This is a genomic window from Oceanitalea stevensii (genome assembly GCF_014837105.1).
GTDB lineage: Bacteria > Actinomycetota > Actinomycetes > Actinomycetales > Actinomycetaceae > Oceanitalea > Oceanitalea stevensii.
The window spans coordinates 78,124-134,532 of sequence record NZ_JACSPO010000004.1 but is presented as its reverse complement, the minus strand read 5'-3'; the positions used below and the strand labels follow the sequence as shown (position 1 = coordinate 134,532).

Here is a 56,409-nt window from a genome sequence, read left to right as displayed (position 1 = left end):
TGATCTCGCTCACGTCGACGGCGACCCTCCCGCGCGCTCGTCGTCGTCCTCCGGCTCCCCGACGGTGACGGAGGCGGTGGCGGCGGCGTCGTCGTCGTCCTCGTCGCCCTCGGTCGCAGCGTAGGAGTCGGCGATCGAGCGGAAGAGCGTGCCCGGTGGCCCGCCCGGACGGTGCCAGTCCGTGGCGGCTCGCGGATGCTTGTCGTGGCCGTGGAGGTAGAGGACCACGGTGTTGACGACGGCGGCGATCGGCACGGCGAGCAGCGCGCCGAGGATGCCGGCCACGCTCGTGCCGGCGGTGACGGCGAGCAGCACGGCCACCGGGTGGAGCGAGACGGCGTTGCCCATGAGCCAGGGCTGCAGGACGTTGCCCTCGATCTGCTGCACGAGCAGGACGATGACGAGCATGATGACCGCGGTCTGGACGTCCTGGTCGACGAGCGCGACGAGCACCGCGACGGAGCCGGTGACGAGGGCACCGACGATCGGGATGAACGAGCCGAGGAAGACGAGGATCGTCAGCGGCAGGACGAGGGGCAGACCGAGGATCGCGGCGCCGAGGCCGATGCCGATGGAGTCGGCGAGGGCGACGAGGATCTGCGTGCGGGCGTAGCCACCGAGGGTGATCCAGCCCCGGATGCCGGCCTCGTTGATCCGGCTGCGGGAGCGCGCGGGCGCGAGCCGCACGAACCACTGCCAGATGCGCCGCCCCTCCCGCAGGAAGAAGAAGAGGCAGAAGAGCGAGATGACGCCGCCGGTGACGATCTGCGTCGCCGAGGTCGTCGCCGCGAGCGCCCCGGACACGAGGACGCCGGAGTTGGCCTCCAGCTGCCCGAAGGCCTCGTCCAGCCACGCCTGCACCTGGGCCTCGCCGATGCCCAGCGGGCCGTCGGAGAGCCAGGTGACCAGCTCGCTGAAGCCCTGGGAGGCCTGGTCGGCGAGGTCGGTGAAGCCGGCGACCACCGAGCGGCCGGCCATCGTCAGCAGGCCGACGACGATGGCGAGGGTGCCGAGCAGCGTGACCGTCGCCGCGAGCGTGCGCGGGAGCCGTAGCCGCTTGCGCAGCCACGCCGAGACCGGGTCGAGGAGCACGGCGAGGAGGATCGCGACGACAAAGGCCACGACGACCGTCTTGAACACGATGACGAGGTAGCCGACCAGGGCCGCCGCCGCGGCGATGGCGAGCACCCGCCAGGACCAGGCGGCTGCCGCGCGGACCGGGAGCGGGACGGCGAGCTCGGCGGAGTCGTCCTCACCGAGGCGTGACTCGTGGACCACGCGCGCGACCACCGGCGGCTCCTCGAGGGAGTCGCTGCGGCGGGCGGGGATCAGCCGGGAGAGCCACCCGGGCGGCGCGTTCTCGGACATGGACCCCGCAATCGACGTGGTGGACGAACCGAGCACAGCCTAGAGGACGGGGTTCGGCCTCCCAGGGAATACCCAGGTCGCCGTGGTGTTCTCATTAGGCGCCGGCTGCCGTCCCCCCGCGGCAGTCGGCGTCTCTACTGCTGGAGGTCACATGTTCTTCCGTCCCGAGCCCCGCATGGTCACCGCCGAGGAGGCGCTCCCCGGGCGCCAGGTCCCGGGCTTCACCGTGCCCGAGCGTCACGAGGTCCTCGGCACGCCGCTGCGCGGCCCCTGGCCCGAGGGCACCGAGGTGCTCTACGTCGCGATGGGCTGTTTCTGGGGCGCCGAGCGGATCTTCTGGAAGCTCGACGGCGTCGTGACGACGGCGGCCGGGTACCTGGGCGGCTTCACGCCCAACCCGACCTACGAGGAGGTGTGCACGGGCCGCACCGGGCACACCGAGGGCGTGCTCGTCGCCTACGACCCGGCACGCACCGACCCCGAGCGCCTGCTCAAGACCTTCTGGGAGAACCACGACCCGACGACGCCGAACCGTCAGGGCAACGACGTCGGCACGCAGTACCGCTCGGCGATCTACTGGACGACGCCGGAGCAGCAGCGGGCTGCCGAGCTGACCGCCAAGGCCTTCGGGCGCGTGCTGGCCGACGCCGGCCACGGCCCGGTCGCCACCGAGCTCGCGCCCGCGGGCACCTTCTACTACGCCGAGGACTACCACCAGCAGTACCTGCACAAGAACCCGGGCGGGTACTGCAACCACGGCCCCAACGGCTTCAGCTGCCCCGTGGGCCTGCTGCGCCAGGACCAGGTCCCCTCCCAGCAGGATGTCCTGCCCCCGGCCTGAGCCGGTCCCCCGGCCGCCACACCACACCCACACACGACTGTGCGCCCGTCGGGCCACCATGCTCCCGGTCGACGGGGCGCATGGTGCACCCGGCGGGCGCACAGTCGTGAAGGGGTGGGGTGCGGCTTACTCGACGCCGACGATGTCGACGACGAACACGAGGGTGTCCTCGCCCCCGATGCCCGCCTGCGGGACGCCGCGCGAGCCGTAGCCGTGCTCCGGCGGGATGGACAGCAGGACGCGCGAGCCGATCGCCTTGCCGACGAGGCCGTCGTCCCAGCCGCCGATGACCATGCCCATCCCGATGGGGAAGGAGATGGTCGAGCCCCGGGTGTAGGAGCTGTCGAAGACGCCGCCGTCCCAGACCTGACCGTGGTAGTTGACGACGATGGTGTCGCCCGGCTCGACGGCCGCGCCGTCGCCGGCCTCGAGGACGGCCACCTGCAGGCCGTCGGGCGCCGGGGTGCCCGGGAAGGTGAGGGTCGGCTCGTCGCCGAAGGATCCGGACGCGATGGGAAGGTTTGCGCTCATCCCACCAGCCTACGGGGCGAGCCGCGGCCCGCCCGCGCAGTCGTCCGGCAGGCAGCCGCCCTCGCGGGCCACCTTGGCCTCGACGGCCGCCCACATGGCCCCCAGGCCGCGCGCGAGTGCCCGCAGGTCCTCCGGGTCGAGGGTCTCGAGGATCTCCATGCCCACCCGCCACCCGGCGGCGTCGTGCTCGGCGACGAAGGCCTGCCCCGCGGGGCTCAGCGCCGTGAGCCGCACGCGCCGGTCGGTGGGGTCCTCGCGGCGCTCGACCATGCCCCGCTCGACGAGCCGGTCGACGATGCCGGAGACCGTGGGCATCGAGACGTCGAGGTGCCGGGCGAGCTCGTGTCCGCCCAGCGACCCGTGGCTCGCGAGGAGGGCGACGAGCCTGAGCTGCTGCATGGTGAGCGTCGAGCCCACGATCGGGCCCAGCTGCTCGTGGACGAAGAACTTGGCGACCATCTCACCGGTCGCCCGCACCTCGTCGATGAGGCGATGATGCTCACTCGGGCGTTGCTCGTCCACCGTGTTACCTTACTTAGGGTTTACCTAACAATTAGGCTTGCCCACTACTTTACTCCACGCCGTCAGACGGAGACCTCGTGTCGTCACTCGCCCGGTTCAGCCTTGCCAACCGCGCCCTCGTCGCCCTCGCCACGGTGCTCGCCGTCCTCGGCGGGCTGTGGGCGACGACGACGCTCAAGCAGGAGCTCATCCCGCCCCTGGACCTGCCGGTCGTCGGCGCGGTCACGACCTACCCGGGCGCCTCGCCGGAGGTCGTCGAGCAGCAGGTGAGTGACGTCGTCGAGCAGGCCGCGGGCGTCGTCGCCGGGCTGGAGGGCACGACGTCGACGTCGAGCGCCGGCTCCTCCGTCGTCCTCCTCGAGCTCGCCTACGGCACCGACGTCACCAACGCCCAGCAGGAGTTCCAGGCGGCGATCACGCGGCTCGAGCCGGTCCTCCCGGAGTCGGCCGACACCCAGGTCATCAGCGGCGGGATCGACGACCTCCCGGTCATCCAGCTCGCCGCCGCGACGAGCGGGGACCAGGAGCAGGCCGCCGAGGTGCTGCGCACCGTCGTCGTCCCCGAGCTCGAGCGCCTCGAGGGTGTGCGCGACGTCCAGCTCAGCGGCGTCCAGGACCGCTTCGTCCGCATCGACGTCGACCTCGCCGCCCTCGCGGAGGCCGGGGTCGACCCGACCGCGATCGCCGACGCGCTGCGCGCCAACGGCGCCGTCGTGCCGGGCGGCACGATCACCGAGGACGACCGGACCCTGTCCGTGGAGACCGGCGCCCGCCTCACCTCGGCCGAGGACGTCGCGGCGCTGCCCGTCCCCACCGAGGCCGGTCCCGTCCTCGTCGGCGACGTCGCCGAGGTGAGCGCCGAGCGCGCCGAGGCCACCTCCTTCAACCGCACCGACGGCGACCCGAGCTTCGGCCTGGCCGTCACCAAGACCCCCGACGGCAACACCGTCGACGTCTCCCAGGAGGTCCAGGACCTCCTGCCCGAGTTCGAGGCGGCCCTCGGCGAGGGCACCGAGATCACCGTCGTCTTCGACCAGGCGCCCTTCATCCAGGACTCGATCAAGGACCTCGCCACCGAGGGGCTCCTCGGGCTCGTCTTCGCCGTCGTCGTCATCCTGCTCTTCCTGCGCAAGTGGCGGCCCACCGGCGTGACCGCCCTGTCCATCCCGCTGTCGCTCATCGTCGCCCTCATCGGCCTGCGGACGGTCGGCTACACGCTCAACCTCTTCACGCTCGCCGCCCTCACGGTGTCGGTCGGGCGCGTCGTCGACGACTCCATCGTCGTCATCGAGAACATCAACCGGCACCTGTCCTACGGCAAGCCGCGCCGGGAGGCCATCCTCGACGCCGTGCGGGAGGTCGCCGGGGCCATCACCTCGGCGACGATCGCGACCGCCGCCGTGTTCGTCCCGATCGGTCTCGTCGGCGGCATGGTCGGTGAGCTGTTCCGGCCCTTCGCCTTCACCGCGGCCCTGGCGCTGCTCGCCTCGCTCTTCGTCGCGCTGACGATCGTCCCGGTGCTCGCGTACTGGTTCGTCCGCGGCCCCAGGCCCGGGGAGGACCACGACGCCGTGCGGGCGGCCGCCGAGGAGAAGGAGCGCTCCGGCGCCCTCCAGCGCACCTACGTCGGGACCCTGCGCGCGGCCCTCGCCCGGCCGTGGGTCGCGGTGCTCGTCGCGGTCGCCGTCCTCGGCGGCACGGTGGGCCTGGCCACCCAGCTCGAGACCGAGTTCATCGGCGACACCGGCCAGAACACCCTGACCGTCACGCAGGCGCTGCCGGCGGGCACTTCGCTCGAGGCCGCCGACGCCGCCGCGCAGGAGGTCGAGGAGGTCGTCGCCGGCCTCGACACCGTCGACACCTACCAGGTGACCGGTGGGTCCGGTGACTCCGCCATGGCCTTCTTCGGGGCCGGCGGGGAGACGACCTTCTCCATCACCCTCGACCTCGAGGCCGACGCCGTCGCCGCCGAGGACGAGCTGCGCTCGCGCCTCGAGGAGCTCGACACCGCGGGCGAGCTCACCGTCGCCACGGGCATGGCCGGCTTCTCCGGCAGCCTCGAGGTCGTCGTGAGCGGCGCCGACGGCGAGGACGTCGAGTCCGCCGCCGCGGACGTCCTCGAGGCCGTCGAGGGCATCGAGGGGACGACCGACGTCGCCTCCAACCTCGCCGCCGAGCTGCCGACGCTGCTCGTCGAGGTGGACCGCGAGGCCGCCGCCGCACTCGGGCTGAGCGAGGCGCAGATCGGGCAGACCGTCTCCACCGCCCTCCAGGGCACGACGGTCGCCTCGATCAACACCGAGTACGGGCGCAACGACGTCGTCATGGACGTCGGCGAGACGCCGAGCACCCGCGAGGAGCTCGCCGCGCTGCCGCTCGCCACCCCGCTCGGCCCGGTCCCCCTCTCCGAGGTGGCCGAGGTCCGCGAGGTCGAGCAGCCGGTCTCCATCACCCGCGCCGACGGGCTGCGCAGCGCGACCATCAGCGCGACGTCCACCGCCTCGGACCTCGGCAGCGTGACGAGCGAGCTCCAGGCCGCCGTCGACTCCCTCGAGCTGCCCGACGGCGTGGCCGCCGAGGTGGCCGGCGTCAGCGCCGAGCAGGAGGAGGCCTTCGCCAACCTCGGCCTGGCCCTGGCGCTGTCGATCGCCATCGTCTACCTCGTCATGGTTGCGACCTTCAACTCCCTCGTGCAGCCGCTAATCCTCCTCGTGTCGGTGCCCTTCGCGGCCACCGGCGCCGTCGGGATGCTCGTCGTCACCGGGAGCCCGCTCGACGTGCCGGGCCTCATCGGTGCCCTCATGCTCGTCGGCGTCGTCGTCACCAACGCGATCGTCCTCATCGACCTCATCAACCAGTACCGCAAGCAGGGCATGCCGCTGGAGCAGGGCATCGTCGAGGGTGGCCGCCACAGGCTGGCGCCCATCCTCATGACGGCCGCGGCCACCATCGCCGCGCTCACGCCGATGGCGATCGGTGTGACGGGCGGGAGCGCCTTCATCTCCCAGCCGCTCGCGCTCGTCGTCATCGGTGGTCTCATCACCTCGACGCTGCTCACCCTGCTGCTCGTGCCGGTGCTCTACCTCCTCGTCGAGCGCCGCCTGGAGAAGCAGCGGGCCAAGCGGGCCGAGAAGCAGCCCGACCTCGTCGAGGCAGCGACCGGCTGACCAACGGGACGACGAGAGCCGGGCACCCCGTGGGCCCGGCTCTCGCCGTTCTCAGCCCAGCCGCTCGGCGAGCCAGCCCAGCTGGCGCTCGCGCTGGAACTCCGTGCCGCCCTCGTGCTCGTTGAAGGGGTAGACCTCGATGTCGACCTCCCCGCCCCATGCGTTGGCTGCGGCGTAGACGGTGGACGGCGGGCAGACCGGGTCCATGAGGGCGACGGAGTACAGCGCGGGCGCCTGGGCACGCCGGGCGTGGTTGACGCCGTCGACGTAGGACAGCGTGCGGAAGGCGTCCTCGACGCGGTGCCGGTGCGCGGAGAGGTAGGTGCGCACCTCCGCGAAGGGGCCGGCGGGCGCGAGCTCGACGCCGCGGCGGATGTGGGACAGCCACGGCACGTCCGGCATCGCGGCGGCGACGTCGACGAGCCCGGCGACGGCGGTGGTGATCGCCCCGCCCTGGCTCACGCCGGTGACGGCGACCCGTGCGGGGTCCACGCCCGGCAGCTCGCGCACGGCCTCGACGGCGCGCACGCCGTCGGTGTAGACGCGGCGGTAGTAGTGGTCGTGGGGGTCCTCGATCCCGCGGGTGAGCGTGCCCGGGGCCGCCACGCCCGCGCCGGCCGGGTCCGGGGTTGCCCCGAAGCCGTTCGTGGGGGCGGTGCCCTGCCCACGGGTGTCCATGACGACGTAGGCGTAGCCGGCGGCGGCCCAGGTGAGGCGGGAGTGGGCGAAGCCGCGTCCGCCGCCGTAGCCGATGTACTCGACGACGGCGGGCAGCTGCTCGTCCGCGCGCCCGGCGGGCCGCAGGTACCAGCCCTTGACGCGGTGGCCGCCGAAGCCGGAGAAGGTGAGGTCGTAGGCCTCGATGACGCTGAGGTGGGCGTCCACGGGCACCGCCTCGACGGCGAGGTCGTGGGCGCGGGTCTCGGCCAGTGTCCGGGCCCAGAAGGCGTCGAAGTCGGCCGGCTCCGCGACCTCCGGACGGTAGTGGGGCAGCTCGGCGGCGTCGATGTCGAAGAGGGGCACGGCCGGAAGCCTAGCGCCAGCCCCCGGGAACGCCGAGAGCCGGACCCCTCGGGAGGGATCCGGCTCTCGGAGCGCGGACGGGCTGGGTCAGTCGCCGCCGCGGAGGATGGCGAGGAGACGGAGGAACTCGAGGTAGAGCCACACGAGCGTGACGATGAGACCGAAGGCGGCCGACCACGCGAAGCGCGCCGGCACGCCGTTCTCGACACCGCGCTTGATCGCGTCGAAGTCCATGATGAGGCAGACGGCGGCCAGGCCGACGGCGAAGACGCCGACGATGACGCCGAGCGGGATCCCCATGACCTCGACGCTCGAGCGCAGACCGAAGGCGGAGTCACCGGAGCCGAAGAGCATGATGCCGAGGTTGACCAGCGAGAACAGCGCGTAGCCGACGAGTGCGATGAGGACGAAGCGGGTGAGCTTCGGGGTCACGCGAACCGCACCGCTCGAGAAGAGCAGGAGGGTGGCGACGAAGGTGGCGCCGGTCGCGAGGACGGCCTGGAGGACGATGCCCGGGTAGATGGTCTCGAAGACCATCGAGATGCCACCGAGGAAGAGCCCCTCGGCCGCGGCGTACACGGCGATGAGCGCCGGGCTCGGCTCCCGCTTGAAGGCGTTGACCAGGCCGAGCACGAGACCGATCGCGAGGCCGCCGTAGGTGGCGAGCGGGTTGGCGCCGAGGACGAACCAGTTGAGCGCACCCATCGCGACGACGAGCGCGAGGAGCCCGCCGGTCTTGATGATGACGTCGTCGTAGGTCATCCGGCCCGTCTGGGCGGGGCCGGCGGCCGGCTGCTGGTAGGCCCGCTCGAGCTGCTGCGCCTGGTAGGGGTCAGCGATCGGCGGCTGCTGGTAGGTGGTCCCGCCCTGCGGCGAGTAGCCGGGGTGCGCGGGGTAGCCGTTCGGGGTCGTCGCCCGCTGCTGCCGGCGCTCGCCGAAGTACGGGCTGTTCTCGAAGACTGGATTGCTCACTCAGTGCCTCCTGGTCGCAGCGCGGGCACGTGCCGACGCCATGGTGTGTCAGCGGCCCATCCTATGGGGGTGTCCTCAGGCGGCCCGCACCTGCACAACGTGCGCCGGCCCTGGCGTGTTCCCTGCTCGTGCGCGTGGCGGAGGCGCTGCTCCCCCGCGAGCGGGAGGGCGCCGTGCAGAGATCTCCCCCTTCGGGTCGTCGCGGCGCACCCCCGCTGCCCTCTACGGTGGAGGCCGGACAAGGAGGTACGCATGATCGAAGCCCACGAGCTCACCAAACGGTACGGGGACAAGACCGCCGTCGACCGGGTGAGCTTCACCGTGCGACCGGGCACCGTCACCGGCTTCCTCGGCCCGAACGGGGCCGGGAAGTCGACGACGATGCGCATGGTCGTCGGACTGGACCGCCCCACCTCGGGCACGGTCACCGTCAACGGCCGCCCGTACGCCCAGCACCGCACCCCGCTGCGCGAGGTCGGGGTGCTGCTGGACGCCAAGGCCGTCCACACCGGCCGCTCGGCCTACCAGCACCTGCGCGCCCTCGCCGCCACGCACGGCATCCCGACGGCCCGGGTGCACGAGGTCATCGAGATGACCGGCCTGCAGGCGGTCGCCCGCAAGCGCGTGGGCGGCTTCTCCCTCGGCATGGGCCAGCGGCTGGGCATCGCCGCCGCCATGCTCGGGGACCCGCGCACCCTCATCCTCGACGAGCCCGTCAACGGCCTGGACCCCGAGGGCGTCAAGTGGGTGCGCACGATGGTGCGCCAGCTCGCGGCCGAGGGGCGCACGGTCTTCCTCTCCTCCCACCTCATGAGCGAGATGGCCCAGACCGCCGACCAGCTGCTCGTCATCGGGCGCGGACGCATCATCGCCGCCGGGCCGGTGCAGGAGATCATCGACGCCACCCGCGGCGTCACCGTCCGGGTCCGCTCGCCGCGCGCCGGCGAGCTCGGCGACCTCCTCACCCGGGCCGGCGCCACGCTGCGTCCGGCCGAGCCGGGCCTCATGGAGGTCACCGGCCGGACCGCCGAGGAGATCGGTGACCTCGCCGCCGCGTCCGGGATCCCCCTCCACGAGCTGACGCCCGTCCGTGCCTCCCTCGAGGACGCGTACATGACCCTCACCCAGGACGAGGTGGAGTACCGCTCCGAGCCGCAGCACGGCACCGGTGCCTCCGCCCGCACCGAAGGAGCAGCCCGATGAGCGCCCCCACGTCCGCCCCCGCCCCCACCGTCCCCGTCCGGCCGGTGGGCCTGGGCCGTGTCCTGCGCTCGGAGTGGATCAAGCTCTGGTCGCTGCGCTCGACGTACTGGACGATCGCGCTGACGCTGCTCGCGATGCTCATGCTCGCGCTCCTCATGGCCTTCGCGGCCGGTGCGGTGGCGTCCGAGGGCTCCTTCGCCCCCGACGAGGTCGGGCTGGACGGGCTCACCGTGCTGGGCACGGCCTACGGGATGGCCCAGCTCGTCATCGCGGTCCTCGGGGTGCTCGTCGTCACCGGCGAGTACTCCACCGGGATGATCCGCTCCTCGCTCACCGCGGTGCCCACCCGGCTCCCGGTGCTCGCGGCCAAGGCCGTCCTCGTCGCGGCCGTGTCCTTCGTCGTCGGCGTCGTCGGCATCGCCCTCGCCTACGTGCTCACGATGCCGATGCTCGCCGACGCCGGTGGCGCGGCCGACCTCGGCGACCCCGACACCCTGCGGATGTTCTGGGGCACCGGGCTCTACCTCGCCGCCGTCGGCCTCTTCGGCCTGGCGATCGGCACGCTCGTGCGCCACTCGGCCGGCGCGATCGCCGTCGTCGTCGGGATCCTGCTCATCCTGCCCACCGTCCTCCAGCTCGCGATGAACGGCCTGGACTGGCTCCGCGACATCTACCCCTACCTGCCGACGACGGCGGGCGACCGGATCATCACCGCCGGCGGCCCCGACGAGGCCATGACGGGGATGCCGGGCATGCCCGAGCTGCTCGACCCGTGGGTCGGCTACGGCGTCTTCCTCGCCTACGTCGCCGTGGCCCTGCTCGCCGCCGCCGTGCTCCTGCGCCGCCGCGACGCCTGACCCCCGCCGGCCCGGCCGGCCGACCACCTCGGCCGTCCGGCCGGCCACCTCGGCCGTCCGGCCGACCACCACGGCCGTCCTCGCTGCAGAAACGGAACTGCGCGCCTGATCTATCAGGCGCGCAGTTCCGTTTCAGCAGCGGGGTCCGAGGAGGGTCACTCCTTGGCCGCGGACGGCGAGGGCTGCTTCTTCTGGTTGTTGGTCGCCGCCGCGACGAAGGACGCGCGCGGGCTCTGCAGGGAGCCCAGGGCGACGAGCTCACGCCGGAAGAAGAGCGCGGTGGTCCAGTCGAGGACGATGCGCACCTTGCGGTTGAAGGTCGGCATCGCCCACATGTGGTAGCTGCGGTGCATGAACCAGGCGATCGGGCCGCGGAGCTTGAGCCCGCCGACGTTCGCGACGCCCTTGCCCAGGCCGAGGGACGCGACGGTCCCGATGTTCTTGTGCTTGTAGTCCTCCAGCGGCTCACCGCGCAGGGCCCGCACGAGGTTCTGCGCGAGGTGCTTGGCCTGGCGCACGGCGTGCTGGGCGGTGGGGCCGGTCGTCGCGCCGTGCTCGCCCGTGAGGTCGGGGACCGCGGCGCAGTCGCCCGCGACCCACGCGCCCTCGACCACGCCGTCGTCGTCGACCACCTGGAGGGTCGGCAGCGCGCGGACGCGGCCGCGCTCGTCGAGCGGGAGGTCGGAGCTGCCGAGGACGGGGTTGGCCTTGACGCCGGCGGTCCACACGACGGTGTCCGCCTGGAACTCCTCGCCGGTGGACAGCTTGACGTCCCCGTCGACGCAGGACTCGAGGAAGGTGTTGAGGTGGATCTCGATGCCGCGGGCCCGCAGCTGCTCCAGCGCGTAGCCGCCGAGCTCCTCGCCGACCTCGGGCAGGATGCGGCCGGCGCCCTCGACGAGGACGAAGCGCATGTCCTCGCGGCGGATGCCGTCGAAGTTCTTGGCCGCGGCGCGGGCCATGTCCTCGATCTCACCGAGCGCCTCGACGCCGGCGAAGCCGCCGCCGACGAAGACGAAGGTCAGCTTGCGGCGACGCATCTCCGGGTCCCAGGTGGACGCGGCGACGTCCATCTTGCCGAGCACCTGGTTGCGCAGCGCGGTGGCCTCCTCGACCTGCTTGAAGCCGATGGCGAAGTCGGCGAGGCCGGGGATCGGCAGCGTGCGGGCCACGGCGCCGAGGCCGATGACGAGCTCGTCGTAGGACAGCTCGTAGGGCTCGCCCTCCTCGACCGGCTGGACGACGACGCGGCGCTCGCCGTGGCGGATCTCCGTGACGGCGCCGGTGACGAGCGTGCAGCCGCGCAGCTCGCGGCGCAGGGGCGCGACGACGTGGCGGGGCTCGAGGGAGCCGGCGGCGGCCTCCGGCAGGAAGGGCTGGTAGGTCATGTAGGAGCGCGGGTCGACGATCGCGATCTCGACCTCCTCGCGGCTCATCCGCTTTCGCAGACCGAGGGCGGTGTAGAGGCCGATGTACCCGCCACCGAGGATGAGGATGCGCTTGGTGCGGCGCGGGCGCGGCGTGCTGGCAGGGGCCGTTCCGGTCGAGGCAGTCATGATTCGATCGTAGGTCGGCGATGTCCGGTTCGCGCGGTGCGGGCCGGTATTGTCCCGCATCTCACGCTCCCGGCTACAGGAACTCCTCGACCGAGTCCTCACGCAGGGAGGTGGTGGGACGGACGCCGTTGTCCGTGCCGTCCCGCTCCTCCTGCCGCGTACTCTCGAGTACCGCGGACACGTCCATGGTGATCTCCATTCCTCGGGCCGCCCGCCCGAGCTGGTGAGTCAAGTCTGCGCCGATGCGCGCGGCGCAGCATCCGCCGCGAGGACGGCTGCGCGTGGACCAAAGGACGACTGTGTCCGGACGTTGGTGCCCCCAGCGGGACTCGAACCCGCACTGAGCCGATTTTAAGTCGGCTGCCTCTGCCGATTGGGCTATGGGGGCGACGCCCGAACATCCTAGGCGGGCCCCGGCGTCAGCCCGTCGCCCGGCAGCGTGCCAGGACGTCGTCGAGCATGGCCTCGGTGAGCCGGCCCGTGAAGGTGTTCTGCTGGGACACGTGGTAGGACCCGACGAGCCTCACGGTCCGCCCGCCCGGGGAGGTCACGTCCGCCTCGGCGCCGTGCCCGAAGGCCGGCCGCGGCCGCGGGACCTGCCAGCCGAGCGCGACGAGGGCCGAGAGGGTGGCCTGCCAGGCGATCCCACCCAGGGCGAGCACCGCCGTCGTCGTCGGCTCGAGGAGGGTGATCTCCCGGTGCAGCCAGCCGGCGCAGGCGGCCCGCTCGTCGGGGGTGGGCTTGTTGTCGGGCGGGGCGCAGCGCACGGCCGGGACGATGCGGGCGCCGGTGAGCTCCAGGCCGTCGTCCGCGGCGACGGACGTCGCCTGGTTGGCATAGCCGGCGCGGTGGAGCGCCGCGAAGATCCAGTCACCGGAGCGGTCCCCGGTGAAGAGCCGGCCGGTGCGGTTGGCGCCGTGCGCGGCGGGCGCGAGGCCGACGACGAGCAGGTGGGCGGCCGGGTCACCGAAGCCGGCCGCGGGCCGGCCCCAGTAGGTCTCCTCGGCGAACGCGCGGCGCTTGACGTCGGCGACGTGCTCGCGCCACTCGACCAGGCGCGGGCAGGCGCGGCAGACGGTGGAGCGGGCGTCGAGCGTGAGGAGGTCCCGGCTGCCCGCGGCGAGGCGGCGCACGCCTGCCGCGGAGCGGGCCACCGGGGTCTGCGGGGTGGCGCGGTCACCCGGCCAGCCGCTTCCCGGCGGGACATGACTCATCCCGCCATCATGGACGATCCGCCCTCGCCGGGCAGGTCAGCGCAGGCTGAGCGCGATCCCGTCGAGGATGTCGTGCTCGCTCGTGCGGACCGTCGGCAGGTCGCCGGTGGCGCGCTGGACGGCGCTGACGACCTCGCCCCAGATGAGGGCGCCGGCGCCGATGACGTCGACCCGCCCGGGGTGCATGAAGCCCATCGCCGCCCGCTCCTCCCGGGTGGCGTGGAGCAGCGCCTCGCAGGACGCCAGCACCGCGGGGGTCGGCAGCTCCGCGCCGTCGACGCGGTCGCGGTCGTACTCCGGCAGGCCGAGGGCGTGGGCGGTGACGGTGGTGACCGAGCCGGCGACGCCGACGACGGTGCGCACCTCGGCGAGCGGCACCTCGGCGGCCGCCTCGGCGAGCGCGTCACGGACGTCCTGGCGGGCGGCCTTCACCTGCTTGCCGGTGGGCGGGTCGGCGCGCAGGTGCCGCTCGGTGAGCCGGACGCTGCCCATGTCGAGGGAGACGCCGGCGCGGGGCACGTCGTCCCCGATGACGAGCTCGGTGGAGCCACCGCCGATGTCGACGACGAGGAGCGGGCGCGCCTGCTCGGCGCCGATGACGCTCGCGGCGCCGGCGAAGGACAGCGCGGCCTCCTCCTGGCCGCTGACGACCTCCGGCTCCACCCCGAGGAGCGTGCGGACGCCGTCGACGAAGGTGTGGCGGTTGCCGGCGTCGCGGGTGGCGGAGGTCGCGACGAACCGGGTGGCCTCGACCCGGTGCTCGGCACAGATCTCGGCGTAGCGGCGCACCGCGGTGAGGGTGCGCGAGAGCGCGGCGGGGTCGAGCATGCCGGTGCGGTCCACACCCTGCCCGAGCCGCACGACCTCCATCTGGCGGGCGACCTCGACGAGCGGGCCGCGGCGGGAGACGTCGGCGATGAGGAGACGGATCGAGTTGGTCCCGCAGTCGATGGCGGCGACGCGGGTCATCGCTCGCTCCCCTCGCCGCAGGTGCACCGGTCGGCGCGCCAGCGCGGGCGGATGAGCTCCAGCGCCTCGTCCCCCAGCGGGTTGACGCCGGGGCCGGCGGCGAGGGCGTGGCCGACGAGGACGTGGAGGCACTTGACCCGGGTGGGCATGCCGCCGGCGGAGATGCCGGCGATCTCGGGCACCTCCCCGAGCTCGGCGCGGCGCGCGAGGTAGTCCTCGTGGGCCGCGGTGTACGCGGCGGCGAGCTCCTCGTCCTGCGCCAGGCGCTCGGTCATCTCGCGCATGACGCCCTCCGCCTCGAGGGTGCTTACGGCGCGCACGGCGCCGGGGGCCGTGAGGTAGAACGTCGTGGGGAAGGGGGTGCCGTCGTCCAGGCGCGGCGCGGTGCGCACGACGAGCGGGCGTCCGCACACGCACCGGGCGGCGATGTCGACGACGCCGCGGGGCAGCCGGCCGAGCTGCTCGGCCAGGACCTCGAGGTCCTCGGGCGTCACGGTCGGGGAGACGGGGTGCGCGTCGGTCACCGGGAGATTGTCACCCACGGACCCGCGGGCGACGAAACCCTCAGCCCGCCGGCGCCGGCTTCTCCCCCGGAACAGCCTGGCCGGCCATCGAGACCGACTCCCACAGCGCCAGGTACCAGGGGGCGTCGGCCATCCCGGGCACGCCGGACTGCTCGGGCTCGGCCTCGGCGTCCTCCCCGAGGACGGTCTCGGGGTCCACGACGCGGAAGGTCTGCTCACCGGGCATGACGTAGCCGAGCCGGTCGCGGGCCTGCGCCTGGACGAAGGTCTCGTCCTGCCACTGCTCGAGCTCGAGCTCGAGGGCGGAGTTGCGCTTCTCGGTGGCGACGATGTCCGCGTTCAGCTGGCGCAGCTGCTCCTGCTGCTCCACCGCGTGCCGCAGGGTGGGCGCCAGGACGATGAAGGCGACGAGGATGACGACGAAGAGCCCCAGGCCGCGCAGGGTGATGGTGGGGCTGGTCGCCTCCTCGCCCGGGTCCTGCCGTGCGGCGCGCGCGGCCGGGGCGGCCGGGGAGGGCCGGGTTGCCCCGGTGGGCCGGCTGGGGCCGGTGGGGCGGCTCGGCGCGGCAGGGCGGGCGGGGTCCGCGGGCCCGCCACGGCGCACGCTCGAGGGCCGCACGGAGGAGGGCCGCGCGGCGCCACCGGTACCGCGACGGCCGGTGGGGCGGCGCGCTGTCATGCCTCCATCGTCTCTCACGCTCGGCCCGGCGCCCGGTAGCCCGGGCACGTGAGTCGGACGCCACGCCCCGCAGACGCGGACCGGCCCCGCCCCCGCGGGGGCCCGGGCCCGGCCGGTGTGCGCTGGTGCTCAGGCGCGCGGGAAGGCGGAGCGACCGGCGTAGACGCCGGCCTCGTCGAGCTCCTCCTCGATGCGCAGGAGCTGGTTGTACTTGTTGATGCGCTCGCCGCGGGCGGGCGCGCCGGTCTTGATCTGGCCGGCGTTCACGGCCACGGACAGGTCCGCGATCGTCGTGTCCTCGGTCTCGCCGGAGCGGTGGGAGACCATCGCGGTGAAGCCGTTGCGCTGGGCGAGGGAGACGGCGTCCAGGGTCTCGGTCAGCGTGCCGATCTGGTTGAGCTTGACCAGCAGGGAGTTGGCCGAGCGGAGCTCGATGCCCTTGGCCAGACGCTCGGGGTTGGTGACGAACAGGTCGTCGCCGACGATCTGGGTGCGGGCGCCGATGGAGGCGACGAGCTCGGACCAGGTGCCCCACTCGTCCTCGCTCAACGGGTCCTCGATGGACACGAGGGGGTAGTCGGCGACCAGCTGGGTGTAGTAGGCGACCATCTGCTCGGGCGTCGTGGCCGTGCCCTCGAACTGGTAGGCGCCGTCCTTGAAGAACTCGGTGGCGGCGACGTCCAGGGCCAGGGCGATGTCCTCGCCCGGGGTGAAGCCGGCCTTCTCGATGGCCTCGAGGATGAGGTCGAGGGCGGCGCGGTTGCTCTCGAGGTTGGGGGCGAAGCCACCCTCGTCACCCAGGCCGGTGGCCAGGCCACGGCTCTTGAGGACCGACTTGAGGGAGTGGTAGGTCTCCGCACCCCAGCGCAGCGCCTCCTTGAAGGTGGCGGCGCCGATCGGGGCGACCATGAACTCCTGAATGTCGACGTTGGAGTCCGCGTGGGAGCCGCCGTTGAGGATGTTCATCATCGGGACGGGCAGCACGTGCGCGTTGGGGCCGCCGACGTAGCGGAAGAGGGGAAGGCCGGCGCTCTGGGCGGCGGCGCTGGCGACGGCGAGGGAGACGCCGAGGATGGCGTTGGCGCCGAGCTTGCCCTTGTTGGCGGTGCCGTCGAGCTCGATGAGGGTCTGGTCGATGAGGCGCTGCTCGCTCGCCTCGAGGCCGAGGACCTCGGGGGCGATGTCGTCGACGACGGCGTTCACGGCGTCCTGGACGCCCTTGCCGAGGTAGCGGCCCTTGTCGCCGTCACGGCGCTCGACGGCCTCGAAGGCGCCGGTCGAGGCGCCCGAGGGCACTCCGGCGCGGGCGATCGTACCGTCGTCCAGTGCGACCTCGACCTCCACGGTGGGGTTTCCACGCGAGTCGAGGATCTCGCGTGCTCCTACGGCCTCGATGCTGGCCACGGATGTCTCCTTCATGTCGACGTCTGACTTGTCGGGTCCACGATAGTCCCGCTGCCGCGTGCGCGACCGGGACCTCCGTCAGCTGGGACCCTGCCCGCGGGCGTCCTGGAGCGTGCGCAGGTGGGCGCGCAGGGCGGCCTCGGCGTCGACGCCGGCGTCCTCGGCGCGCAGGACCAGGCCCATGAGCTCGCGTCCCAGCGCGGCCTCCTCGTCGACGACGGCGGGGGTGGAGTCGCCGCAGAGCAGCGCGTCGTCGGCCGTCCCCTCGCGGCGCAGGCGGCGGGTCACCTTCTGCGCGCGGGCGAGGGCGGGCAGGGCGAGCGGGATGCCGGCGAGGACGTCCTCCCCCGTGCGCTCGCGCTTCTTGATCTCGTGCCAGGCGGCCTCGACGTCGGCCGCCGAGCGGACGTCGGCCTCGGCGAAGACGTGCGGGTGACGGCGGACGAGCTTGTCGAGCAGGACCTGGGCGACGTCGTCGAGGTCGAAGGGGTCGCTCGGGTGCTCCTCCGCGACGCGGGCGTGGAAGAGGACCTGGAGGAGGAGGTCACCGAGCTCGCCGCGCAGGGCGTCACGGTCGTCGGACTCGGCCGCCTCGGCGAGCTCGAAGGCCTCCTCGACGGCGTACGGCGCGAGCGAGCGGTGGGTCTGCTCGGCGTCCCAGGGGCAGCCGCCGGGTGAGCGCAGCCGGTCCATGGCCGCGACGACGGCGGCCATGGCGTCCCCGCGGGCGGTCACCCGAGCGGGGTGGCCGGCGGGGTGGTCGTGGCGATCCAGGGCAGGGCCTGCGGGACGATCTGGCCGCTCGGGTCGAACTCGCCGTAGCGCGGGCTGACCTCGACCTCGGCCTCGCTGATGCGCTCGGTGATCGCCTGCGTGGCGGCCGCACCCTCTGGTGCCGCGGCGAGGCGCTGGTTGACGAGGGTCATGCGGGCGACGTCGATGACGCCGCTGCCGTAGCCGTCCTCGGGGGCGGTGAGCCCGGAGACCTCGGCCTGCTGGTCGAGGAGGGCCACGGCCTCGTCCTCGGAGGCGCCCACCCCGTGCTCGGCGCCGACCTCGATGAGGACGGGAGCCACGACGAGGGTGCCGAGCATGGCGACCGAGTCGACCTGCTGGCCGGTGACGGCGGCGAAGTCGGAGACCGCGCGGGCGAGCTCGGCCTCGGTGATGCGCTCCCCGTCCACGACCGCGGCGGCGCCGGGGTGCGCGGAGCAGCCTCCGAGCGCGAGTGCGGTCAGCAGGGTGGCTGCGGCGATGCCGCGGCTCAGCCTCGTCGATGTCACCGTGTTACCTCCCTCGTCCGGCCGGCGGCGCACCGGCCCGCACCATCGTACGGGAGCCGGGGACCGCTCCTGCCCCGCCACGGCGGGGCAGGACGGCTCGTCAGAGGAGGTCGTGGTCGGTGGCGCCGCAGCACTCGCAGAAGTAGTGGCGGGTGCGCGTGGCGCCGCGAGCCTCCGGGCAGTAGACCTCGAGTCCGTCACGGTCGATGTCCTCGGCCGTCCGGGTGGTGGTGCGCTCTGCGGTAGCAGTGGTCATGTCGTCCCCTTCCGTCACTCCCACTGTCACACCGACCACTGACATCGCCCCGGCTGCCACGCCGTCGCCCCGCGCACCGGCCGCGTGCCCCACGCGCCGACAGCCGCCACCCCCTCGCTCAGGAGGTGGCGACCTGCGCGGCAGCGGCGACCGAGGAGGTGAGCACGGCCTCGACGAGCTCCCCCGCCCACACGAGCAGGGCGGCGTCGTGCAGCGGCTTGCCCGCGACCTTCGCCGTCATCGGGAACGGGACGAGGATCGTGCGGACGGCGGGCTTGAGCACGGTGCCCGGGTAGAGGCGCTTGAGGCGCAGCTGAGCCGACTCGGGCAGCTCGACGGGCGCGAAGCGGACGTACTTGCCCTGCGCGGTGATGTCGCTCAGACCGACCGCACGGGCCCGCGTCCGCAGCGCCGCGACCGCGAAGAGCCGCTCGACCTGCTCGGGGACGGGCCCGTAGCGGTCGGCGAGCTCGGTGCGGACGGCGTCGATGGCGGCGTCGTCGTCGGCCGCGGAGATCTTCGCGTAGGCCTCCAGGCGCAGTCGCTCGTGCTCGATGTACTCGTGGGGCACGTGCGCGTCGACCGGCAGCTCGATGCGGACGTCGGCCTTCTCCTGCTCCTTCTCGCCACGGAACTCCGCGACGGCGTCGGCCACCATCCGGATGTACAGGTCGAAGCCGACCCCGGCGATGTGGCCCGACTGCTCCCCGCCGAGGAGGTTGCCCGCGCCGCGGATCTCGAGGTCCTTCATCGCCACCTGGATGCCGGCGCCGAGCTCGGTGTGCGAGGCGATGGTCGTGAGGCGGTCGTGCGCCGTCTCGGTGAGCGGCTTCTCCGGCGGGTAGAGGAAGTAGGCGTAGGCACGGTCGCGGCCACGGCCCACCCGGCCGCGCAGCTGGTGGAGCTGGGACAGGCCGAAGGTGTCGGCGCGGTCGACGAGCAGGGTGTTGGCGTTGGAGATGTCCAGGCCGGTCTCGACGATCGTCGTGCAGACGAGGACGTCGAACTCCTTGTTCCAGAAGTCCTGGATGACCTTCTCCAGCTGGTGCTCGCCCATCTGCCCGTGGGCGACGGCCACCCGCGCCTCCGGCACGAGCTCGGAGATGCGCGAGGCGGCGCGCTGGATCGAGGAGACGCGGTTGTGGACGAAGAAGACCTGCCCCTCGCGGAGCATCTCGCGCCGGATGGCCGCGGCCACCTGCTTCTCCTCGTAGGGGCCGACGTAGGTGAGGATCGGGTGGCGCTCCTCCGGCGGGGTGGCGAGCGTCGACATCTCACGGATGCCGGTGATCGCCATCTCCAGGGTGCGCGGGATGGGCGTCGCGCTCATCGCGAGGACGTCGACGTTCGTGCGCAGCTGCTTGAGCGTCTCCTTGTGCTCGACGCCGAAGCGCTGCTCCTCGTCGACGATGACCAGACCCAGGTCCTTGAAGCGGATCTCCCCGGTGAGGAGGCGGTGGGTGCCGATGACGACGTCGACCTTGCCCGAGGCCAGGTCGTCGCGGGTCGCGGTGGCCTCGGCGTCGCTCTGGAAGCGGGACAGGGCGCGGACCTCGACGGGGAAGCCGGCGTAGCGCTCGGAGAAGGTGTCGAAGTGCTGCTGGACGAGGAGGGTCGTGGGGACGAGGACGGCCACCTGCTTGCCGTCCTGGACGGCCTTGAAGGCGGCCCGGACGGCGATCTCCGTCTTGCCGTAGCCGACGTCGCCGGACAGGAGGCGGTCCATGGGCATCTCCCGCTCCATGTCCCTCTTGACCTCCTCGATGGTGACGAGCTGGTCGGGGGTCTCGACGTAGGGGAAGGCGTCCTCGAGCTCGCGCTGCCAGGGCGTGTCCGGGGCGAAGGCGTGGCCCTTGGTCGAGGCGCGCGCGGCGTAGAGACGGATGAGCTCGGCCGCGATCTCCTTGACCGCCTTGCGGGCGCGGCTCTTGGTCTTGGCCCAGTCACCGCCGCCCATCTTGTTGACGCTCGGGGCCTCCCCGCCGGAGTACTTCGTCACCTGGTCCAGGGAGTCGGTGGGGACGAAGAGCCGGTCCCCCGGCTGGCCCCGCTTGGACGAGGCATACTCGATGACGAGGTACTCGCGGGTGGTGGCGTCCTTGCCGCGGCCCACGGTGCGCTGGATGAGCTCGATGAACCGCCCGACGCCGTGCTGCTCGTGGACGACGTAGTCGCCCGGCCGCAGCGCGAGCGGGTCGACGACGCCGCGCCGCCGCGAGGGCATCTTGCGCATGTCGCGGGTCGAGGTGCCCGCGCGGCCGGTGAGGTCGGACTCGGTGACGACGGCGAGCCGCAGCCCCGGGGCGACGAAGCCGCGCGGGACCGACGCCGTCGTGACGAGGACGACGTCGGCGGGCGGCTCCTCGACGACGTCCTCGACCTGGCGGGCGGGGACGTCGGCGTCGGCGAGCTGCTCAACCATGCGCCGGGCCTGGCCGGGGCCCTGGGTCGTGATGAGGAGCCGCCACCCGTCCCGGGTGAGGGCGCGCAGGTCCGCGAGGGCGCGCGGGACGTCGCCGCGGTAGGGCTCGACGTCGCGGGCGGCGACGGCGGAGGTGTCCTCGTCCGTGGCGCCGTCGTCGTCCGGGGCGTCGGGCATCTCGGCGGAGAGGCTGGTGAGGTCCCACCAGCCGAGGCCGCGACTGCGGGCGAGGTCGTGGGTGTCCTCGAGCGTCGCGAAGGAGGCGCTGCGCAGCTCGACGGGCGTCGTGCCGCCCGCTGCGGCGGAGGCCCAGGCCGCGGCGAGGAACTCCTCGGTGGTCGCCACGAGGTCGTGCGCGCGGCGGCGGATGCGCTCGGGCTCGGACATGAGGACGAGGGCGTCGTCGGGCACGAGGTCGAGGACGGGCTCGAGGCCGTCGACGAGGAGCGGAGCGAGGGACTCCATGCCCTCGACGGCGATGCCCTCGCTGAGCCGCTCGAGCATGTCCGCGGCGCCGGGCATCTCCGCGACGAGCGACTTGGCGCGGGCGCGGACCGCGCCGGTGAGGAGCATCTCGCGGGCCGGCGGCGCCCACAGGCCGTGGTCGGCGACGTCGAGGCTGCGCTGGTCCGCGACGGAGAACCAGCGGATCTCCTCGACGGTGTCGCCCCAGAACTCCACGCGCATCGGGTGGTCCTCGGCCGGCGGGAAGACGTCGAGGATGCCGCCGCGGACGGCGAACTGGCCGCGGGACTCGACCATGTCGACGCGCGAGTAGGCAGCCGCGGACAGGCCGGCGGCGACCTCCTCGAGGCTGCGCTCGTCACCGACCTCGAGCTCGACCGGCTGCAGCTCACCGAGGCCCTTGATGACCGGCTGCAGCAGGGCCCGCACCGGCATGATGAGGACGCGGATCGGGCCGGTGCGCCCGGTGCCGGGGTGCGCGAGGCGGCGGAAGACCGCGATGCGGCGGGCGACGGTGTCGCTGCGCGGGGAGAGCCGCTCGTGCGGGAGGGTCTCCCACGAGGGCAGCACCGCGACGTCGTCGGCGGGGAGGAAGTTGCGGACGGCTGCCGCGGCGTCGTCGGCCTCCCGGCCGGTGGCGGTGACGACGACGACGGGCCGGTCGGTGCGTCCCTCACGCTCGGTGATCGCGGCGACGAGGGCGGCACGCACGCCGAGCGGGATGCTCACGGCCCGCTCGCCCCCCTGCGCGGCCGCGGCGACGGCCTGGGCGAAGGCGGGGTCGGCGAGGAGCGGAGGGATGAGTCCGGTGAGTCGCATGGGTCCTTCGCAGGTGGGCAGCACAGGCGCCCCGCATCCTGGTCCGGAGCGGGGGAACCTGACGATTCTACGGCGGCTGGGCGCGCATCTCCCGGCGAGCGTCCGCTGTTCCGCTGCCGGCCGAGGCGACCTGCGGCACACTGGGCCGATGGCGCGCTACGTCGAGCTTCACCCCCAGGACCCCCAGCCGCGCCGCCTCGCGCAGGTCACCGAGGTGCTGCGCGACGGCGGCCTCATCGCCTACCCGACCGACTCCGGGTACGCGCTCGGTGCGCGGCTGGGCAGCAAGGAGGCCCTCGACCGGATCCGCACGATCCGGCGGCTGGACGACAAGCACCACTTCACGCTCATGTGCGCGACCCTCGCCCAGGCGGGCACCTTCGTCATCCTCGACAACGCCGGCTTCCGGCTGGTGAAGTCGCTGACGCCCGGGCCCTACACCTTCATCGTCAAGGCGACGAAGGAGGTGCCCCGGATGATGCTCCAGCCGAAGAAGCTCACCGTGGGCGTGCGGGTGCCGGACCACCGCGTGGCGCTGGCGATCCTCTCCGAGCTCGGCGAGCCGATGCTCACGTCCACGCTCATCCTGCCGGACACCGCCGAGACGATGTCGGAGGGCTGGGTCGTCAACGACGAGATCGGCCACCTCGTCGACGTCGTCGTCGACGCGCCGGTGTCGTCGGTCGAGCCGACCACCGTCGTCGACCTCACCGGCGGTGCGCCCGAGGTGGCCCGAGCCGGGGCGGGTGACACCTCCCGCTTCGAGTGACCGTCAGGCGGTGTGGAGGCGCAGCTGCGCCTTCTCCAGCCCCTCGGTGACGACCTGCTCGACGGCGTCCGCCGCCTCCTCCAGGGTGACGAGGAGCTCGGGCCGCTCGGCCGGGGAGAAGTCACGCAGGACGAAGTCCGCGGCGTCCATCCGGCCCGGCGGGCGCCCGATGCCCACGCGCAGGCGCACGTAGTCCTTGGTCCCGGTCGAGGCGGAGATGGAGCGCAGGCCGTTGTGCCCGCCCTCGCCGCCGCCGCGCTTGAGGCGCAGCGTGCTCGGCGGGAGGTCGAGCTCGTCGTGGACGACGAGGAGCCGCTCCGGGGGGATGTCGTAGAAGCGCAGGAGCGCGCTGACGGGCTCGCCGGAGAGGTTCATGTAGGTGCCGGGGATGGCGAGGACCACCCGGGGGCCGGGGGCTCCGCCGGGGAGCACGCCGAGGCGCGCGTCGGCCACGTGCGCGCGCGCCTTGTGGCTGGTGAGCGAGCTGCTGGTACGGCGAGCGAGGACGTCGATGACCATGCGACCGACGTTGTGCCGGTTGCCGGCGTACTTCGGCCCGGGGTTGCCGAGCCCGGCGACGAGCCAGGTGTCGTTCATGTCTCTCCCTGCACAGACGTGAGCCCACGTCACGCCCGGCGGTCCGGGCGTGACGTGGGCTCAGGGCATCAGGCCTCGGAGGAGTCCGCGCCGGCGGAGGCGCCGGCCTCGGCGGACGCCTCGTCGGCGGCGATGTCGTCGGCCGACGCACGCGGCGTCGAGACGATGACGACCTCGTGCTCCGGGTCGACGTCGATCGTCGCGCCCTCGGGGCGGGGGATGTCGCTGACGCGGATGATCGCGCCGTCCTCGAGGCCCTCGATGGAGACCTCGACGAGCTCGGGGATGCTCGTGGCGGGGACGGTGACCGTGAGGTGCTGCAGCTCGACCTGGTGGATCGTGCCGGGGGCCGACTCGCCGACGACGTGGACGGGGACCTCGACGGTCACCTTCTCGCCCTTGCGGACGATGACGAGGTCGACGTGGTCGATGGTGCGGCGGACCGGGTCGCGCTGGACGTCCTTGGCGAGGGCGGTCTGCTCCTTGCCGTCGATGACGAGGGTGAGGAGCGCGTTCGCGTTGTCCTTGAGCGCGAGGAAGGTCGCGTGGGACTCGAGCGCGAGGTGCTGGGGGGCCTCGCCGTGCCCGTAGAGGACGGCCGGGATGAGGTTCGCGCGGCGGGTACGGCGGGCGGCGCCCTTGCCGAACTCGGTGCGGATCGTTGCGTTGAGGGTCTGGTTGTCGGCCACGAGGGTCTCCATGTCTGGCGTCGGACGGCGGCAGCACCTGGGCGCGGGAGGACACGCGGCACCCGGAGGCGCCACCGCGTCGATCACGGAGCCGGTGTCCGAACTCCCTCGCCGAGGCAACCTGTCAATGGTACCCGACCCCGGCACCCGCCCGGTAGGCCGCCGGCTGTGCCCCACCGCACCCCGCCGCCCCGAACTGCCCGGCCGCTTCCCCCGCCACCCCCAGCCGCTTCCCCGCTGCTGATCCTGCTTCGCGCTGCTGACTTTTCAGGAGCGGGAAGCGGGATCAGCAGCGGGGATCAGGCCGGACTCGGTCCGGCGGCCCGGATGGAGTCCGGCTCGCGCCAGCAGCCGCGCGTACCGTCCGCGGTCGCTCGCCTCGTCCCACGTCCACCGGACCACGCCGAGGCCCAGACGCCGCAGCCGGTCCTCCCGCTGCTTCTCCCGCCACAGCGCCTGCCGGGCGTCCGACAGGTCACCGGCGATCTCCCGACCGAACCTGACCTTGCCGTCGAACTCCCCGACGAGCCGGAGCTCCGGCCACCAGAAGTCGGTCCGGCCGACGAACCCGTCCGCGTCGTAGACGTCGTGCTGCAGCACGGGGACGGGAAGCCGCAGCTCGATCATCTGGGCGCGGCTGAGCGACTCCCCGACCGACTCCGCCCGCGCATCGGCATGCTCGACCACCGCCCGTGCCCGTCCCGCTCCCCGGTGATAGCCGATCTTCTCGACCTCGGCGAGGAGCTGCTCGCGCGTCACCAGCCCGGTGCGAAGCACGTGGTCCGCACTGGCGAGCCCGGAGGCGAAGCTGCGCGTGCGGGCGAGGTCCACGACGGTCCGTGCTGGGTGTACCACCGCGATCCCCTCCACGGTGACGAGGTCCGGCATCTCCCGCGTACCGTGACGGACGATCCGAGCACTGCTCCGACCCCCGCGGCCGGCCTTCACCATGACGTGCGTACGGTCCGGCCACGGACCGATGATCGGGATCTCGAGCACGACGGCAGCGGACTCGTGCGCAAGCGGTGCTCCGGAGCGCATCGACTCCACCGTGGCGCGGACGACGTACTCGTAGCGCAGCGCAGGTGACGCGGCGCCCAGTGCCTCACGGTCGACGTAGGTGCCGTGCCGCAGCCTGACGACGGACGCCTTCGCCGAGCGGATGTCGACGCCGCGGAGAGCAGCGTCGCGGGTGGGGATGAGGTCGAGCGGCTCCCGGTCCATCCCCGCACCCTGGCCCACGAGGCCCCCTCACACGGGCCGCGCCGACGCGATCTGGGGACGGAGGCGACCGCACGTCCACCTGTGCGGCACCCTCCTCCCGTCTGCGCTGCAGATGCTGATCGGCGCGGCTGATATGTCAGCCGCGCCGATCAGTTCCAGCAGCGGGGTCCGGCGGCGGGCGCCGGGGCGGGCCGGCGGCGGGCGCCGGGGCGGGCCGGGCGCCCGGGCGGCCTGGCGCCGGGCGGGGCCTTAGGCGTTGCCGTCGAAGAGGCTGGTGACCGAGCCGTCGTCGAAGACGGCGCGGATCGCGCGCGCCAGGAGCGGGGCGATGGGCAGCACCGTGAGCTGGGGGAAGTGCTTGCTCGCGTCCAGCGGGAGGGTGTCGGTGATGACGACCTCCCGGGCGCCGCACTCGCTCAGCCGCTGGGCGGCAGGGTCGGAGAGCACGCCGTGGGTGGCGGCGACGATGACGTCGCGCGCCCCGGCCGCCTTGACGACCTTGACGGCCTCGGAGATCGTGCCGCCGGTGTCGATGAGGTCGTCGACGAGCACGCAGGTGCGCCCCTCGACCTCACCGACGACGCGGTTGGCCACCGCCTGGTTGGGCCGGGTGATGTCGCGGGTCTTGTGGACGAAGGCGAGCGGCCCGCCACCGAGCTTCTCTGCCCACTTCTCGGCCACCCGGATGCGGCCGGCGTCCGGGGAGACGACCGTGACGTTGCTCGTGTCGACCCGCGAGCGCACGTAGTCGGTGAGGATCGGCATCGCCCACAGGTGGTCGACCGGTCCGTCGAAGAAGCCCTGCACCTGCGCGGCGTGGAGGTCCACCGACATGAGGCGGTCCGCGCCGGCGGTCTTGAACATGTCGGCGATGAACCGCGCGGAGATCGGCTCGCGGCCCTTGTGCTTCTTGTCCTGCCGCGCGTAGGGGTAGAAGGGCGCGATGACCGTGATGCGCTTGGCCGAGGCGCGCTTGAGCGCGTCGACCATGAGCAGCTGCTCCATGAGCCACTGGTTGATCGGGGCCGTGTGCGACTGGAGCACGAAGGCGTCCGAGCCGCGCACGCTCTCCTCGAAGCGGACGTAGATCTCACCGTTGGCGAAGTCGTAGGCGGTGGTGGGGACGAGCTCGGTGCCGAGCTCCCGCGCCACGGCGTTCGCCAGGGCCGGGTGCGCCCGTCCGGACACAAGGACGAGTCGCTTCTCGCCGCGTGAGGTGATGCCTGTCATCGCTCGGTGCTGCTCCCGGTCGTGTCGGAGGGGGCGTCGCCGTCACGAGGGACGGCGGTGCCGTGGTTGCCGCGGGCCAGCTCGGCCCGTGCCTGGGGGGAGAGCTCCCGCTCCTCGTCGGCCCCGAGCGCCTTGCTCGCGGCCTCCGCGGAGGGCGTGCCGGGCCGGCGCCGCAGCACCCAGCCCTCGATGTTGCGCTGGGTCATGGAGTTGACCGCCAGCGCGCCGGGCGGGACGTCCTTGAGGAGGACGGTGCCGGCACCGGTGTAGGCGCCGTCACCGACGGTCACCGGCGCGACGAACATGTTGTCCGAGCCGGTGCGCGCACCGTTGCCGACCTTCGAGCGGTGCTTGTTCACGCCGTCGTAGTTGACGAAGACGGAGGCGGCGCCGATGTTCGTGCCCTCCCCGATCTCCGCGTCCCCGACGTAGGACAGGTGCGGGACCTTGGAGCCGGCCCCGATCTGCGCGTCCTTGGTCTCGACGAAGGTGCCGATCTTGCCGCCCTCGCCCAGCACGGTGTCCTGGCGCAGGTAGGCGAAGGGGCCGACCGTGGCGCGCGGGCCGACGGTGGCGCTGAAGCCGTGCGTGCGCACGACGGTGGCCTCCGCGCCGACGACGACGTCACGCAGGGTGGTGTCGGGACCGATCTCCGCGCCGTCGTCGACGGTCGTCGTGCCGTGCAGCTGGGTGCCGGGGTGGATGGTGACGTCGCGGCCGAGGCGGACGTCGACGTCGACCCACGTGGTGGCGGGGTCGACGACCGTGACGCCGGCGCGCATCCACTCGGCGACGAGGCGGCGGTTGAGCTCGGTGCCGATCGCCGCGAGCTGGGCGCGGTCGTTGACGCCGGAGACGAGCCACTCGTCCTCGACGACGAGCGCGCGCACCCGCTTGCCGTCGCCGTGGGCGAGGGCGACGACGTCGGTGAGGTAGACCTCGCCCTGGTCGTTGGCGTCGTCGACGCGGGTGAGGGCGTCGCGCAGCACGTCGGCGTCGAAGACGTAGATCGAGGCGTTGATCTCGTCGATCTCGCGCTGCTCGGCGGTGGCGTCGCGCTCCTCGACGACCGCGACGACGTCGCCGCTGTCGTCGCGCACGACGCGCCCGTAGCCGTAGGGGTCGGGCAGGCGGGTGCTGAGGAGGGTGACGGCGTTGCCGTCGGCCTCGTGCGCCGCGAGCATCTGCTGCAGCGTGGCGGAGTCGAGGAGCGGGACGTCACCGGCGGTGACGACGACGGGGCCCTCGAGGCGTCCTCCGCCGGACGCGGCGGCGCCGGACAGGAGCGCCGCACCGGCCTCCTCGAGGCCGTCGAGGACACCGAGGGCGCACTGGACGGCGCGGCCGGTCCCGGGCACGGCGTCCTGGTCGACGACGACGACGCCGGGCAGCTGCTCCCCGGCGTGCGCGGCGACGGTCTCCCGCTCGTGGCGCACGACGACGGCGAGTCGCCGCGGGTCGAGCTCGGCACCGGCGCGGAGCGCGAAGCCGAGAAGGCTGCGGCCGGCGATGCGATGGAGGACCTTGGGGGTCCGGGACCTCATCCGGGTGCCCTCACCTGCGGCAAGGACGATGACGGCGGCTGGCTGGGCACTCACGCGTGTCGGCTCCCTCGTCGGGTCCTGCTCGGGGTGTTCCCCGGGCTTTGTGCGCTCACCACTCTATCCCGGCGCACGGGCGGCCGGACCCCGGTGAGGCTCCCGTCCTGCGGGGTGGCCGGGCGCTCCGCCCCCAGGATTCGAACCCGGACCTCAAGGCACCAAAGGCCTGTGTGCTGCCGTTACACCAGGGCGGACCGCGCCGTGCGCGGCGCAGCGCCTAGTGTGCCAGGCCGTGTGGGCAGCCCGGCCGCCTGTCGGACCCGCCAGGCATGATGGGTGGGTGACCAGTGACCGATCTCGCACGTCCCGCGCCCGGATGACCGCCGGACAGCGCCGGGAGCAGCTGCTCGACGTCAGCCGCGAGCTCTTCGCCGAGAAGGGCTTCGAGGGCACGAGCGTCGAGGAGATCGCGTCCCGCGCGAAGGTCTCCAAGCCCGTCGTCTACGAGCACTTCGGCGGCAAGGAGGGCGTGTACGCCGTCATCGTCGACCGTGAGCTGCAGCAGCTGCTGGCCGCACTGAGCGGTGCGCTCGAGACGGGCGGGCACCCCAAGCGGATCGTCGAGCGGACGGCCCTGGCCCTGCTCGAGTACATCGAGCTCAACACCGACGGCTTCCGCATCCTCGTGCGCGACTCCCCCGTCGCCCAGGCCACCGGCACCTTCTCCTCCCTCATCGGGGACGTCGCCACGCAGGTGGAGCACCTGCTCGCCGAGCAGTTCCGCCGTCGTGGGCTGCCGACGAGCACGGCTCCCATCTACGCCCAGATGCTCGTCGGGATGATCGCGCTCACCGGGCAGTGGTGGCTCGAGGCGCGCCACCCCGACCGGCAGACCGTCGCCGCGCACCTCGTCAACCTCTCGTGGAACGGGCTGGCCGCCCTCGAGAAGAGCCCGCGGCTGACCGGTCTGCCCGACTCCGCCGCGGACTGAAAATCCCGAGGGGGCGTCGGACCCGTCCCCTAGACTCTGGCCCGAACCCGCCCGGCGACCACGGAAGAGGCCATGCCACAGCTCGAGTTCGACCACCTCAACAAGGCGTACGGCACGCTGCGCGCCCTCACCGACCTCACCTTCTCCGTCGACGGCGGGGAGATCTTCGGCTTCGTCGGGTCCAACGGTGCCGGCAAGACGACGGCGATGCGCATCGCCCTCGGCGTGCTCGCCGCCGACTCCGGCGAGGTGCGCTGGAAGGGACAGCCCCTCGACCTCGACATGCGCCGCCGCGTCGGCTACATGCCCGAGGAGCGTGGGCTGTACCCGAAGATGAAGGTCGGTGAGCAGCTCGTCTACCTCGCCCGCCTCCACGGCATGGGCGAGAAGCAGGCCACCGCCGCGATGGAGCAGTGGACCGAGCGCCTGGGCGTCGAGGCGCGTCGCGGCGACGACGTCGAGAAGCTGTCCCTGGGCAACCAGCAGCGGGTGCAGCTCGCGGCCGCGCTCGTCCACGGCCCGGAGATCCTCGTCCTCGACGAGCCCTTCTCCGGCCTCGACCCCGTCGCCGTCGACGTCATGAGCGGCGTCCTGTCCGAGCGGGCCGCCGCCGGCGTCCCCGTCATCTTCTCCTCCCACCAGCTCGACCTCGTCGAGCGCCTGTGCGACCGCGTCGGCATCGTCCGCGCCGGGAAGATGGTCGCCGTCGGCACGAAGGAGGAGCTGCGCCGCACGCCGAACGCGCGCTGGCGCGCCGTCGTCGACGGCGCAGCCGCCGGCTGGGCGCAGACGGTCCCCGGTGCCCGGGTGCTGTCCGACGACGGCCGGGAGGTCGTCGTCGAGCTCACCGGCCACGACGCCGGTGTCGAGCAGCCACTGCTCTCCGCCGCCACCGCCGCCGGGCAGCTCCGCGAGTTCGGGCCGGTCGTGCCCACGCTCGCCGACCTCTTCCGGGGCGTCGTCAGCGAGACCGAGGAGAAGGACGCAGCATGAGCAAGGACAGCACCAGCCGGAACTCCACCCTCGCCAACGTCGGCATGGTCGCGCGTCGTGAGGTCAAGGCCCGCTTCTTCACGAAGTCGAACCTCATCTCGCTGGCCATCATGGTCGTCGTCATCGTCGCCGGGATCCTCGTCCTCGACTACTTCGCCGGCCGTGAGGACGACGGCGCCGCGGACTTCACCGTCGCCGTCGAGAGCGGCGTCGCCGAGCTCGAGCCCCAGCTGACCGCCGCGGGCACGGCCCTGGGCACGACGGTCGAGGTCGAGGAGCTGACCCGCGAGGAGGCCGAGCCTCGGCTGACCGAGGACCTCGACGCCTTCCTCGGCGGGGACCCGGCGCGCCCGGAGATGCTCGTCGACGACGAGGCGGACCAGCAGCTCCTCGCCCTCGTCACGAGCGCCGTCCAGGCGCACGTCCTCGCCGACCAGGTGAGCGAGCTCGGCGGGGACCCGCAGGCCTTCAACGAGGCCCTGGCGATGGCCGGCCCGCAGGTGGCGAGCGTCGACGCGGAGGACGACGCCGACCAGTTCGGCCCCCAGTACCTCGTCGCGGTCCTCGCGATCTCCCTCCTGCTCTTCGCCCTCATCGGCTCCGGCTCGCTCATCGCGATGGGCGTCGTCGAGGAGAAGACCTCGCGCGTCGTCGAGATCCTCCTCGCGACGATCCGCCCCTCGGAGCTGCTCGCCGGCAAGATCCTCGGCATCGGCATCGTCAGCCTCGTCCAGGTCGTCGTGCTCAGCGCCGCCGCGGCGGTGCCCGCGATGGCGACCGGGCTGCTCGAGGGCTTCGAGATCGACCTCGGCGGGACGATGCTCCTCGTCCTCCTGTGGTTCTTCCTCGGCTTCGCCGTGTTCGCGCTGCTCTTCGGCGGCTTCGCGGCGCTCATCTCGCGTCAGGAGGAGATCGGCGCCGTGACGACGCCGCTCATGTTCCTCATGTTCGTGCCGTACTACCTCGCGATGTTCATGGTGACGTCGGACCCCGACAGCACCCCGGTGCGCATCCTGTCCCAGATCCCGTTCTTCTCCCCGTTCATGATGCCGGTGCGCAACGTGTTCGGCGGGGTCGAGACGTGGGAGCTGCTCCTGTCCATCGGCATCGCCCTCGTGACGATCCCGGTGCTCGTGTGGCTGGCGGCGCGGGTCTACCGCCGCGGCGTGCTCCACACCGGTGGCCGGATGAAGCTCACCGACGCCCTGCGCGGCTGACGCCTTCCCCAGTCACCGAGAGCCGGACTCCTCCCCGCGAGGAGTCCGGCTCTCGCGTTCTCCCCCTCCGGCTCGGGGGCGCGCGGCGTGGGACCTGCGCCTGCACCCGTTTATCTCGATGTCGAGTAATCTCGGGGCATGCTCCAGGGCCAGGACGAGGTCGACCGCATCGTTGCGGCGTGGGGGCGGGAGCGCCCCGACCTCGACCCCCGGCCGCTGCACGTCTTCTCCCGGGTCTCGCGCCTCTCGCGCCGCCTCGACCTCGCCCGCCGCCGGGTCTTCATCGACCACGCCCTCGAGGGCTGGGAGTTCGACGTCCTGTCCGCGCTGCGGCGCGCCGGTGAGCCGTACGAGCTGACGGCCGGCCGGCTGCTCAACGAGACGCTCGTGTCCTCGGGGACGATGACGAACCGCATCGACCGGATGGTGGCCCACGGCTACGTCGTCCGCGCCGTCGGCACCACGGACCGCCGCGTCGTGCTCGTCCGCCTCACCCCGCGGGGCAAGGAGACGGTCGACGCCGCGATGGCCGACCTCCTCCACTCCGAGCAGGAGCTGCTGTCCGAGCTGGAGCCCGCCGAGGCGGAGCAGCTCACCAGCCTCCTGCGCCGGCTCCTGCTGCCGCTGGACTCCTAGCCGCCCGGGCCCGCCGGGGCGGGCGTGACGTTGTGGTTGTAGCGGAAGACGTTGTCCGGGTCGTAGGTCCGCTTGACCTCCCGCAGCCGCTCGAGGACCGCACCGGGGTACGCCGCGGCGACGTCGTCCGCCGTCGTCTCCGACATGAAGTTCACGTACCCCGCGCCGACCAGGCCGAGCGACCTCGCCGTGGCGTCGGCCCACGCCTGTGCGGCGGGAAGGGCGGTGAGGTCCGGCGTGGGCGCGGCGACGGAGGCCATGACGGCGTGGTGCCGGTGCGCGAACGCGGTCGCGTCCACCGGGACGCGGGCGATCGCCCCGCCCATGGGGCGGAGGTTGACGGCGGTGAACGTCGTCGCGGTCGTCACCGCGTCGAGGACGGTGGCGGCCCACTGCTCGTCGAGGCGGTCGGTGAAGCCCGTGCGCATCGCCGGGTGCAGCGGCTGCGGGGACGGGGGCGGCCCCTGGAGGATGTCGGTGTACGCGCGGGGGCCGATGTCCTCGACGAGGGGCTCGCCCAGCGCGCGGAGGGGCGCGAGCGCGGAGTCCGCCTCCGCCTCCGGGCCCGACCAGCACACGAGGACGAGCATGATCGGTCTGCCGTGCAGCGACGGCGGGAGGAACGGCGCGGGCGGCGCGACGAGGAGGTTGATCATCGCGCTGAGCCCGTCGGCGGCGTCGAGGACCGCCTGGTTGGCGGCGGCGAGTCGCTCGGGGGTCGGCTCGAGGACGAGCATCCCGCCGGTGACGGCCGTCGGCCGGAGCCGGAGGGTGAGGCCCGTGACGACGCCGAAGTTGCCGCCCCCGCCCCTGAGCGCCCAGAAGAGGTCCTGGTGGTGCTCCGCGTCCGCGGTGACGACGCTCCCGTCGGCGAGCACGACCTCGGCGGCGAGGACGTTGTCGACCGTGAGCCCGTCGCGCCGGCTGAGGAACCCGATGCCGCCGCCGAGGGCGATGCCCGCGACACCGACGGTCCCGGTGTCCCCGAAGCCGGTGGCGAGCCCGTGCTCACCCGCTGCGCGGCTGTAGGCACCGGCGGTGGCACCGCCGCCGGCGTGGCCGACGAGCGCGTCCGGGTCGATCGAGACGGAGTCGAGGCCCCGCACGTCGAGGACGAGGCCGCCGGGGCCGGCGCTGTGGTGGGCGTAGCTGTGGCCGCCGCTGCGGACGGCCACGGAGAGGCCCACGTCGCGGGCTCCGCGGACGGCGGCGACGACGTCGGCCGTCGTGCTCACCTGCGCGACGGCGGCGGGAGGGTCACCGAGGGCGGCGAACTCCCGGGCGGTGAGCTCGGCGAAGCCGTCGGCGTCGGGGCGCAGGAGCCGGCCAGGGAGGGCCTGCTCCAGGTTCGCAAGGGATGTCATCGTCGGCCTCACTTCCGGAAACGGTCGGAGGCAAGGAGGCTAGGACGCCGGCCGGGCACGTCCTAGCTCTTTTTCGAGCCGGCTACCCCACCTGCTCGGAGAGCTCGAGCCAGCGCTCCTCCTGCTCGGCGACCTGCGCCTCGAGGGCGCGCAGCTCCTCACCGAGGGCGGACAGCCCGCCGTAGTCGTTCGGGTCGTGGGCGGCCATCCTTGCGTGCAGCCGCTCGACCTGGGCGGCGAGCTTCTCCATCCGCCGCTCGGCCGCGGCCATCTCCTTGCGGGTGGCCCGCAGCTCGGCGCTGCGCGGCTGGTCCCTGGGGGCCGTCCCCGTCGTGGCGGAGACGGCCCCGTCCTGCTCCCGACGGCGCAGCTCGAGGTACTCGTCCACGCCCCCCGGCACGTGGCGCATCCGCCCGTCCATGACGGCGTACTGCTGGTCGGTGACCCGCTCGAGGAGGTAGCGGTCGTGGGAGACGACGATGAGCGTGCCCGGCCAGGAGTCGAGGAGGTCCTCCATCGCGGCGAGCATGTCGGTGTCGACGTCGTTGGTCGGCTCGTCGAGGATGAGGACGTTGGGCTCGGAGAGCAGGATGAGGAGCAGCTGGAGACGGCGCTTCTGGCCACCGGACAGCTCCCCCACCCGGGCGGACAGGTGCTCCCGGGCGAAGCCGAGCCGCTCGAGCAGCTGCGCCGGCGTCATCTCCTTGCCGTCGACGACGTAGCTCGTGCGGGTGCGGGCGAGCACCTCGCGGACCCGGTCACCGGCGATCTCCTGCAGCTCGGTGAACTGCTGGTCGAGCATCGCCAGCCGCACCGTCTTGCCGCGCTTGACGCGCCCGGAGGTCGGCTCGAGCGTGCCGGCGACGAGCGCGAGGAGGGTGGACTTCCCGGCGCCGTTGGCGCCGAGGATGCCGGTGCGCTCGCCCGGGGCGATGCGCCACTCGACGTCACGCAGCACCTCCCGGCCGTCGAAGGACACCGAGGCGTCGAGGAGGTCGACGACGTCCTTGCCGAGCCGGGCGGTGGCGAGGCGGGACAGCTCGGTGCGGTCCCGCAGCGGCGGCACGTCCGAGATGAGCTGGTTCGCGGCGTCGATGCGGAACTTCGGCTTGGAGGTGCGCGCCGGGGCGCCGCGACGCAGCCAGGCGAGCTCCTTGCGCATGAGGTTCTGCCGCTTGCCCTCGATGACGGCGGCCTGGCGGTCGCGCTCCACGCGCTGCAGGACGTAGGCCGCGTAGCCACCCTCGAAGGGCTCGACGACCCGGTCGTGGACCTCCCACGTCATCGTCGCGACCTCGTCGAGGAACCAGCGGTCGTGGGTGACGACGAGGAGGCCGCCCGCGTTCGCGGACCAGCGGCGCTTGAGGTGGGCGGCGAGCCAGCTGATCCCCTCGACGTCCAGGTGGTTGGTGGGCTCGTCGAGGGCGATGACGTCCCACTCCCCCACGAGGAGGGTGGCGAGGGCGACGCGGCGCCGCTGGCCGCCGCTCAGCGTGCCGACGGTGGCGTCCCAGGGCAGGTCGGAGACGAGACCGTCGATGACGTCGCGCACCCCGGCGTCGCCTGCCCACTCGTGCTCGGGACGGTCCCCGACGATCGTGTGGCCCACGGTGAGCGCCGGGTCGAGGGTGTCGCTCTGGTCGAGCACGCCCATCCGCACGCCGCCGCGGCGGGTGACCCGTCCGCCGTCTGGCTCGATGCGTCCCGAGAGCATGCCGAGGAGGCTCGACTTGCCGTCACCGTTGCGACCGACGATCCCGATCCGGTCCCCCTCGTCGACGCCGAGGCTGACCGAGTCGAAGACGACGCGCGTCGGGTACTCCAGGTGCAGGGCCTCGGCCCCGAGAAGATGTGCCACCCGTCAAGGGTAGGTGCCCGCTGCGGCCTCTCCGCCTCAGGCCCCGGTGAGCGCCTCGCGCTTCCGGTAGCTACGGGCGAGGCGGCTGACGACGACGGCGGCGATGACCATCGAGATGCCCGAGCCGACGAGCACCGCGAGGGTGCCCTCGTCCGCGACCGCCGGCTCGTCGGCGTAGGCGAGCTCGTTCATGAGGAGCGAGACGGTGAAGCCGATGCCACCGAGGGCTCCCGCCGCCAGCAGCTCCTGCCCGCCGAGGGTGGTGCCGCCCGCCCGGACGAACCGGGCACCCAGCCAGCCGCCGAGCATGATCCCGACGATCTTGCCGACCGGCAGCGCGAGGACGATGCCCCAGAACGCCGGGGACAGCGCGCTGAGCGGGACGGAGGGGATGACGACGAGCGCGGCCGAGAAGGCGAAGACCGGCAGGACGACGCCGTTGGAGAAGGGCTCGAGGGCGTGCCGGGTCCGGTCGGCGGGGCGGGCCGCCATGACGAGGCCGAGGGCCACGCCGGCGATCGTCGCGTGCACCCCGGACAGGACGACGAGGCCCCAGGTGACGAGGGCGACGACGACCATGAGGAGGACGACGACGCCGTGTCCCCGGCCGCCGAGCCGCCGGCTGAGGACCGCGAAGACGACCGTGCCGGCCGCCGCCGCGGCGATGAGGCCGAGGCTCGGGTCGGTGGTGAAGAACACGGCGATGATGAGGATCGCGATGATGTCGTCGAGGATCGCGAGGGCGAGGAGGAAGACCCGCAGCCGGGTGGGCAGCCCGCGGCCGAAGACGGCGAGGATGCCGAGCGCGAAGGCGATGTCGGTGGCCGTGGGGATGGGCCAGCCGTCCTCGAGGCCCGAGCCGGCGGCGACGAGCAGGAAGACGGCGATCGGGACGACCACGCCGCCGATCGCGGCGATGGCCGGCCGCATGGCCTTGGACGGGCTGTTGAGCTCACCGGCGGTGAGCTCGTGGCGCAGCTCGATGGCGACGACGAAGAAGAAGACGGCGAGCAGACCGTCGCTGATCCAGTGGCCGACGCTCAGGCTGATGGCGGTGCCGGGCACGGAGACGTAGGTGTCCTGGAGCTCGCTGAGCGAGGGACCGAGGGGGGAGTTGGCGGCGAGCAGTCCGAGGACGGCCGCGATCAGCAGGAGAAGCGCTCCGGCGCGGGGCGAACGGAGGGCAGCGGTGACGGAGGGCATGAGGTCCTGTCGTGAGGTCGGGCAAGTGAGGAGCGGTCCACCGACCGCCCGCCGACCAGACTTCCCGGCACGCCGCGGACCACCCTACCCGGGACCGGTCCGCCCGTCGCGCGAGGTCTAGGTGCCGGACACCTGCTCGAGGACGCGGGCGCCGGGGACGGGGCCGGTGACGACGAGGACCTCGCGGGCCACCTCGGCCTCCTGGACCACGGCGGCCACCGAGCGGGCGTGCCGCTCGTCGATGGCCAGCGCAGCGACCGTGGGGCCCGACCCGGACAGGACCGCGGCCAGCGCGCCGGCGCGGTCGGCCGCGGCGATGACGTCACCGAGCTCGGGGCGCAGGTCGAGGGCGACCTCCTCGAGGTCGTTGGTGAGGTGGCGGGCGAGCTCGAGCGGGTCCCCGCCCCGCAGCGCCACGAGCAGCGCGTCGTCCAGGTGGGGCGGTGGCGCGTGGGTGCCGCCGTCGTCGTCGAAGGCCGCGAAGACCTCGGGGGTGGACAGCCCCTCGTCCTGGACGGCGAGCACCCAGTGGTAGCTGCCGCCGACCATGGCGGAGGTGAGGACGTCGCCGCGGCCGGAGCCGATCGCGGTGAGGCCGGTGAGCGCGAAGGGCACGTCGGCGCCGAGCCGGCGGGCGAGCTCGACGAGCTGCCCCCGGTCCAGCCCGGCGTCCCACAGCTGGTCGCAGGCGAGGAGCGCGGCGGCGGCGTCGGCCGAGCCGCCGCCCATGCCGCCGGCCACGGGCACCTGCTTGACGATGTGGAGGTGGGCGCCGGCGGTGATGCCCGTGTGCTCCTGGAGCAGCCGGGCCGCACGCAGCGCGAGGTTGGAGCCGTCGGTCGGGACGCGGTCGGCGTCGCGGCCCTCGACCGTGAGGCTCAGCGAGTCGGCCGGCGAGGCGATGACGTCCTCGTGGAGGCTGACGGCCTGGAAGACGGTGGCCAGGGGGTGGTAGCCGTCCTCGTCCGGGGGACCGACCCGCAGGGCGAGGTTGATCTTCCCGGGGGCGCGCACGCAGACGGCGCCGGGCGGGTGGTTCATGCGTCCGGTCCCCGGTGCTCGGCGATGCGGGCGAAGTCGGTGATGCCGAGGCGCTCCCCGCGCAGCGTCGGGTCCAGCCCGGCGGCGGTGACGGCGGCCGCGGCGCGCTCGGCGGACCCGGCCCAGGCCGCGAGGGCCGAGCGCAGCGTCTTGCGGCGCTGGCTGAAGGCGGCGTCGACGACGGCGAAGACCTCCTCGCGGCTCGCCGTGCTCGACGGCGGGTCGCGCCGCTCGATGCGGACGAGCGCGGAGTCGACGTTGGGAACCGGCCAGAAGACGGTGCGCCCGATCGTCGCCGAGCGCTGCGCGCGGGCGTACCAGGCGGCCTTGGCCGAGGGGACGCCGTACGTGCGCGAGCCGGGGGGCGCGGCCAGCCGGTCGGCGACCTCGGCCTGCACCATGACGAGCCCCGTGCGCAGGCTGGGCAGCCGCTCGAGCAGGGTGAGCAGGACCGGGACGGCGACGTTGTACGGCAGGTTGGCCACGAGGGCGCCGGGCTGAGCGGGGCCCTCACCGGGGAAGGCGGGCAGCTCGGTGACGTCCATGGCGTCGGACCGCACGACGAGCAGCCGGTCGGCCGCCTCGGGCAGCCGGGCGGCCACCGTGACGGGCAGGGCCTCGGCGAGCACCGGGTCGATCTCGATCGCGACGACGCGGGCCCCCGTCTCGAGGAGGGCGAGGGTGAGGGAGCCGAGCCCGGGGCCGACCTCGACGACGACGTCCTCGGCCGTGATCCCGGCGGTGCGCACGATCTTGCGGACCGTGCCGGGGTCGATGACGAAGTTCTGGCCCAGGGTCTTGGTGGGCCGGATCCCGAGGGCGCCGGACAGGGCGCGGACGTCGGCGGGCCCGAGCAGGGGGTCGGCCGGCGTGGGGGCGGGGTCGTGGCTCACGGCGTCGAGCCTATCGGGCGCGGGCGAGGCCGCCGCCGCAGGCGGGAACGACCTCGCGCCGACAGCTCGGCGCTCCTGCGGGCGGGCAGGGGCCGTGCTGTCGGCGCGAGGGAGTGGTGCTGGTGTCAGCGCAGGCCGAGCTTGGCGGAGCAGGCGGGCCACTGGCCCCAGCCCGAGCGGGCCTGGAGCATCTGCGCGCGCTTGGTCTGCTCGGCCGGGGAGGCCTCCGAGGGCAGCCCGGAGCCGCCGACGGCCTGCCAGGTCCCCACCGAGAACTGGTAGAGGCCGTGGTAGAGCCCGTTGCTGCTCACGATGGACGGGTTGCCGCCGGACTCGCACTGGGCCAGCGAGGCCCACACGCCGCTGGACGGCGCGCCGCCGGAGCCGGACTCGTCGGAGCTGCTCGAGCCGCTGCTGCTGCTGGAGCCGCCGGAGCTGGAGCCGCCGGAGCTGCTGCTGCCGCTGCTCGAGCTGCGGGAGGGAGCGGCGGGCGCCGGGGCGACCGGGCGCTCCTTGGTGCCGACGGCGACGACCTCGTCGACGGGCTGGACGACGGTGACGTAGTTGCTGGCCTCGGAGACGCGCTCCTCACCGTTCACCTGGACGGCGAGGCTGGCACGCACGCGGCGCCCCTCGGCGCCCTCCTGCACGACCCGGCGCTCACCGACGTAGAGCGAGTCGTCCTCGCGCTCGGTGGTCTCGAAGGGCACGGTCTGCGCGTCGGTCTCGAGCGCGTGGCTGCCGCGGGTGACGGTGACCTGGACGACGCCGCCCTCACCGGTCCCGACGACGACGCCGTCGAGCTTGCCGACCGTCACGCCCGCGAGCGCGAGGACGTCGTCGAGGTGCGCCTCCCCCTCGGGGGTCACGGTGAGGGTCTCGCCGTCGGCGACGACCTCGACCGGGGCACCGTCGACGAGCGGCATGTCGAGCGCCTCGCGGCCGCCGTCGCGGGAGCGGGAGGCGGCGACGGTGATCTGCCGGCCGGCCTCGCCGAAGGACTGGATCGCCTCGCCGGTGGTCTCGGCGGTGGTCCACATGGCCCGCTGCTCACCGTCGACGTCCACCCGGATCTGCCGGGCGCTGCGGACGACGACCAGCATGCCGTCGTCGAGCGTCGCGTCGAGCTCCGGGCCGACGGCGTCGTGCTCACCGACGGCGACGTCGTGCTCGTCGAGGAGTCCCTCGACCGAGCCGGCAAAGGTGGACACCGTCTGCTCGACGCCGTCGACGTCGAGCTCAATCGTCTTGTGGGCCGCGGCGACGGCCACGCCGCCACCGGTCACGAGGGCGGCGGCACCGACCGTGGCGATCACGGCGCGGAGGCGGCGACGCCGGGGGGCGGCGTCGGCGGGGGTGGAGGGGGTCTGGTCGGACGTGTCGTGAGAGAGCACGGACTTCCTAGGGTTGCGCGTCCCGGCACAGACGAGGCCGGTCGCCCGGGGGCGGCCTGCCCGACACGGCTCGAGCGCCGCGGGAGGGGTCTGATCCGGCTGTATGCATCACCTGTCGGCAACACGGGACCGTGATGGTCCGCAGGCGACTGTAATCGAATCGTGACGTGGCGGTCTACGTGAGGTCACTCACCACGTGCTAACCCGCGGCTCAGTACCAGCCGTGGGAGTTGCTGTGGCCCAGGGCGCCGCACGGGGTGCCGTACCGGCCGCTGATGTAGCCCAGGCCCCAGGTGATCTGGGTGGCGGGGTTGGTGCGCCAGTCGGAGCCGGCCGAGGCCATCTTCGAGCCGGGCAGCGACTGCGGGATGCCGTAGGCGCCGGAGCTGGGGTTCTCGGCGGTGTGGTTCCAGCCCGACTCACGCTGCCACAGCGTCTCGAGGCAGCTGTACTGGTCGGTGCCCCAGCCGCGTGCGGCGACCATCTCGGCGGCGATCGCCTTGGGGCTGCCGCCGGTCGGCGCGGCCGCGGGCGGCACCGAGGCGGAGGAGGAGCCGCTCGAGGACGGCACGGCGGGCTCGGGCTCCGGCTCCGGCTCGGCGGTGCCGACCCGGACGACCTCGTCGACACGCTCGGAGACGACGGCGCGGGCGACGACCTCGCGGCCCGTCTCCTCACCGCCGGTCGTGGTGATGCGGTAGGTCGTGGCGGTGACGCCGTCGACCCCCTCGGTGACGACCTCGCGCTCGCCGCGCGGGAGGGAGTCGTCCTCCTCCTCGACGGTCTCGTGCTTGTCGGTGTCGGTGACGTGCTCGTCGACGACGTCGACCGTCGTCACCTCCACCGTCAGGCCGGCGGAGACGGGCGTGGCCAGGGGCGCGGAGACGACGTCGTCCTGGTCGACGAGGACGCCCGCGCTGGTGAGGAGCTCGGCGACGGTCGCGGCCTGCGTCGTCAGCTGCTGCGCCTCGCCGTCGATGACGAGCTCCACGGCCACACCCTCGAGCGGGGTGCGGGCCTCGAAGCGCGAGGCGGCGAGGCCGGCGACGGCCCGGTCGACCGACACGGGCTCGACGGCGGCGCCGGCCATGACGACGGGGTCGGTGGCGCCGGCGTCGGGCGCGGTGGTGCCGGCGAAGGCGACGGTGCCTCCGGCGATGACGGCGAGGACGGCGGCGTGCAGACCGCGCCGGGCGACGGTGCGGACGTGGTTCACGGGCGTCGCCACCTCGCGGTGGCGCGCGCGCCTGACGGCATCTGACACAGCATGGTCCTGTCTGGAGGGAGGGCACCCGGCTCGTCGGGACGGACCGGGTGGTGACTGACCTGCGGTAGACCGTAACCGATTCGTGACCTGATGGGAAAGGCCGGCGGATCCGCATGCTGTGCGGAAAGATACCCCTGTGACTGGTGTGACTGGAGTGACTGAAGGGGTCGACTACCAGGTGCCGTAGACCGCCTCGGTGTTCGCCGTGAGCCGGTGGCACATCTCCGCGAGGTCGGTGCCGGTCTCCTCCGCCAGGCGCCGCACGGTGAGCGGCAGGACGTAGGGGGCGTTCGGGCGACCCCGGTAGGGGGCCGGGGTGAGGTAGGGCGCGTCGGTCTCCACGAGGAGCAGCTCGAGGGGCACCTCGCGCACGGCGGCCCGCAGGGTGTCGTTGGCCTTGAAGGTCACCGGCCCGGCGACCGACACGTACCAGCCGTGCTCGGCGCACGCGCGGGCCAGGCCGACGTCACCGGAGAAGCAGTGGAAGACGGTCCGCTCGGGGGCTCCGTCGGCGAGAAGGATCTCGACGACGTCCTCGTGCGCCTCACGGTCGTGGATCTGCAGCGCCAGACCGAGCTCCTTGGCGAGGGCGACGTGCTGGCGGAAGGCGGTCCGCTGCACCTGCCGGGCCTGCTCGCCGCCGCGGAAGAAGTCGAGACCGGTCTCCCCGATGGCCCGCACCCGCTCGTGGCGGGCGAGCTCGGCGACCCGGGCGACGGCGTCGTCCAGGGACGTCTCGTGCCGGGGCGCGACGGCGGGGTCCAGACCGTCGGGGGCCACCTCACGGATGCCGGCGTGGAGCGGCGCCTCGTTGGGGTGGATGGCGAGCGCGGCGACCACCTCGGGGTGCTCCTCGGCGAGCGCGACGCTGCCGGCGAGGGTGTCGAGGTCGCAGCCCACCTGGACCATCCGGGTGACGCCCACGGACGCGGCCCGCTCGAGCTGCTCGGCGAGGGTCAGCGGCGCGCTGCCCTCGCGCACGCCCGGGTCCTCCTCGGCTCCCACGGGAAGGTGGGTGTGGTTGTCGACGACGGCGGCGGGCAGCGCCTCGGGCAGCGGCGGCCAGCCGCGCTCGCGCGGGCTCACTGCGCGTCGACGCCGAGGCGGGCGAGCTCCTCCTCGACGACCGAGTCGTCGAGCTTGGTGAAGACGGGCACCGGCTTGGCGACCGGTGCGCCCACCTGGACAGGGCGCCGGCCCCAGGCGGGGACGCCGGTGTAGTCACCGGTGATGACGGGGTAGCCCGGCCCGCCGTCGAGGTCCTCGACCTCCTCGATCCGCGGGAGCGGGGCGACGTCACCGGTGCCGCCGATGACGGCGTCGACGGTGTTGGCGCTGTGCGGGAGGAAGGGGCTGAGCATGACGTTGAGGTCGCTCACCGCCTGCGCGGCGACGTGGAGGATGGTGGCCCGGCGCTCCTGCTGGGACTCGTCCTTGAGCTTGTAGGGCTCCATGTCGGTGATGTACTTGTTCGCCTCGCCCACCAGGCGCATGACCTCGGAGATCGCGGCGCGCTGGCGGTGGCGGGAGATGAGGTCCCCGACCGTGGCGAAGCCGGCCTCGACCTGGTCGAGCAGGGCGCGGTCCGGCTCGGTGAGCTCACCGGCGGGCGGCACCTGGCCGATGTTCTTGTGGATCATCGAGGCCGTGCGGTTGACGAGGTTGCCCCAGCCGGCGACGAGCTCACCGTTGGTGCGGCGCACGAACTCCGCCCAGGTGAAGTCGCTGTCCTGGTTCTCCGGCCCGGCGACGGAGATGAAGTAGCGCAGCGCGTCGGGCTGGTAGCGCTCGAGGACGTCGCGCACGAAGATGACGACGCCGCGCGAGGAGGAGAACTTCTTGCCCTCCATCGTGAGGAACTCGCTCGAGACGACCTCGGTGGGCAGGTTGAGGACGCCGTACTCCCCGGGCTCGCCGCCGCGCTGGCCCTCGCCGTTGTGGGCGAGGAGCTCGGCGGGCCAGATCTGGGAGTGGAAGACGATGTTGTCCTTGCCCATGAAGTAGTAGGACAGCGCCTCGGGGTCGTTCCACCAGCGGCGCCACGCGTCCGGGTCACCGCTGCGGCGGGCCCACTCGACCGAGGCGGACAGGTAGCCGATGACGGCGTCGAACCACACGTACAGCCGCTTGGTGGGCTGGTCGCGCCAGCCGTCCAGCGGCACCGGGATGCCCCAGTCGATGTCGCGGGTCATCGCGCGCGGACGGATCTCGGCGAGGATGTTCTTGGAGAAGCGGATGACGTTGGGACGCCACGTGCCCGAGGCCTCGCGCCCGTCGAGCCACTCCCCCAGCGCCTCGGCCAGCGCGGGCAGGTCGAGGAAGAAGTGCTGGGTCTGGACGAACTGCGGCGTCTCGCCGTTGATCCGCGAGCGCGGGTCGATGAGGTCGGTGGGGTCGAGCTGGTTGCCGCAGTTGTCGCACTGGTCGCCGCGGGCGCCGGTGTAGCCGCAGATGGGGCAGGTGCCCTCGATGTAGCGGTCGGGCAGGGTGCGGCCGGTGGACGGGGAGATCGCGCTCTGGGTGGTCTGCTCGACCATGTAGCCGTTCTCGTGGACGGCGCGGAACATCTCCTGGACGACGGCGTAGTGGTTGCGCGTCGTCGTGCGGGTGAACAGGTCGTAGGACAGGCCGAGCGCGACGAGGTCCTCGACGATGAGGCGGTTGTTGCGGTCGGCGAGCTCCCGGGCGGAGACGCCTGCGGCGTCGGCCGCGACGAGGATCGGGGTGCCGTGCTCGTCGGTGCCGGACACCATGAGGACGTCGTGGCCCGCCATGCGCATGTAGCGACTGAAGACGTCGGAGGGAACGCCGAAGCCGGCCACGTGCCCGATGTGACGGGGGCCGCTGGCGTAGGGCCAGGCCACCGCCGAGAGGATGCTCGTCATGGGCCCAGCCTAGTTGCCCGCCTCGCGCGTCCCCGCACCCCGCCGGCGCGGTCCCGTTCCCCACCGCCGACGGCTGACGGGTTCCCGGACGGCACTAGCGGCAGGAACCGGTCGTGCACGACGATGGGCGCGTCGTTGCTGACGGGGGAGGTCGCAGTGGACGGGCGGGTCGAGTGGCGGGTGTTCAGCCCGAGACAGCGCCGCGCCCGGCAGGCCTTCCTCGTCGTCATGCTCGTGCTCTTCGCGGTGAGCTTCACCTTCGACATCGACGGCGCCACCCGCGTCGTGTGGGCTCTCCTCGTGCTCAGCTCCCTCGGGATGGTCGTCACCGGCCGTGCGGGGACGGTCGCCGATACCGACGGCGTCGAGGTGTGCGACGGGCTCAGGACCCGGCGCGTCCCGTGGGCCGCCGTCGAGGACGTCCGGGCGGTGCGGAGCCAGTGGGAGGACCCGAAGGTCGAGATCCACCTGACCGACGGCGCCACGCGGACGCTCCCCAGTGTCGGGGCCGACGCCGTGTCCCAGCTCGAGCAGCTGCGGGCGACGGGCATGGGGTAGCCGGCGGCCCGTCAGCGCGAGGGCGTGATCTCCACACCCGCCTCGCGCAGCTGCGCCCGGGCGAGCTCCCCCTGCTCCGCGGTGACGGGCGCGGTGAGGTCGCTGAGCACCCGCGCGGACATGCCCGCCCGCACGGCGTCGAGCGCCGTCTCCTTGACGCAGTGGGACTCGGCGAGCCCGACGACGTCGACCGCGTCCACGCCGTCGAGCAGCTGGGCGAGGGTGCGCCCCTCACCGTCGGTGCCCTCGAAGCCCGAGTACGCGGCGGCGTACTGGCCCTTCTTCACCGAGGCGTCCGGGGCGAGGTCCGCGAGCGCCGGGTGGAGCTCGGCCTCCGCCGTCCCGGCCACGCCGTGCGGCGGCCACGTGTCGACGTAGTCCGGCTCCTCGGGCGGGGTGGCGAAGTGGCGGCCGGGGTCGATGTGCCAGTCCTGCGTCGTCACGACGAGCGCGTACCGGTCACGGTGGGCGGCGGCGTACGCGGCGACGGCCTGGGCGACGGCGTTGCCTCCCGCCACCGGGAGCGCACCGCCCTCGCAGAAGGTGGGCTGGACGTCGACGACGAGCAGGGCACGACGCTCGGACATAGGGCCTCCTCACACGCGGTGGACGGTCCCATCGTTCCACGGCCGCGATTCCCGTGACCGCCGCGCCGTCCGGTCGTAGAGTTGGGCCATGGCCGACGACGACGCGCGCCACAGCTGGACCATGGCCGGGATCCACACGGCCGTGGAGATCGACGGCGGGGTCCTCGTGGGTGACGACGGCTCGGCCTGCGCCGGCCAGGCCCTGCGCTACGCCGCCGCGGAGGCGGCTCGTCGCGGCACCGACCTGCACGTCGTGCGTGCGTGGAGCATCCCGACGGCGGCGCGGCCTCCCGACGCCCCCTTCGGGACGACGCCCTCGATCGTCGAGATGCAGGACGCGACGCTCGCCGAGACCCGCGGCCGCGCCGAGAAGGCCGCCGCGGAGCACCCCGGCGTCACCGTGCACGCGTACACGGCGTTCGCGAAGGCCGGCCGAGCCCTGGTGTCGGCGGCGGCCGGCGCGGACGTCCTCGTCGTCGGCTCCAAGGGGCGGTCCAAGATCGCGGACATGCTCGTCGGCTCGACGGCCGCGTCGTGCATCCGCGAGGCGAAGGTCCCCGTCGTCATCGTCCGCTGAGGTCAGCGCCGGCGACAGGTGTGCGGTCCCTCGGGCGTAACAAGTGAGCTCTCGGCGAGGCGGTCCAATCCCCCCCCGCGGCGAGAGCTGAGTTGTTACCGCCCCCACGCACCCCCTCCCCCACGCGGCGAGAGCTGAGTTGTGACCGCCCCACGCAGCCCCCTCCCCCACGCGGCGAGAGCTGAGTTGTTACCGGCCCCGTGCGGCGAGCTGAGCTGTTACTGGCGGGCGTCGAGGGCGGCCTGGTAGAGGTCGCGCTTGCTCAGGCCGGTCTCGGCGGCGACGGCGGCGGCGGCGTCCTTGAGGCGCTCGCCCGCGGCGGCCCGGGCGACGACGTCCCCGACGTGGTCCTCCAGCCGTGCCTCCCGCAGCTCCGCACCGGCCACGACGACCGTCACCTCGCCCCGCACTCCCCCGGCGGCCCACTCGGCGAGCTCGGCGAGCGTCCCGCGCCGCACCTCCTCGAAGGTCTTTGTCAGCTCGCGGCACACGGCGGCGCGGCGCTCGGCGCCGAACGCTCGCGCCATCGCCTCGAGCGTCTCGCCCACCCGGTGCGGGGAGTCGAAGAGGACCATCGTGCGGCGCTCGTCCGCCAGCGCCCCGAACACCCGGTCACGCTCGCCCGGCCGGCGCGGGGCGAAACCCTCGAAGCTGAACCGGTCGGTCGCCAGCCCGGAGACCGCGAGCGCCGTGAGGACGGCGCTGGGCCCGGGCAGCACGCTCACCGGCACCTCCGCCGCGACGGCGGCGTCGACGAGCCGGTAGCCGGGGTCGGACACCGAGGGCATGCCGGCGTCGGACACGACGAGCACCCGTCGCCCGGCGCGCGCCTCCTCCACCAGGCGCGGGGCCCGCTCACGCTCGTTGTGCTCGTGGAAGCTGAGCATCTCCCCGCCCACCCACACGCCCAGGCGCTTGGCCAGGGCGAGCATGCGGCGCGTGTCCTCGGCGGCGACGACGTCGGCCTCGGCGAGCGCGCGCACGAGGCGTGGCGGCGCGTCCCCGGCGTCGCCGATCGGGGTGGCGGCCAGGACGATCTGCCCACCCTCCCCGCGCCAGGGCGAGCCGCCGACGGCGGAGGTCGCGTCGTCGTCGTCCGTCACGGCGTCGTCGTTCTCGGGCCCCTCGACCGGCTCAGTCATCCGTCCAGTGTGGCCCACCCGCCACGACCTAGACTCACCCCCGTGACAGCGCCGCATGACGACACCGACGGCCCGGGCCCGGTCGCCACCGCGGAGGCGGCGCCCGAGCGGACGGACCACCGCAGCGCGGCGGAGATCGAGACGGACCTCGCCTCCCGCCTGCTGCGCCCCGGGCCCACCGACCGGCTGTGGGGCTGGCTCGGCCCGCTCGTCGTCACCGCCCTCGCCGCGGTGCTGCGCCTGGTCAACCTCAACCACCCGACACGGCTCATGTTCGACGAGACGTACTACGTCAAGCAGGCCTACTCCCTGCTCACCCTCGGCTACGAGGGCGAGTGGGACGGGGAGAACGAGGACGTCAACGCCCGCTTCCGGGAGGGCGACTTCTCCGACCTCACCGCGGACCCGGACTACGTCGTCCACCCGCAGATCGGCAAGTGGCTCATCGCGATCGGGCTGCGCCTGTTCGGTGCGGACAACGGCGCGGGCTGGCGCTTCTCCGCGGCGGTCGCCGGGGCGCTCACCGTGCTGATCGTCGCGCGCATCGGCCGCCGGCTCACCGGCTCCACGCTCCTCGGCAGCGCCGCGGGGCTCCTCCTCGCCGTCGACGGTCTCCACCTCACCGGCTCGCGCATCGGGCTGCTCGACGTCTTCCTCGGGCTCTTCGTCGTCGCCGCGCTCGGGGCGGTGCTCCTCGACCGGGAGCAGTCCCGCCGGCGCCTCGCCCACGCCGCGGCCGCGGACCTCGCCGCGCGCGGGGACGGGCGCCTGTCCGACCCGTGGGGCCCGCGCACCGGCATCCGCTGGTGGCTCGTCCTCGCGGGCGTGCTCCTCGGGCTCGGCGGCGGGGTCAAGTGGTCGGCGATCTACGCGCTCGCCGTCTTCGGGATCCTCGTCGTCGTGTGGGACCTGTGCGCCCGCCGCGCCGTCGGGGCACGGCTCTGGTTCGGCGCGGGCGTCTTCCGCGGCGGCGTGCCCGCCTTCCTCGCCCTCGTCCCGGTCGCGCTGCTCACCTACGTCGCCGGGTGGGCGTCGTGGTTCGCGAACACCGGCGCCTACCTGCGCACGTGGGCCGCGGACGAGATCGCCGAGACGGGGACCGTCGTGCGCTCGTGGCTGCCCGACCCGCTCAACTCCCTGTGGGAGTACCACCTGCGCGCCTGGGACTTCCACAACGGCCTCGACTCCGAGCACTCCTACGAGGCCCACCCCGCCGGGTGGCTGCTCCAGCTGCGGCCCACCTCCTTCTACTGGGAGAGCCCCGCCCCCGGCGACTGCGGCGCCGACCGCTGCGTCCAGGCGATCTCCTCGGTCGGCAACCCCGTCGTGTGGTGGCTCGGGCTCCTCGCGCTCGTCGCGATCCTGTGGATGGCGATCGCCCGCCGCGACTGGCGCGCCTGGGTGGTCCTCGCCGGCTACGCGGCCGTCTACGTCCCGTGGCTCGCCTACGCCCACCGCACGATCTTCACCTTCTACGCCATCGCGCTGGCCCCGTACGTCGCCCTCGCCGTCGTCGTCGCCGTCGCGTGGGTGGGCGGGCTGCTCCCGCCGCTCCACGGACCCGCCCGCCGCCCCGGCGAGGTGCCCGTCGACGACGACGACGGCCCCCTCCCGGCCGCGCCGCCCGCCGACGACTCGTGGCTGACCCGACCCGCCACCGCGCCCGCGCCCGTCGCCACGGCCGTCGCCGTGGCTGACGACGACGACGCTCCCGAGCCTGCCCGCAGCACCCGGCTCGGGCACGTGCTGCTCGCCGTCGTCTGCCTCGCGGCGGTCGCCGCCCTCGTGTGGTTCTGGCCGGTGTGGACCGGCCAGACCCTGTCCTACGACATGTGGCGCGCGCGCATGTGGCTCGGTTCCTGGATCTGATCTCACGTTCCGCCCGTCCGTAGCGTCTACGGGGTGATGATGACCAACCCGCCCTTCGAGCACGTCGTGGCCCGCCACGGCGCGACGGTGCTGCGCGTGTGCCGCGCCGTCGTCGGCCCCGACGACGCCGACGACGCGTGGTCGGAGACCTTCCTCGCCGCGCTGCGCGCCTACCCGGACCTGGGCCCAGGGGCGAACCTCGAGGCGTGGCTCGTGACGATCGCCCACCGCAAGGCCGTCGACCAGCTGCGTGCCCGGGCGCGTCGGCCGGTGCCCGTCCCGGCACTGCCCGAGCGGCCGGCGCCCGGCGGTGAGCCGGGGGACGCCGCGGAGGTGTGGGCCGCCGTCGCCGCGCTGCCCGAGAAGCAGCGCCTGGCCGTGGCCTACCACCACCTCGCCGGCCTGCCCTACGCCGAGGTCGCGGCGATCGTCGGCGGCACCGCCGACGCCGCCCGCCGCGCCGCCGCCGACGGTATGACCACCCTGCGCCGCCGCTACGGCGCCCCCAGCCGAGGAGACCACCGATGAGTGCCCTGTTCCCGGACGCCGAGCCCGCCGACCTCGAGCGCCTGCACGCCCGCCTCGCCGACGACGCCGCCCGCGAGGGGGTCCTGGACGTCGCCTACCGCACGGTCGACTCCCCCGTGGGCCCGCTGCTGCTCGCCGCCACCCCGCGCGGCCTCGTCCGCGTCGCCTACGGCTTCGAGGACCACGAGCAGGTCGTCGCCGACCTCGCCCAGCGGGTGGGGCCCCGCGTCCTGCACGCCCCCGCCCTCCTCGACGAGGCCGCCCGGCAGCTGGAGGAGTACTTCGCCCGCGCCCGGACCCGGTTCGAGCTCGACGTCGACCTCGCGCTCTCCCGCGGCTTCCGCCGCACCGTCCTCGAGTACCTCCGGACGATCGACTACGGGCAGACCGAGAGCTACACCGAGGTCGCCGGCCACGTCGGCAACCCGCGGGCGGTGCGCGCCGTCGGCTCGGCCTGCGCGACGAACCCGCTGCCGATCGTCGTGCCCTGCCACCGGGTGCTGCGCAGCGACGGCGGCGTGGGCGGCTACCTCGGCGGGCTGCCCGCCAAGGAGCTGCTGCTCGAGCTCGAACGTGCGGCCTGAGCCGGCCGTGGGAGGCTCAGGCGTGGCCACGACGATCAACTGGGCAGGCAACCACGTCTACGCGGGCGCGCTGGTGAGGCCCGCGTCCCTCACGGAGGTGTCCGACGCCGTCGCGGGTGCCGAGCACGTGCGCGTGCTCGGCACCCGGCACACCTTCAACGACCTCGCCGACTCCGAGGGCCTCCTCGTCAGCCTCGACCGGCTCGCCTACCGCCACCCGCGGCTCCTCACCGACGGCGAGGCGAGCGGCCCCGAGCCCGAGCTCGACGCGCTGACCGGCCGGGTGCGCGTCGCCGCGGCCACCCGGTACGCGGACCTCGCGCTCTTTCTCGAGGAGCGTGGCCGCACCCTCGTCAACTTCGCCTCGCTGCCGCACATCGGGGTGGCCGGCGCGGTGGCGACGGCGACGCACGGCTCCGGTGTCGGCAACTCGGTGCTCGCGGCCGCCGTCACGCGGCTCGAGCTCGTCACCGCCGACGGCTCGCTGCGCACCCTGGACCGCGAGGTCGACGGCGACGCCTTCGACGCCGCGACCGTCTCCCTCGGCGCCCTCGGGATCGTCCACGCCGTGACGCTCGAGACCGTCCCGGCCTTCGAGGTCGCCCAGACCGTCTACGGACCGGTCGGCTTCGCGGCGCTCGCCGACGCCTTCGACGAGGTGAGCGACCTCGGCTACTCGGTCAGCTGCTTCACCACCCTGCGGACGGAGGAGTTCGAGACCGTGTGGGTCAAGCGGACGACGGCGCAGGGCCCGGCGCCCGCGGACGTGCTCGGCGGGCCCGCGCTCACCGCGGAGGCGCACCCGATCCCGGGCATCGACCCGGGCAACGCGACGGCGCAGCAGGGCGTGCCCGGCCCGGCGAGCGACCGGCTGCCGCACTTCCGCGCGGACCAGCTGCCCAGCGCGGGCGCGGAGATCCAGTGCGAGTACCTCCTGCCGCGGCACAGCGCGCGGCTGGCGCTGCGGGCGCTCGCGGGGCTCGCCGAGCCGCTGGCCGGGCTCGTGCAGGTGTGCGAGGTCCGCTCGATCGCGGCCGACACCGCGTGGATGAGCCCGATGTACGCCCAGCCCTGCGTGGCGGTCCACTTCACGCTCGTGCGGGACGTCGAGCGGGTGGGCGCGGCACTGCCGGTCATCGACGAGGCGCTCGGTGCGCTGGGCGGACGCCCGCACTGGGGCAAGGAGTTCCGCGCCGACCCCGAGCGGGTGCGCGGTCTCTACCCCCGGCGCGAGGACTTCCTCGACGTCGTCCGCCTGCACGACCCGCAGCGCAAGTTCAGCAACGCCTTCGTCCGCACCTGGGTCGGCTGAGCCGCCCTCACGCGTCTGGTTCGCACGTCCGGTACTCCCGGGAGCGCCCGGACGTGCGTCGAGGCGACCGGGAGTGCGTCCCAGACGAGAGGGTGGGCGGCGGCGGGGGCGCGCGGGGGCCGGGGGCCGCTCTACTCGGCGGCCACCACGGCCCAGCCGTGCGGCGGCAGGACGACCGTCCGTCCGCCGTCGTCCATGGTGCCGGTGCCCGCGAGCACGGTGACGGGACCGTCCCCCGCGGCCGGGACGCCCGCGGGCAGGCCCCAGCGCACGCCGTCGTCGTCGGTGCTGAGGAGGACCACGAGCGCCTCGTCCCCGCCGCGGACGACGTAGACGAGCAGCGGGTCGGACACGTGGAGCACCTCGAGGTCGGCGCGGTGCAGCCACGGGTGGCGGCGCCGCAGGCCGACGAGCTCCTGGTGGCGCTCGTAGACGGGCCGGCCGAGCGGGCTGAGCTCCACGGGCGAGGCGGGGAAGGCCGGCCGCACGGCGTCGTCGCCGCCCGCGCGGTCCTCCTTGACGCCGGTGAATCCGTGCTCGTCCCCGGCGTAGACCGAGGGCGTGCCGGGGACGGTGAACAGGACCGCGAGCGCGTGGTCGAGGTGGCGCGGGTCGGTGAGGCGGCTGGCGACGCGGGTGACGTCGTGGTTGCCGACGAAGGTCTGCGGGACGAAGTCGCGGGTGAAGTCCGCGTGGCGGCGCAGCGCGTGCTCGAGCTCCCAGGCATTGCGGTCGTTGAGGGAGCTCCACACCGCCTTCCACAGCTCGTACTGGGTGACGGCGTCCATCCCCGACTCGGTGACGATCGCCGCGTAGTCGCCGTGGATGACCTCCCCGACGACGTAGGCCTGCGGGTGACGCTCGCGCACGCGGTCGAGGACGGGCCTCCAGAAGGACGGCGGGACGGCGTAGGCCGCGTCCAGGCGCCACCCGTCCGCGCCGCGATCGAGCCAGTACGTCATCACGCGCTCGACGTACTCGGCGACGGCGGGCTCGGCGTGGTTGAGCGCGACGAGCGCGGAGTGGCCCTCGAAGTCCTCGTGCGTGGGGGTGCCGCCGCCGTCGGGCGCGTCGGGGTCCGGCCACCGGAGGTGGAACCAGCGCGCGGCGGGCGAGGCCGGGCCCTCCGCGAGCGCCCGCTGGAACATCGCGAAGTCCTGGCCGACGTGGTTGAAGACGCCGTCGAGGACCACGCGCAGGCCGCGCGCGTGGGCGGCCTCGAAGAGCGCGACGAGGTCGGCCTCGTCACCCAGTCGCGGGTCGACGCGCAGGTGGTCGGTGGTGTCGTAGCCGTGGGTGACGGAGTCGAAGACCGGACCGAGGAGCACCGCGGAGGCACCGAGCTCGACGGCGTGGTCCAGCCACGGCACGAGGGCCGGCAGCCGGTGGGAGACCTCCCCCGCATGCTCGGCGCGGGTGGGCTCGGCACCCAGGAAACCCAGGGGGTACAGGTGCCACAGCACCGCGTGCTCCACCCAGTCCGGCTCGGTCACAGCTCAGCTCCTTCTGTCGTCCCCACGCCGATCCTGCCCACACTCGGCCCCGGTGTGCACGGCGCGGGGCGGAAATTCCGCTCCCCGCCCTCCCGCCCCCCTCCTGGCGCCGAGCGCTGAGTTGTTCCTCAGTAACAACTCAGCGCTCGGCGCAAGAGCGGGGTAACAACTCAGCGCTCGGCGCAAAGAGCGGGGGTAACAACTCAGCGCTCGGCGCGGGAAGGGTGGGACGTCAGGCGGGGTGGGGGCGGCCGTAGGACTCGAGGAGGCGCAGCCAGACCTCGCTCATCGTCGGGAACGCGGGCACCGCGTGCCACAGCCGGTCGAGCGGCACCTCGCCGACCACGGCGATGCTCGCGGAGTGCAGCAGCTCGGCCACCTCCGCCCCCACGAAGGTCATGCCGGCGATGACGCCCCGCTCCTCGTCCACGACCATCCGCACCTGCCCCGTGTAGCCGTCGGCGTGGATCGCCGCCCCCGACACGGCGCCGAGGTCGTGGTCGACCACCCGCACGCGGAGCCCGGCCTCCTCCGCGGCGGCGGCCGTCATCCCGACCATGGCGACCTGCGGGTCGGCGAAGACGACCTGCGCGGGAGCGAGGTGGTCCGCCGTCGCGGCGTGCACCCCCCACCGCCCGTCGTCGACGGGACGGCCGTGCGCCCGCGCGGCGATGACGTCACCGGCCGCGCGAGCCTGGTACTTGCCCTGGTGGGTGAGCGGGCTGCGGTGGTTGGCGTCCCCGACGGCGTAGAGCCACTCGACCGGCTCGCCCTCGCCGTCGAGCACCCGCAGCGTCTCGTCGACGGGCAGCCAGCCGCCCTCGAGGCCGACGGACTCGAGGCCGAGGTCGGGCTGGGGCTCGCGCCCGGTGGCGACGAGGACCTGCGACACGCGCACGGTGCTGCCGTCGTCGCACTCGACCACGCGCTCGTCCCCGTCCACCCGGACGGAGGTCGCCGAGACACCGAGGCGCAGGTCGACACCGCGCTCCTCGAGCGCCGCGCCGACGCGCTCACCGGCGAAGGGCTCGTAGCCGGAGAGCAGGGTGCTGCGCACGAGCACCGTCACCCGGGCCCCGAGGTCGGCGAAGCCGCCGGCCAGCTCGGCCGCCACGACGCCGCCGCCGATGACGAGGAGGCTCTCGGGGACCTCCTGCGTCTCCAGGGCCTCGCGGTTCGTCCACGGCCGAGCGTCGCGAAGGCCGGGGATGTCGGGGACCACCGGCCGGGAGCCGGTGCACACCGCGACGGCGTGCCGCGCGACGAGCACGCGCTCCCCGCCGTCGGGCCCGGTGACGGTGACCTGCCGTGTCCCGCTCACCCGCCCGCGGCCGCGGACGAGGTCGATGCCGGCGGACTCGAGCCACTCCACCTGCCCGGCGTCGTCCCAGCCGCTGACGAAGGACGTCCGCCGCTCGAGCACGGCGGACACGTCGAGCCCGCCCGTGACGCCCTGCCGCGCCCCGTCGACGGCGAGCGCCGCGCGCCTCGCCTCGCCGGGCCGCAGCAGCGCCTTGGACGGGATGCAGGCCCAGTAGGAGCACTCCCCGCCCACGAGCCGGTCCTCGACGACGACGGCGCTGAGGCCGCCCTGGACGGCACGGTCGGCGACGTTCTCCCCCACCGGCCCGGCACCGAGGACGATGACGTCGTAGCTCTCGGGCATCTCGAACACCTCTCGACGGTCGGACGGTGTCCTGGGACCCTACGCTCGGCAGGTCAGTCCCGCAGCCGTCCGAGGAGTCCCATGATCGAGTTCCGCGCGGTGACCAAGCGCTTCGGCGACGCCGAGGCGGTCTCCGCCCTCGACCTCGTCATCCCGGCCCGGCAGACCACCGTGCTCGTCGGCTCGTCCGGCTCGGGCAAGACGACCGTCCTGCGGATGGTCAACCGGATGGTCGAGCCCACCTCCGGGACGGTGGAGATCGACGGCACCGACGTCCGCGAGCGCGACCCGGTCCAGCTGCGCCGCGGCATCGGCTACGTCATGCAGAGCGCGGGGCTGCTCCCCCACCGGCGGGTCCTCGACAACGTCATCACCGTGCTGCGGCTCAACAGGGCGCCCAAGGGTGAGGCCCGCGAGCGCGGGCTGGAGCTCATGGACACCGTGGGCCTGGACCGCGCCCTCGCCGAGCGCTACCCGCGCCAGCTCTCCGGCGGGCAGCAGCAGCGCGTCGGGGTGGCCCGGGCGCTGGCCACCGACCCCAACATCCTCCTCATGGACGAGCCCTTCGGCGCCGTCGACCCGATCGTGCGCACCGAGCTGCAGGACGAGCTGCTGCGCCTCCAGGGCGTGCTCGCCAAGACGGTCGTCTTCGTCACCCACGACATCGACGAGGCCTTCCGCCTGGGGGACCGGGTCGTCATCCTCGAGCAGGGCGGGCGGATCGCGCAGCAGGGCACGCCCGCGGAGATCCTCGCGGCCCCCGCCTCGGACTTCGTCGCGAGCTTCATCGGTGCCGACCGCGGCCGACGGCGACTCACCGTCGTCGAGCAGGACGGGCGGCGGCTCGCCGTCGACGCCGACGGACGGCCCGCCGGCGTGCTGGACCGCTGATGGACTGGTTCCTCGCCAACACCGGGCTCGTCGCCGAGCTCGCCGTCCAGCACGCCCGCCTCAGCGTCGTCCCGATCGTCCTCGGGCTCCTCCTGGCGCTGCCGCCCGGCGTGCTCGCGTGGCGGTGGCGACGCGGACGCGGCCCGCTCCTCGCCACCGTCGGCCTGCTCTACACGATCCCCTCCCTCGCCCTGTTCGTCCTCATCCCACCGGTCGTCGGGATCAGCTTCCTCTCCGAGCTCAACGTCGTCATCGCGCTCACCGTGTACGCCGTCGCCCTCATGGTCCGCTTCGTCACCGACGCCCTGGACGCCGTCGACCCGGCCGTCCGCTCCGCGGCCACCGCCATGGGCTACTCCGCGTGGGGCCGGTTCTGGGCGGTCGACCTGCCGCTGGCCGGGCCGGTGCTCCTCGCCGGGCTCCGGGTCGTCGCGGTGAGCACGGTGAGCCTCGTGACCGTCGGGGTGCTCGTCGGCACGCGCAGCCTCGGGTACCTCTTCATGGACGGCCTCCAGCGCGGGATCGTCGCCGAGATCGTCACCGGGATCCTCGCGACCGTCGCCGTCGCGCTCGTCTTCGACGTCCTCCTCGTGCTCCTCGGCCGTGTCCTGCTCCCGTGGAACCGCCGCCCGCCCCGGGCGGGCCGCCGGATCCAGCTCACGGCGGGGGGCGCGGGATGAGGCTCTTCGCCGACGCCTGGGCCTGGCTCACGGCCCCGGAGCAGTGGACCGGCACGACCGTCCTCGACCGCGCCGCTGAGCACCTCGTCTACACGCTCCTCGCGCTCGCGGTCTCGGCCGTCATCGCGATCCCGCTCGGCTACCTCGTCGGCCACACGGGACGCGGGCGGCAGCTCGCCGTCGCGCTCGCCGGCGCGGGCCGCGCCCTGCCCTCCCTGGGCCTGCTCACCGTCCTCACCCTGCTCGTCGGGGTGGGGGACGCCGTCCTCGCCGCGACGGTGGTCTTCGTCGTCCTCGCCGTGCCCTCCGTGCTCGCCGGCACCTACGCGGGCGTGGAGAACGTCGACGGCGCGGTGACCGAGTCCGCGCGGGCGATGGGCATGACGCCGTGGCAGGTCCTCACCCGTGTCGAGGCACCGCTCGGGCTGCCGCTCCTCGTGGGCGGGCTGCGCAGCGCGGCCCTCCAGGTGGTCGCCACCGCGGTGCTCGCCGCGTACGTCGGGCTCGGGGGCCTGGGGATCTACGTCCAGCGCGGGATCTCGCTGCGCCGCTACGACGAGATGCTCGGCGGGGCGATCGCCATCGTCGCCCTCGCCGTCGTCGTCGACGCGGTCTTCGCGGTTCTCGCACGAGTCGCGGTGCGCGTTGCGGGCGG

General features: G+C 73.7%; 52 protein-coding genes and 2 tRNA genes (1 of these 54 only partly in view). 18 read left to right on the top strand and 36 right to left on the bottom strand.

All coding sequences use genetic code 11. The annotated features are described in order from the left end of the window. Positions 1-13 carry the start of a threonine ammonia-lyase gene (gene ilvA / locus H9624_RS09575; RefSeq protein ID WP_251839665.1) on the bottom strand. Its footprint begins 1,205 nt before the window's first position, so the window shows 13 of its 1,218 coding nt (coding positions 1-13); the start codon lies at positions 11-13; its stop codon lies off the left edge, out of view. After that, positions 10-1,368, bottom strand: a complete 1,359-nt coding sequence (locus H9624_RS09570; protein ID WP_251839664.1) for an AI-2E family transporter — start codon at positions 1,366-1,368, stop codon at positions 10-12. The genes ilvA and H9624_RS09570 overlap by 4 nt, the downstream gene beginning before the upstream one ends. 151 nt (positions 1,369-1,519) lie before the next feature. Here H9624_RS09570 and msrA point away from each other — a divergent pair, with 151 nt between their 5' ends. Continuing rightward, positions 1,520-2,209, top strand: coding sequence for a peptide-methionine (S)-S-oxide reductase MsrA (gene msrA, locus H9624_RS09565; RefSeq protein WP_251839663.1), 690 nt, complete (start codon positions 1,520-1,522; stop codon positions 2,207-2,209). A gap of 126 nt (positions 2,210-2,335) precedes the next feature. Here the strand turns inward: msrA and H9624_RS09560 are convergent, their stop codons facing one another. Further along, entirely contained in the window at positions 2,336-2,740 is a 405-nt protein-coding gene (locus H9624_RS09560; protein WP_251839662.1) for an FKBP-type peptidyl-prolyl cis-trans isomerase, read from the bottom strand. A 9-nt stretch (positions 2,741-2,749) separates the two neighbouring features. Then, positions 2,750-3,262: a MarR family winged helix-turn-helix transcriptional regulator gene (locus tag H9624_RS09555; protein ID WP_251839661.1), complete on the bottom strand. Its 513-nt coding sequence runs from the start codon at positions 3,260-3,262 to the stop codon at positions 2,750-2,752. A gap of 77 nt (positions 3,263-3,339) precedes the next feature. Here H9624_RS09555 and H9624_RS09550 point away from each other — a divergent pair, with 77 nt between their 5' ends. Beyond that, a complete protein-coding gene (locus H9624_RS09550) occupies positions 3,340-6,429 on the top strand; it encodes an efflux RND transporter permease subunit (RefSeq protein ID WP_251839660.1) in 3,090 nt (1,029 codons plus the stop codon). A gap of 51 nt (positions 6,430-6,480) precedes the next feature. Here H9624_RS09550 and H9624_RS09545 read toward each other — a convergent pair whose 3' ends face one another. Both H9624_RS09545 and H9624_RS09540 read right to left on the bottom strand, forming a co-directional pair. Beyond that, positions 6,481-7,452 (bottom strand): acetylxylan esterase, encoded by a 972-nt coding sequence (locus tag H9624_RS09545; RefSeq protein ID WP_251839659.1) that lies wholly within the window; start codon positions 7,450-7,452, stop codon positions 6,481-6,483. Between the two features lie 87 nt (positions 7,453-7,539). Beyond that, on the bottom strand, positions 7,540-8,424 hold the full coding sequence (locus H9624_RS09540) for a Bax inhibitor-1/YccA family protein (RefSeq protein WP_251839658.1): 885 nt from the start codon (positions 8,422-8,424) through the stop codon (positions 7,540-7,542). Between the two features lie 252 nt (positions 8,425-8,676). Between H9624_RS09540 and H9624_RS09535 the strand changes: the two genes are divergently transcribed. Together H9624_RS09535 and H9624_RS09530 are read left to right on the top strand one after the other, a co-directional pair. After that, on the top strand, positions 8,677-9,627 hold the full coding sequence (locus tag H9624_RS09535; protein ID WP_251839657.1) for an ABC transporter ATP-binding protein: 951 nt from the start codon (positions 8,677-8,679) through the stop codon (positions 9,625-9,627). Continuing rightward, entirely contained in the window at positions 9,624-10,484 is an 861-nt protein-coding gene (locus tag H9624_RS09530; RefSeq protein WP_251839656.1) for an ABC transporter permease subunit, read from the top strand. The genes H9624_RS09535 and H9624_RS09530 overlap by 4 nt, the downstream gene beginning before the upstream one ends. A gap of 155 nt (positions 10,485-10,639) precedes the next feature. On the opposite strand, the gene H9624_RS09525 is transcribed toward H9624_RS09530, so the two are convergent. From H9624_RS09525 to mfd, 11 genes are all read right to left on the bottom strand, one after another. After that, positions 10,640-12,040, bottom strand: coding sequence for an NAD(P)/FAD-dependent oxidoreductase (locus tag H9624_RS09525; RefSeq protein ID WP_251839655.1), 1,401 nt, complete (start codon positions 12,038-12,040; stop codon positions 10,640-10,642). Between the two features lie 311 nt (positions 12,041-12,351). Then, positions 12,352-12,428: transfer RNA gene (locus tag H9624_RS09520), tRNA-Leu, on the bottom strand. Positions 12,429-12,459: 31 nt separating this feature from the next. Further along, positions 12,460-13,254 carry a uracil-DNA glycosylase gene (locus H9624_RS09515; RefSeq protein WP_251839654.1) on the bottom strand — a complete coding sequence of 265 codons (795 nt, stop codon included), beginning with the start codon at positions 13,252-13,254 and terminating at the stop codon, positions 12,460-12,462. Between the two features lie 36 nt (positions 13,255-13,290). Next, positions 13,291-14,223, bottom strand: a complete 933-nt coding sequence (locus tag H9624_RS09510; RefSeq protein ID WP_251839653.1) for a Ppx/GppA phosphatase family protein — start codon at positions 14,221-14,223, stop codon at positions 13,291-13,293. Then, positions 14,220-14,747 carry a DUF501 domain-containing protein gene (locus H9624_RS09505; protein ID WP_251839652.1) on the bottom strand — a complete coding sequence of 176 codons (528 nt, stop codon included), beginning with the start codon at positions 14,745-14,747 and terminating at the stop codon, positions 14,220-14,222. Before H9624_RS09505 ends, H9624_RS09510 begins: the two co-directional genes overlap by 4 nt. A 40-nt stretch (positions 14,748-14,787) precedes the next feature. Further along, positions 14,788-15,426, bottom strand: a complete 639-nt coding sequence (locus H9624_RS09500; protein ID WP_251839651.1) for an FtsB family cell division protein — start codon at positions 15,424-15,426, stop codon at positions 14,788-14,790. A 129-nt stretch (positions 15,427-15,555) separates the two neighbouring features. After that, positions 15,556-16,830 carry a phosphopyruvate hydratase gene (eno, locus tag H9624_RS09495; RefSeq protein ID WP_251839650.1) on the bottom strand — a complete coding sequence of 425 codons (1,275 nt, stop codon included), beginning with the start codon at positions 16,828-16,830 and terminating at the stop codon, positions 15,556-15,558. Positions 16,831-16,908: 78 nt separating this feature from the next. Beyond that, entirely contained in the window at positions 16,909-17,565 is a 657-nt protein-coding gene (locus H9624_RS09490) for a MazG family protein (protein ID WP_251839649.1), read from the bottom strand. Beyond that, a complete protein-coding gene (locus H9624_RS09485) occupies positions 17,562-18,113 on the bottom strand; it encodes a hypothetical protein (RefSeq protein ID WP_251839648.1) in 552 nt (183 codons plus the stop codon). Before H9624_RS09485 ends, H9624_RS09490 begins: the two co-directional genes overlap by 4 nt. A gap of 100 nt (positions 18,114-18,213) precedes the next feature. Then, positions 18,214-18,369 carry a hypothetical protein gene (locus tag H9624_RS09480; RefSeq protein ID WP_251839647.1) on the bottom strand — a complete coding sequence of 52 codons (156 nt, stop codon included), beginning with the start codon at positions 18,367-18,369 and terminating at the stop codon, positions 18,214-18,216. A 118-nt stretch (positions 18,370-18,487) separates the two neighbouring features. Continuing rightward, positions 18,488-22,075 (bottom strand): transcription-repair coupling factor, encoded by a 3,588-nt coding sequence (mfd, locus tag H9624_RS09475; RefSeq protein WP_251839646.1) that lies wholly within the window; start codon positions 22,073-22,075, stop codon positions 18,488-18,490. Between the two features lie 148 nt (positions 22,076-22,223). Between mfd and H9624_RS09470 the strand changes: the two genes are divergently transcribed. After that, the gene (locus H9624_RS09470; RefSeq protein WP_251839645.1) at positions 22,224-22,844 is read left to right on the top strand and encodes an L-threonylcarbamoyladenylate synthase; all 621 of its coding nucleotides are present in this window, start codon (positions 22,224-22,226) and stop codon (positions 22,842-22,844) included. A 3-nt stretch (positions 22,845-22,847) separates the two neighbouring features. Here H9624_RS09470 and pth read toward each other — a convergent pair whose 3' ends face one another. The 6 genes from pth to H9624_RS09440 form a co-directional block, all read right to left on the bottom strand. Beyond that, a complete protein-coding gene (pth, locus tag H9624_RS09465) occupies positions 22,848-23,441 on the bottom strand; it encodes an aminoacyl-tRNA hydrolase (protein WP_251839644.1) in 594 nt (197 codons plus the stop codon). 68 nt (positions 23,442-23,509) lie between these two features. Then, positions 23,510-24,130 carry a 50S ribosomal protein L25/general stress protein Ctc gene (locus H9624_RS09460; protein WP_251839643.1) on the bottom strand — a complete coding sequence of 207 codons (621 nt, stop codon included), beginning with the start codon at positions 24,128-24,130 and terminating at the stop codon, positions 23,510-23,512. Between the two features lie 267 nt (positions 24,131-24,397). Continuing rightward, complete coding sequence (locus tag H9624_RS09455; RefSeq protein ID WP_251839642.1) at positions 24,398-25,354, bottom strand: type IV toxin-antitoxin system AbiEi family antitoxin; 957 nt, start codon at positions 25,352-25,354, stop codon at positions 24,398-24,400. A gap of 249 nt (positions 25,355-25,603) precedes the next feature. After that, positions 25,604-26,584, bottom strand: coding sequence for a ribose-phosphate diphosphokinase (locus tag H9624_RS09450; RefSeq protein ID WP_251839641.1), 981 nt, complete (start codon positions 26,582-26,584; stop codon positions 25,604-25,606). Then, positions 26,581-28,128, bottom strand: coding sequence for a bifunctional UDP-N-acetylglucosamine diphosphorylase/glucosamine-1-phosphate N-acetyltransferase GlmU (glmU, locus tag H9624_RS09445; RefSeq protein ID WP_251839756.1), 1,548 nt, complete (start codon positions 28,126-28,128; stop codon positions 26,581-26,583). Before glmU ends, H9624_RS09450 begins: the two co-directional genes overlap by 4 nt. Positions 28,129-28,307: 179 nt before the next feature. Beyond that, positions 28,308-28,379 (bottom strand) — tRNA-Gln (locus H9624_RS09440). Between the two features lie 122 nt (positions 28,380-28,501). Between H9624_RS09440 and H9624_RS09435 the strand changes: the two genes are divergently transcribed. The 4 genes from H9624_RS09435 to H9624_RS09420 all read left to right on the top strand — a co-directional run bounded on the left by H9624_RS09435 (position 28,502) and on the right by H9624_RS09420 (position 31,962). Then, positions 28,502-29,116, top strand: a complete 615-nt coding sequence (locus tag H9624_RS09435) for a TetR/AcrR family transcriptional regulator (RefSeq protein ID WP_152192427.1) — start codon at positions 28,502-28,504, stop codon at positions 29,114-29,116. A 72-nt stretch (positions 29,117-29,188) separates the two neighbouring features. Then, complete coding sequence (locus H9624_RS09430; protein ID WP_251839640.1) at positions 29,189-30,109, top strand: ABC transporter ATP-binding protein; 921 nt, start codon at positions 29,189-29,191, stop codon at positions 30,107-30,109. Continuing rightward, entirely contained in the window at positions 30,106-31,326 is a 1,221-nt protein-coding gene (locus tag H9624_RS09425; RefSeq protein WP_251839639.1) for an ABC transporter permease, read from the top strand. The genes H9624_RS09430 and H9624_RS09425 overlap by 4 nt, the downstream gene beginning before the upstream one ends. Before the next feature lie 138 nt (positions 31,327-31,464). Continuing rightward, positions 31,465-31,962: a MarR family winged helix-turn-helix transcriptional regulator gene (locus H9624_RS09420; RefSeq protein ID WP_251839638.1), complete on the top strand. Its 498-nt coding sequence runs from the start codon at positions 31,465-31,467 to the stop codon at positions 31,960-31,962. Here H9624_RS09420 and H9624_RS09415 read toward each other — a convergent pair. The 9 genes from H9624_RS09415 to metG all read right to left on the bottom strand — a co-directional run bounded on the left by H9624_RS09415 (position 31,959) and on the right by metG (position 43,867). Further along, complete coding sequence (locus H9624_RS09415; RefSeq protein WP_251839637.1) at positions 31,959-33,326, bottom strand: FAD-binding oxidoreductase; 1,368 nt, start codon at positions 33,324-33,326, stop codon at positions 31,959-31,961. The two genes, H9624_RS09420 and H9624_RS09415, sit on opposite strands and share 4 nt — an antisense overlap. An 82-nt stretch (positions 33,327-33,408) precedes the next feature. Beyond that, positions 33,409-35,184, bottom strand: coding sequence for an ABC-F family ATP-binding cassette domain-containing protein (locus H9624_RS09410; protein WP_251839636.1), 1,776 nt, complete (start codon positions 35,182-35,184; stop codon positions 33,409-33,411). Between the two features lie 36 nt (positions 35,185-35,220). Beyond that, a complete protein-coding gene (locus H9624_RS09405; protein ID WP_251839635.1) occupies positions 35,221-36,387 on the bottom strand; it encodes a Na+/H+ antiporter NhaA in 1,167 nt (388 codons plus the stop codon). A 117-nt stretch (positions 36,388-36,504) separates the two neighbouring features. Continuing rightward, positions 36,505-37,428, bottom strand: coding sequence for a 4-(cytidine 5'-diphospho)-2-C-methyl-D-erythritol kinase (locus tag H9624_RS09400; protein WP_251839634.1), 924 nt, complete (start codon positions 37,426-37,428; stop codon positions 36,505-36,507). After that, positions 37,425-38,321: a 16S rRNA (adenine(1518)-N(6)/adenine(1519)-N(6))-dimethyltransferase RsmA gene (gene rsmA / locus H9624_RS09395; protein ID WP_251839633.1), complete on the bottom strand. Its 897-nt coding sequence runs from the start codon at positions 38,319-38,321 to the stop codon at positions 37,425-37,427. Before rsmA ends, H9624_RS09400 begins: the two co-directional genes overlap by 4 nt. 125 nt (positions 38,322-38,446) lie before the next feature. Then, positions 38,447-39,715, bottom strand: coding sequence for a resuscitation-promoting factor (locus tag H9624_RS16895; RefSeq protein WP_251839632.1), 1,269 nt, complete (start codon positions 39,713-39,715; stop codon positions 38,447-38,449). A 211-nt stretch (positions 39,716-39,926) separates the two neighbouring features. Further along, positions 39,927-40,931, bottom strand: a complete 1,005-nt coding sequence (locus H9624_RS09385; protein ID WP_251839631.1) for an aggregation-promoting factor C-terminal-like domain-containing protein — start codon at positions 40,929-40,931, stop codon at positions 39,927-39,929. A 222-nt stretch (positions 40,932-41,153) separates the two neighbouring features. Next, the gene (locus tag H9624_RS09380) at positions 41,154-42,068 is read right to left on the bottom strand and encodes a TatD family hydrolase (protein ID WP_251839630.1); all 915 of its coding nucleotides are present in this window, start codon (positions 42,066-42,068) and stop codon (positions 41,154-41,156) included. Continuing rightward, a complete protein-coding gene (gene metG / locus H9624_RS09375; protein ID WP_251839629.1) occupies positions 42,065-43,867 on the bottom strand; it encodes a methionine--tRNA ligase in 1,803 nt (600 codons plus the stop codon). The genes H9624_RS09380 and metG overlap by 4 nt, the downstream gene beginning before the upstream one ends. Positions 43,868-44,047: 180 nt before the next feature. On the opposite strand from metG, the gene H9624_RS16890 reads away from it, so the two are divergent. Further along, the gene (locus tag H9624_RS16890) at positions 44,048-44,425 is read left to right on the top strand and encodes a PH domain-containing protein (RefSeq protein ID WP_251839628.1); all 378 of its coding nucleotides are present in this window, start codon (positions 44,048-44,050) and stop codon (positions 44,423-44,425) included. A gap of 11 nt (positions 44,426-44,436) precedes the next feature. On the opposite strand, the gene H9624_RS09365 is transcribed toward H9624_RS16890, so the two are convergent. Then, positions 44,437-45,012 (bottom strand): isochorismatase family protein, encoded by a 576-nt coding sequence (locus H9624_RS09365; protein ID WP_251839627.1) that lies wholly within the window; start codon positions 45,010-45,012, stop codon positions 44,437-44,439. An 88-nt stretch (positions 45,013-45,100) separates the two neighbouring features. On the opposite strand from H9624_RS09365, the gene H9624_RS09360 reads away from it, so the two are divergent. Beyond that, positions 45,101-45,589 carry a universal stress protein gene (locus tag H9624_RS09360; RefSeq protein ID WP_251839626.1) on the top strand — a complete coding sequence of 163 codons (489 nt, stop codon included), beginning with the start codon at positions 45,101-45,103 and terminating at the stop codon, positions 45,587-45,589. A 218-nt stretch (positions 45,590-45,807) separates the two neighbouring features. Here H9624_RS09360 and rsmI read toward each other — a convergent pair whose 3' ends face one another. After that, positions 45,808-46,731 carry a 16S rRNA (cytidine(1402)-2'-O)-methyltransferase gene (gene rsmI / locus H9624_RS09355; RefSeq protein WP_251839625.1) on the bottom strand — a complete coding sequence of 308 codons (924 nt, stop codon included), beginning with the start codon at positions 46,729-46,731 and terminating at the stop codon, positions 45,808-45,810. A 42-nt stretch (positions 46,732-46,773) separates the two neighbouring features. Here rsmI and H9624_RS09350 point away from each other — a divergent pair, with 42 nt between their 5' ends. Genes H9624_RS09350 through H9624_RS09335 form a run of 4 tightly spaced genes read left to right on the top strand, consistent with a single transcriptional unit; the run spans position 46,774 to position 51,024 of the window. After that, positions 46,774-48,600 (top strand): dolichyl-phosphate-mannose--protein mannosyltransferase, encoded by a 1,827-nt coding sequence (locus H9624_RS09350; protein WP_251839624.1) that lies wholly within the window; start codon positions 46,774-46,776, stop codon positions 48,598-48,600. A 39-nt stretch (positions 48,601-48,639) separates the two neighbouring features. Beyond that, positions 48,640-49,128, top strand: a complete 489-nt coding sequence (locus tag H9624_RS09345; RefSeq protein ID WP_504740251.1) for an RNA polymerase sigma factor — start codon at positions 48,640-48,642, stop codon at positions 49,126-49,128. Next, positions 49,125-49,712 carry a methylated-DNA--[protein]-cysteine S-methyltransferase gene (locus H9624_RS09340; protein WP_251839623.1) on the top strand — a complete coding sequence of 196 codons (588 nt, stop codon included), beginning with the start codon at positions 49,125-49,127 and terminating at the stop codon, positions 49,710-49,712. Before H9624_RS09345 ends, H9624_RS09340 begins: the two co-directional genes overlap by 4 nt. 22 nt (positions 49,713-49,734) lie before the next feature. Next, positions 49,735-51,024: a D-arabinono-1,4-lactone oxidase gene (locus tag H9624_RS09335; RefSeq protein ID WP_251839622.1), complete on the top strand. Its 1,290-nt coding sequence runs from the start codon at positions 49,735-49,737 to the stop codon at positions 51,022-51,024. Positions 51,025-51,155: 131 nt separating this feature from the next. Here the strand turns inward: H9624_RS09335 and H9624_RS09330 are convergent, their stop codons facing one another. Together H9624_RS09330 and H9624_RS09325 are read right to left on the bottom strand one after the other, a co-directional pair. Next, complete coding sequence (locus H9624_RS09330; protein WP_251839621.1) at positions 51,156-52,517, bottom strand: alpha-amylase family protein; 1,362 nt, start codon at positions 52,515-52,517, stop codon at positions 51,156-51,158. A gap of 232 nt (positions 52,518-52,749) precedes the next feature. Next, positions 52,750-54,183 (bottom strand): dihydrolipoyl dehydrogenase family protein, encoded by a 1,434-nt coding sequence (locus H9624_RS09325; RefSeq protein WP_251839620.1) that lies wholly within the window; start codon positions 54,181-54,183, stop codon positions 52,750-52,752. Between the two features lie 81 nt (positions 54,184-54,264). Here H9624_RS09325 and H9624_RS09320 point away from each other — a divergent pair, with 81 nt between their 5' ends. From H9624_RS09320 to H9624_RS09310, 3 genes are all read left to right on the top strand, one after another. Continuing rightward, entirely contained in the window at positions 54,265-55,074 is an 810-nt protein-coding gene (locus tag H9624_RS09320) for an ABC transporter ATP-binding protein (RefSeq protein ID WP_251839619.1), read from the top strand. Then, positions 55,074-55,754 (top strand): ABC transporter permease, encoded by a 681-nt coding sequence (locus H9624_RS09315; protein ID WP_251839618.1) that lies wholly within the window; start codon positions 55,074-55,076, stop codon positions 55,752-55,754. Before H9624_RS09320 ends, H9624_RS09315 begins: the two co-directional genes overlap by 1 nt. After that, positions 55,751-56,409 (top strand): ABC transporter permease (locus H9624_RS09310; protein WP_251839617.1); only part of this gene is annotated, 659 nt, incomplete at its 3' end. The genes H9624_RS09315 and H9624_RS09310, both read left to right, overlap by 4 nt.

Bases quoted from the DNA above. Each gene is read 5' to 3' on its own strand.
- H9624_RS09570 (WP_251839664.1), bottom strand. From the start codon at position 1,368: ATGTCCGAGAACGCGCCGCCCGGGTGGCTCTCCCGGCTGATCCCCGCC.
- msrA (WP_251839663.1), top strand. From the start codon at position 1,520: ATGTTCTTCCGTCCCGAGCCCCGCATGGTCACCGCCGAGGAGGCGCTC.
- H9624_RS09560 (WP_251839662.1), bottom strand. From the start codon at position 2,740: ATGAGCGCAAACCTTCCCATCGCGTCCGGATCCTTCGGCGACGAGCCG.
- H9624_RS09535 (WP_251839657.1), top strand. From the start codon at position 8,677: ATGATCGAAGCCCACGAGCTCACCAAACGGTACGGGGACAAGACCGCC.
- H9624_RS09530 (WP_251839656.1), top strand. From the start codon at position 9,624: ATGAGCGCCCCCACGTCCGCCCCCGCCCCCACCGTCCCCGTCCGGCCG.
- H9624_RS09525 (WP_251839655.1), bottom strand. From the start codon at position 12,040: ATGACTGCCTCGACCGGAACGGCCCCTGCCAGCACGCCGCGCCCGCGC.
- H9624_RS09515 (WP_251839654.1), bottom strand. From the start codon at position 13,254: ATGAGTCATGTCCCGCCGGGAAGCGGCTGGCCGGGTGACCGCGCCACC.
- H9624_RS09510 (WP_251839653.1), bottom strand. From the start codon at position 14,223: ATGACCCGCGTCGCCGCCATCGACTGCGGGACCAACTCGATCCGTCTC.
- H9624_RS09500 (WP_251839651.1), bottom strand. From the start codon at position 15,426: ATGACAGCGCGCCGCCCCACCGGCCGTCGCGGTACCGGTGGCGCCGCG.
- H9624_RS09480 (WP_251839647.1), bottom strand. From the start codon at position 18,369: ATGACCACTGCTACCGCAGAGCGCACCACCACCCGGACGGCCGAGGAC.
- mfd (WP_251839646.1), bottom strand. From the start codon at position 22,075: ATGCGACTCACCGGACTCATCCCTCCGCTCCTCGCCGACCCCGCCTTC.
- H9624_RS09470 (WP_251839645.1), top strand. From the start codon at position 22,224: ATGGCGCGCTACGTCGAGCTTCACCCCCAGGACCCCCAGCCGCGCCGC.
- pth (WP_251839644.1), bottom strand. From the start codon at position 23,441: ATGAACGACACCTGGCTCGTCGCCGGGCTCGGCAACCCCGGGCCGAAG.
- H9624_RS09455 (WP_251839642.1), bottom strand. From the start codon at position 25,354: ATGGACCGGGAGCCGCTCGACCTCATCCCCACCCGCGACGCTGCTCTC.
- H9624_RS09450 (WP_251839641.1), bottom strand. From the start codon at position 26,584: ATGACAGGCATCACCTCACGCGGCGAGAAGCGACTCGTCCTTGTGTCC.
- glmU (WP_251839756.1), bottom strand. From the start codon at position 28,128: ATGAGGTCCCGGACCCCCAAGGTCCTCCATCGCATCGCCGGCCGCAGC.
- H9624_RS09435 (WP_152192427.1), top strand. From the start codon at position 28,502: ATGACCGCCGGACAGCGCCGGGAGCAGCTGCTCGACGTCAGCCGCGAG.
- H9624_RS09430 (WP_251839640.1), top strand. From the start codon at position 29,189: ATGCCACAGCTCGAGTTCGACCACCTCAACAAGGCGTACGGCACGCTG.
- H9624_RS09425 (WP_251839639.1), top strand. From the start codon at position 30,106: ATGAGCAAGGACAGCACCAGCCGGAACTCCACCCTCGCCAACGTCGGC.
- H9624_RS09420 (WP_251839638.1), top strand. From the start codon at position 31,465: ATGCTCCAGGGCCAGGACGAGGTCGACCGCATCGTTGCGGCGTGGGGG.
- H9624_RS09415 (WP_251839637.1), bottom strand. From the start codon at position 33,326: ATGACATCCCTTGCGAACCTGGAGCAGGCCCTCCCTGGCCGGCTCCTG.
- H9624_RS09405 (WP_251839635.1), bottom strand. From the start codon at position 36,387: ATGCCCTCCGTCACCGCTGCCCTCCGTTCGCCCCGCGCCGGAGCGCTT.
- H9624_RS09400 (WP_251839634.1), bottom strand. From the start codon at position 37,428: ATGAACCACCCGCCCGGCGCCGTCTGCGTGCGCGCCCCCGGGAAGATC.
- metG (WP_251839629.1), bottom strand. From the start codon at position 43,867: ATGACGAGCATCCTCTCGGCGGTGGCCTGGCCCTACGCCAGCGGCCCC.
- H9624_RS09365 (WP_251839627.1), bottom strand. From the start codon at position 45,012: ATGTCCGAGCGTCGTGCCCTGCTCGTCGTCGACGTCCAGCCCACCTTC.
- H9624_RS09360 (WP_251839626.1), top strand. From the start codon at position 45,101: ATGGCCGACGACGACGCGCGCCACAGCTGGACCATGGCCGGGATCCAC.
- rsmI (WP_251839625.1), bottom strand. From the start codon at position 46,731: ATGACTGAGCCGGTCGAGGGGCCCGAGAACGACGACGCCGTGACGGAC.
- H9624_RS09345 (WP_504740251.1), top strand. From the start codon at position 48,640: ATGACCAACCCGCCCTTCGAGCACGTCGTGGCCCGCCACGGCGCGACG.
- H9624_RS09340 (WP_251839623.1), top strand. From the start codon at position 49,125: ATGAGTGCCCTGTTCCCGGACGCCGAGCCCGCCGACCTCGAGCGCCTG.
- H9624_RS09325 (WP_251839620.1), bottom strand. From the start codon at position 54,183: ATGCCCGAGAGCTACGACGTCATCGTCCTCGGTGCCGGGCCGGTGGGG.
- H9624_RS09320 (WP_251839619.1), top strand. From the start codon at position 54,265: ATGATCGAGTTCCGCGCGGTGACCAAGCGCTTCGGCGACGCCGAGGCG.
- H9624_RS09315 (WP_251839618.1), top strand. From the start codon at position 55,074: ATGGACTGGTTCCTCGCCAACACCGGGCTCGTCGCCGAGCTCGCCGTC.